The organism is Geminicoccus sp., from assembly GCF_035556675.1.
Taxonomy (GTDB): domain Bacteria; phylum Pseudomonadota; class Alphaproteobacteria; order Geminicoccales; family Geminicoccaceae; genus Geminicoccus.
Genome location: NZ_DATMFZ010000101.1, coordinates 1 through 43,868, shown reverse-complemented (window position 1 = coordinate 43,868; position 43,868 = coordinate 1). Strand labels below are relative to the sequence as shown.

The following is a 43,868-nucleotide window of genomic DNA, read 5'->3' as shown; positions in this document are numbered from 1 at the left end:
TAGCAGTCGGGGTCGAAGCCCACCACCGGCGCCAGCACCAGGTCGGGGGTCACGGCCTCGCCATCGGCCGGGACCGGGATGTTCCAGATGCCGCGCTCCATCCGGCAGCCCGGGCGCCAGGCGCGGAACTGGAGCGGCGCGCTCTTCTGCACGACCACCGGCAGGGCGGCGACCGCACCGCGCTCGATGGCCTGGGTGAGCCAGGGGCGCAGGTCCGGCTCGCCACGGAACGGCCACCAGGCGCTGACCACCTTGCCCTGGAGGTCGCCTGCCACCTCGTCCAGATGCGCGGTGATCGCTTCTGTCAGGACTGCGCGCTGGGCGGCCGGGACTGCCAGGCGCGCCGCGATCAGCCGCTCGCGCTCCGCCTTGCGCCAGGGCAGGAGGTCGGCGGGAGGCAGGCCGAGCCAGGTGGGATCCAGCTCGTGCATGAAGCAGGGCGGCGAGGAGAACTCGCGCGGTTCGTCGTTGGGGTCGTCGCCCATTTCTGCCTCCCAGGCTGGCGGGTCAGGCCAGGGTGGCGACGGTCTTCCCGGCAAGCTCGCCCTGGCGGAGGCGGTGAAGATAGACCGGAATCTCGTCCAGGCCGACCCGGTGCTCGATCATCGGGTCCAGCTCGCCCGAGGATACCCGTCCTAGCAGGTCGGCCAGCATCACCGCGAAGTCTCGCTGGGTCGGCACGTAGCCGGCGGCATAGGCGCCGCCCAATGCGACCTCGTGGATCGAGGCGGCATAGGTGTAGGCCGGCACGTCCTGCAGGTTGGGCAGGGGGTCGATGCAGACCAGGTGGCCGTTATAGTGGACGAGCTCCAGCGAGCTGCGTGCGTCCGCGGGCTTCGCGATCTCCACCATCACGTCGGCGCCATAGCCGCCGGTGAGGGAGCGGACCTGCTCCTTCAGGTCGGGGGCGCGATAGTCCAACACCTCGTCGGCACCCAGATGGCGGACGCGACCGGCCTTGGCCGGGGAGGAGAGGGCGATCACGTTCGCGCCCGCGCGTTTGGCGAGCTGGACGGCGAAGCCGCCGACGCCGCCGGAGGCACCCTGGACCAGCACGGTCTGGCCGGCTTCCAGACGGGCCTTGCGGAACAGGCCCTGGTAGGCGGTCATGCCGGCGCAGGGCAGGGCGGCGGCCGCCTCGTAGCTGAGGTCGTCCGGCATGGTGGCCAGCACATGGTCGTCGGCCAGCGCGTACTCGGCGAACACGCCCGGGCGGGACAGGTCGCCATGCCAGGCGACGCGCTGGCCGGGCTGCCAGCTGGTCACGTCTGCGCCCACCGCGTCGATCACGCCGGCGGCGTCCAGGCCCAGCACGTGGGGGAACTGCCAGCGCGGGTGGGCGCTCTCGGCGAGCTTCCAGTCGACCGGGTTGATCGAGACGGCGTGGACCTTGACGCGGACCTGGCGGGGGCCGGGTTCGGGCATGGGCATGTCCTGGACCACCAGGTTACGCGGATCGGCGGATGGCTGGACGACGGTGACGGCGCGCACGGGCTTGCTCCTCAGACGGCGAGATAGCCGCCGTCCACCGGCAGGACGATGCCGGTGACATAGGCGGCGGCAGGAGAGGCCAGGAACAGGACGGCACCGGCCAGATCGTCTGGGCGGCCCCAGCGCTTCATCGCGGTGCGGTCGCGGATCGCGGCGTAGCGGGCCGGATCCTCCTGGATGCCGCCGGTGAGCGGCGTCTCGATCCAGCCAGGGGCGATGGCGTTCACCCGGATGCCATCCGCGGCATAGGTGATGGCCAGCGACTTGGTGAGCTGGGCGACGCCGCCCTTGGACGCGGCATAGCCGGGCACCAGGCCGCCACCGAAGAAGCTGAGCATCGAGGCGGTGGTGACGATGGCACCCTTGGTCGCGGCGAGCAGGGGCCTGGCAGCAGCGCAGGCGCGCATCGTGCCGGTCAGGTTGATGTCGACCACGTCGGCGAACACGTCCGGCTCCAGCTCGGCGTGGCGGCGGATCACGCCGGCGCAGGTGACCAGCACGTCCAGGCGGGGCAGGTGGCCGATCAGCTCGGCCACGGCGGCACCGTCGCGCACGTCGAGCAGCCGGCGCTCGGCACCGGGCAGGTCAGCGGCCGCGGCCTCGACCTCGGCGGCGATGGCACCGGTGGCGGTGACGTTTGCGCCATGGGCCAGGAACGCCTTCGCCACGGCCTTGCCGATGCCCGACGTGCCGCCGGTGACGAGGACGTGGCGGCCCTGGAAGAGGTCCTGGCGGAAGCTGTCGGTCATCGAATCTTGGTCTCGCGATGGTGAGGACGGTCAGGCCGGCGCCGCCTGCCCGGCGCGCGCCTCCAGGAGATGGGCGTAGTAGCGGTCGGTATTGTCGACATGCTGGCGCAGCCGCGCCTGCAGCTCGGGCAGGTCGCCGCGCAGCACCGCGTCGCGGATCAGGAGATGCTCGCGGAACGAGTTCTCGGCATGCTCACGCTGGCGAGCCAGGCGGGTACGTAGTGCCGAGAAGCGCCAGTTGACCACCGAGCGGTAGGCTTCCAGCAGCATCGGGCTCTGGGCCGCCTCCAGGATCGCCAGGTGGTACTCGGAATCCAGGCGCTGGTAGCCGAGATCGGCGGTGGTGGTGGGATCGACGGCATAGGGGCGCATCCGCTCGATCACGTCGCCCAGCGCGTCGGCGAGCGCCAGCTTGGCGCGCACCAGGGCGAGCGAGGCTGCCTCCAGCTCCAGGGCCACGCGCAGCTCGCACAGGGCGCGGACCTCGGCGGGGCTCGGGTCGAACACGAAGATGCCGCGCTGGGCCACGATCGTGACCAGGCCCTCGCTCTGCAGGCGGATGCAGGCCGAGCGCACCGGCGCCTTGGTGACCCGGTAGCGGGTGGCCAGCTGCTGCTCGGACAGGCGCTCGCCCAGCTCGAAGCTGCCCTCGACGATGTCCCGGCGCAGCCGGCCGAGCACCAGGTCGGTCAGCTGCTCGGGCCGGTCGATCGGTTCGACCTCGGTGTGGCGGGCGCTCATCCTTTTCTGGCTCAGGCGGCGAGCGGGCGGTTGGGCAGGTCGATCGGGGCGGGCAGCTCCTCTCCCATCATCAGCGCCACGCCCTTGTCGGCCACCGCCAGCACGATCGTGTTGGTGTTGCCGCTCATGATGTTGGGCATCATCGAGGCATCGAAGATGCGCAGGCCCTCCAGGCCGATCACGCGCAGCTCCGGGTCGACCACCGCCATGGGATCGCGCTCGGTGCCCATCTTCGCCGTGCCGGCCGGGTGGTAGACGGTCTTCACGAAGCGCTTGCAGTGGCCGATCAGCTGCTCGTCGGTCTTCAGCTCGTCCGAGGGGAAGACGACCTTCTTCACCATGTCCTTCAAAGGCTCGGTCTCGAAGATCTCGCGCACGAACTTCACCGAGGCCAGGGTGATGCGCAGGTCGTCGGGATGGTCGAAATAGTTGGGCTCGATCACCGGGCGGGCGTTCGGGTCGGCCGAGCGCAGGCTGATCCGGCCGCGGCTCTTGGGCCGGAGCAGGCAGGAATTGACCGTGATGCCGTGGTCCGGCTGGATGTCGGTGATGTCCTTGTCGAGGAACACCGCCGGCACGCAGAACAGCTGGATGGTCGGATCGGCGTCGGTGTCCTCCGGGTTGTAGAAGCCGCCGGCCTCCACGCCGTGGGAAGCGACCGGGCCGGACTTGAACAGGAGGTACTGCAGGCCGTTCCTGTACTTGGCGAAGCCCACGTCCTGCTTGTGGTAGCCATAGGCGCCGTTGGTCATGGCGATGACCGGGACCTCGTGGTGGTCCTGGAAATTGGCGCCGACCCCGTCCAGGCGGTGCTTCAGCGCGATGCCGTGGCGCTGCAGCTCCGCCTCCGGGCCGATGCCGGAGAGCATCAGGAGCTTGGGCGTGGCGATCGCACCGGCGCACAGGATCACCTCCTGCTTCGCCCGGGCCTGCACGGTCTGGCCGTTGCGGACATACTCGACGCCGACCGCCCGCTTGCCCTCCAGCACGATCCGGCTGACCAGCACGCCGGTCTCGAGGATCAGCCTGGGATCGTTGCGGACCGGGTCGAGAAAGGCGTTGGCGGCCGAGCAGCGGCGGCCCTGATAGGTGGTGGTCTGGTAGAAGCCGATGCCGGTCTGGCGCTGGCCGTTGAAGTCGTGGCTGTAGGGAATGCCGGCCCCCTGGGCGGCGCGGACGAAGGCGCGGCTGGCCTCGCAGGTATGGACGGGGTCGGAGACCTTGAGCGGGCCGGACACGCCGTGCAGCGCGTTGTGCAGGCGCTGGTTGCCCTCCATCCGGCGCATGTGCGCCACGATGTTGCGATAGGCCCAGCCGGCGCCGCCCGACGCCTCCTCCCAGGGATCGTAGTCGGCAGGCTGGCCGCGGACATAGATCATGGCGTTGACCGAGCTGCCGCCGCCCACGATCCGGCCCTGCGGGATGATGGGTGCCCGGCCGCCCAGGCGTTCCTGCTTCTCGGTCTCGTAGAACCACATGAACTTGTCGACGCCGAGCAGCTTGATGAAGCCGGCCGGCATGCTGACCAGGGGATTGCGGTCGCTGGGCCCGGCTTCCAGTACCAGCACCCTGGCGCCATGGTCCTTCACGAGGCGGCCCGCCGTCAGGCAGCCCGAGCTGCCGCCGCCCACCACGATATAGTCGTATTCGCCGGCCACCTGATCGCGCCTTTCCAAGCTCACGAGTCGTCGTCGTCCGCAGCCGCCTGGCTGCCGTCCGGTGGGTAGAGGAGGATACGGCCGGGATCGAGCCTGAGATACAGGTTCTCGCCATCCTTCGGCACGACCGTCGGGTCGGTCAGCAGGGTGACGCGGGTCTGGCCGACATCGACCACCAGGATGTTGTGGTCCTGCAGGCGCTCGGTGACGAAGTGCCGGGCGGCCAGATGATGGTCGTCCGCGGTGCCGAGCGTGAGCCAGGCCGGCCGCACCGCCAGGATCGCCCGGCCGGGCGCGGCCCGGACGGCCGGGGGCAGGGCGAAGGACTGGCCGGCCGTGGCGAAGCGCAGGCCGGAATCGGCGCGCACCACCTCGCCATTGATGAAGTTGATCGGCGGCTCGCCGACGAAGCCGGCCACGAAGGCGTTGACCGGCCGCTCGTAGATTTCCTCGGGCGTACCGATCTGCTGGATGTCGCCATGGCTCATGACGATGATCCGGTCCGCCAGCGCCATGGCCTCTTCCTGGTCATGGGTGACGTAGATCATCGTCGTCTTGAAGTCGCGATGGATCGACTTGATGAACTGGCGCATCCGATAGCGCTGGCGGGTGTCCAGGTGCGAGATCGGCTCGTCCAGGAGGAACACGGTCGGGCGGCGGATCAGGGCGCGGGCCAGGCCCACCCGCTGCGCCTGGCCGGACGACAGTTCCTTGGTGCGGCGATCCAGCAGCGGGGCCAGCTCCATGGTCTCGGCGATCTGCCGGACCTGGCGGTCGATCTCGGCACTGGCCTCGCCGCGGCAGCGCAGCGGGAAGGCGATGTTCTCGTAGACGCTGATCGTCGGGTAGAGCGCGTAGGATTCGAACGACATGGCGACGTTGCGCTCGCGCGCCCGCACCTCGTTGACCGGCCTGCCGTCGAAGCGGATGGTGCCCTCGGTGATCGTCTCCAGGCCCGCGATCATCCGCATGGTCGAGCTCTTGCCGCAGCCCGATGGGCCCAGGATCGCGACGAACTCGCCGTCCGCGATCTCGAAGTCGATGCCGGTCACCGCCGGCGGGGCGCCCGGGTTGTAGCGCTTCACCAGCTTCTCGGCCTGGATCGATGCCATGAGGTTCAGGCCTCGCTCAATGGACGGTGGGCATGGCGGGGTGGCTCACCGCCCGGCCACCCTGGAAGACGTGCAGGCGGGCCGGGTCGATCGCCAGCCAGAGCTTCTGGCCGGGTACCAGCTGGCGCTCGGGCGGGACCACGACCGCGACCAGCTCCTGGCCGACACTCAGGCGCACGACCCGGACATGGCCCAGGAGCTCGACCTGATCGACCGTGGCGGGCATGGCGTGGCGGGCATCCGCGCCATCGGCGATCGACAGCTCGGCGGCACGGACGCCCAGGCGACAGGCGGGCCCCCGCAGCGGCACGGCCCAGCCGGGACCGACCGGCAGGCGGTGGCCGGAGCGCAGGCGCAGCGCTGTCTGGCCGCCCTCCTGCTCCACGGTCGCATCCAGGAAGCTCATCGGCGGTTCGCCGACGAAGGAGGCCACGAACTCGTTGACCGGGCGGTGGTAGATCTCCTCGGGCGTGCCGAGCTGCTGGAGCACGCCCCCGTCGAGCACCGCGATCCGGTCGCCGAGTGCCAGCGCCTCGCGCGAGGAGGTGGTGGTCAGCACGATGGTGGAGGCGAGGTCGCGCGCCATGCCCTTCAGCTCGGCGCGCATCCGGTGGCGCAGCTTGGCATCCAGGTGGCCGATCGGCTCGTCCAGCAGATAGGTGCTGGCCGGGCGGATGATGGCACGGCCGAGTGCGACGCGCTGGCGCTGCCCGCCGGACAGGAAGCCCGGGCGGCGCTCCAGGAGATGGGGGATCCCCAGCGTCTCGGCGATCTTCGTGACCTTGGCCCGGATCTCCCGGTCCGCGACGCCCTTGGCACGCAGCGGGAAGGCCAGGTTCTCGAACACCGAGAGGTGCGAGTAGAGGGCGTAGTTCTCGAAGCACATCGCCATGTCGCGGCGCTCGGGCGGCACGCCCAGGAGCGAGACGCCGTTCCGCAGGATGTCGCCGGAGGTCGGGCGGACGATGCCGGCGATCATCTTGAGCGTGGTGCTCTTGCCGGCACCGGCGGGCCCGTAGAGGACCAGGAACTCGCGGTCCCGGACGGTCAGGTCGAGGCCCTTGATCGCCAAGGTGGTGAGGCCGAAGCGCCTGGTGACGTTCCTCAGCTCGATCATCGCACGCTCTCCAGGAGCTTTCGGGCCTGGTACTTGCGGTGGACGACGAAGGCGCCGCCCAGGCCCAGGGCCACCAGCGTCATCAGCACCGTCGAGAGGAGGCCCCGGCCGATCACCGGCTCGACCAGGCCCAGCCAGGCGAACACGGTGCCGAGGAAGATCAGGACGGCCATGAAGCCGGCGTCCCAGGCTTGGCTGAAGGTCATCGGCTCAGCCCCTCACCGCACCGAAGGTGAGCCCGCGGACCATCCAGCGCTGCATGGCCAGGACGAACAGGAGCATGGGCAGGACGGCCAGCGTCGCGGCGGCGGCGACGGGACCCCAGAGGATGCCCTGGAGGGTGAAGAAGCTCTCCACGCCGACCGTGACCGTGCTCCAGGTCTTGCGGGTCAGGATGTAGGCGAACAGGAACTCGTTCCAGCAGAAGATCAGGGTGAAGATCGCGGTGACCGCGATGCCCGGGGCGGCCAGCGGCAGGACGACCTTGCGCAGCACCTTCAGGCGGGACAGGCCGTCCAGCCTGGCCGAATCCTCCAGCTCCCTGGGGATGTCCTGGAAGAAGGACACCAGCAGCCAGATGGCGAACGGCAGGTTGAACATGGTGTAGCTGATGATGAGCGCGCCCGGCTTGTCCAGGCCGATCTGGAGGAACTGGCCGATGCCGGTGCGGCCGATGTCGCGGAAGATCAGGAAGTAGGGCAGCACCACCGCGATGGCCGGGAACATCTTGGTGGACAGGATGAAGAACAGGATGTGGCCGTCGCCGGTATTGTAGCGGGCGAACGAATAGGCTGCGAGCGAGCCCAGCACGACTACGAACACGGTGGAGATCACCGACACGATCAGCGTGTTGGTGACGTAGCGCAAAAAGTCCTTGTCCACGATCGCATGGAGGTAGTTGTCGAGCGTGGGCGTGAAGAACAGGCGCGGCGGGGAGACCATGATGTCGCCCGGCGGCTTGAACGAGGTCAGGATCATCCAGAAGATCGGGAAGGCCGCGAACAGGACGACCAGCAGGATCAGCGCGTAGCGCAGGGTCGAAAACGCGGGATGGACAGGGCGCTGGAGCATCGGCCGGTCCTCAGTTCTGCGCCTGGGCGCGTTCGGTGAACTGCCTGAGCAGCGGGCGCAGCGCGAAGACGCTGGCGACCAGCAGCGCGTAGAGGAAGAAGATCGCCATGGTGGAGGCGTAGTCCATGCGGAACAGCTTCAGCCCGGTGCGGAACAGGTAGAAGGTCATGGTCTCAGTGACCGTGCCGGGGCCGCCGCGGGTCAGCACCGCCACGGCGTCGTAGAGGCGCAGGCTGTCGATGGTGCGCAGGATCAGCACCAGGAACAGGACGGGCGCCAGCATCGGGAAGGTCAGGACGCGCAGGACACGCCAGGTGGAGGCACCGTCCAACTCGGCGGCCTCGAACGGCTCTCTAGGCAGGCTGGACAGGCCGGCCAGCGCGATGAGCGCCACGAACGGGGTCCACTGCCAGACGTCGAACAGGACGACGGACCAAAGGGCGATCGAGATATCGCCCAGCCAGTTGGGCTCGGGCAGGCCGAGCGAACCCAGCAGCCAGTTGATGACGCCGAACTGGGGGTCATAGAGGTTGCGCCAGAACAGGCCGGTGACGGCAGGAGCCGTGGCCAGCGGCAGGATCAGGATCGAGCGGACGATCGTCTTGCCGTGGGTGGCGCCGTGCAGGAGGAAGGCGATGGCGATGCCCAGGACCATCTCCAGGCCGACCGCCGCCACCGTGAACTTCAGCGTGACCGCAATCGATTCCCAGAAGGACTGGTCGAACAGCACGGTCCGGTAGTTGTCGAGGCCGACGAACTCGCGCAGGCCGCCGCGGGTGAGGTCGGCCATGCGGAACGACACCATTACCGCATAGCCAAGCGGGACCAGGGCGAACACCAGGATGATCGCCATGGCGGGGGCGATCAGCGCCCAGGCGAAGGCGCGGTCGGACATGCCGCCGCGCGCGGCATGGGCGGGCCGGGCGGCTCCTGCCGAGGCATAGGTCGCCGCCATGGGCGTCGTCCTCCGGTGGAGAGATAGTGAGAGGGCAGAAGGGCGCCCGCCGGGGGAGGCCCCGGCGGGCAGGGGCTCAGTCGCCGTCCTTGGCGATCGGGCAGGGCCCGCCGCAGATCTTGGCGACCTCGTCAGTCAGCCGGGTCGCCGCCTCGGCCGCGGTGATCTGCCCGGCCGCGGCGGACTGCAGGGGGATCTGCATGGTGTTGTAGATCTTGGCCCCGTAGGGGGTGCTGAACAGGTTGGACTGGAACCCGTCCATCGACTGGAAGATCTGGCGCAGCGTGCCGAAATGGCCGGTCTTCGCCCGGTTCTCCGGTGCGGTCAGCTCGGGATCGTTCAGCACGCTGGTGAGCGTGGTGGTGCCGCCGGCGGCGGCGAACTTCTTCTGCGCCTCGGGCCCGCCGATATAGGCCACGAAGTCCATGGCCTCCTCGGGATGGGCCGAGCTTTCCGCCACGGCCAGGAGGAAGCCACCGATATAGGCCTTCTTCCCTGGCGCCTCGGCCACGCCCATCCTGGCACCGGGCACGGACTCCTCGGTGGTCGCCGCGTTCGGCCACTGGTCCAGGAAGAACCCGTGGGTCATGGCGATCTGGCCGTCCTTCATCTGGTTCATCACCCCGTCATAGGTGACGGTCAGGGCGGCGGGCGGGGCGAATTTCAGGAGCTCGATATAGTCGGTGAGCGCCTTCTCGACGGCGGCCGTCTGGACATTGCCCTCGTCGTCCAGCCAGTCCGCACCCGCACCCCAGATCGGCCCGGACAGCTCGTCCTGGATCTCGGGGAAGGGGCCGGCCATCAGGCCCACGCCGTAGAAGTCCTTGGCGAGCGTCTCGCCCTTCAGCGTCTCGCCGGCCTTGCGGGTGAAGAACTCTGCGATGTCGCGGTGCTGCTGCCAGTCGGTCGGCACGGCCAGATCGTAGCCGTACTTCGCCTTGAACGCCTCCTTCTCGCCCGCATCCTCGAACAGGTCGGCGCGATAGATGAAGCCGGCGGTGTAGGTGTAGTAGGGCAGGCCCCAGATGTCGCCGTTGTAGCGGGTGGTCATGGTCGCCAGCACCGGTGCGACGTCGTTCACCAGCTCCTGCTTGTCCGCGAGATAGTCGGTCATCGGCAGGATGAAGCCGTTCTCGGCGAAGTCGGCCTTTTCCGAGGTCTCCAGCGTGACGATGTCGTAGGCGCCGGTGGCACCCACCATCTCGATGACCTGCTTGTTGTAGAGCTGCGAGTTGTCGATGTTGACGATGTTGATCTTGGCGCAGTGACTGGCCTCGAAGCCAGCCACCAGATCGGCCATCGCATCGGTGTAGAAGCCGGCGATCGTGGACCAGGTCAGCGGAACCCGGTCGGCGTCCTCGCAGGCGAGTGCTGGCGTGACGAGACATGCGGCAGCGACGCCGCCCAGAAGGGCACTGCGGATCATTGGCAACTTCCCCGATCATCGACCTGTAGCCGGTCTCGGCCTGATCTCTAACATGTCAGATGTCGGGGTCAACCGCCTCATGCCCGGGGCGGGCGGACCTCCCCGTGCGACAGCCCGGCCGCTTCCGGCCGGTTGCCCGGACCGGGGCGCAGGGCCGCCAGCAGCCGGCGCAGAACCAGCCGGTAGATGCCGGCATCGTCATAATATTGCGGGCCGCTGGCCTGCCGCTCGGCGCGCTGGCGGCGCTTGTACTCCAGCCAGAGCCGCAGTTCCCGGGCGGCCTGGGCCGGTACCTGGCGCCGGTCCGCGGCCGATATCGGCAGGGGCTGGTAGCCGTAGTGGCGCATCTCGGGTGCCAGCAGCCACTGGATCAGCGCCAGGCGCGGGCCCGGCAGTTCCTTTTGCCAGCGTGCCACCGCACCCTCGTTGATCGCGCGCGTCACCCCGATCTTCCAGGGCAGGGCACTCACCTTGATGCCGGAATGCTCCTGGTGCGCCAGCATGCGCGGGTCGAAGGGCACGTCCACGAATGCGCAGATCCGCCGGATCATCGCCTCCGGCTCGCGCACCAGCTCCTCGTAGCGCACCTCCATGAGGTTGCCGGGATAGCGCGGCCCGGACTTCTGGAAGTCCAGGAAGGTGCGCACCGCGAGCTTCCACTTCAGCGCCAGCGAGATCACGTCGCGGGATGCCCAGGGCACGTTCAGGTGCGAGGCCACCACCGCGCGCGGGTCGCGGACGAGATGCAGGATGTTCGCCCGCGGGAACATCTCCTGGATCTCGCGCAGGTAGCGGATGTTGGCCGAGGTCTTCTCGCCGAACCGGGTCGCACCGCGATGCTTCGCATAGGTCTCCATCGCCAGGCGGAAATACTTGGCGGCACTTGGGGCGGGATCCTCTGCCAGCCGCGCGCGCACCTCGGCGAGCTCGGGCTCCAGATCGGCGATGTGGACATGGTGCCGGGCGGTCCCCAGCAGGGCGAAGAACCGGTCGAGCGCGCCAGGCTCACGCAGGTCGGGGACCACCTTGCGGAAGTTGGCCACCTCGACCCAGTAGTGGAAGCCGTCGGCAATGGCGATGTCGGGGTGTGCGCTCAGGATCGAACGGGTCAGCGTGGTGCCCGATCTGGTTGATCCCAGGATGAAGATCGGAGCACAGTCGTCGAAGACTGGGGTGACGTCTTGCATCGTTGCCCACCTCGCAGGTTGTATATCCGGAAATATATTTCCGGAATTAATGCGCCGACCTCCGGATCGAGGATGCATTACTGCACCAGCCGGCGAGGCGCGTCGAGGGAGGGATGGGGTGGGCGAGACAATGGCGCGCGATTCACGCACAACCGCTAGGCGTCCCGCGCCGCCTTCTGCATAACGCCGCGGTGCCATCGCATCGGGAGTGAAGGCTTGCGGATTCTGATTCTGGCAGGGGATGCCGACGGCAATATCGGCGACCAGGCGATCCGGACCGCCACCTGCATGCTGCTGCGCCAGCGGCTGCCCGACGCGCGCATCACCGTGGTGACGGACCGGCCGGACGAGGTCGCCCGCGAACTCGGGGTGGCGGCCGTGCCCAAGGCGGCGCCCGCGGCCCAGCTGCGCGCGATGCGGGAGGCCGACCTGGTCCTGATCGGCGGAGGCGGGCTGTTCCAGGACGACGACAGCCTGCTGAAGATGCCCTACTGGGCGGGCCGGGCACTGGCGGCCCGCGCGGCGGGTGCCGAGGTCGCGGGCTTCGCGCTGGGGGTGGGCCCGCTCGACCATCCGACCAGCAGGCTCGCCGCCCGGGCGACGTTTCGGGCGATGCGCTTCGTCAGCGTGCGCGACCCGGTGGCGCAGCAGGTCGCACAGGCGCTTTCGGACAAGCCGGTGCGCCTGGTTCCGGACCCGGCGATCTGCCTGGAGCCGGCCAGCCGCGACCAGGCCAGGGCGGCCCTGGCCGCGGCCGGGCTGGCCTTGGACCACCGTCCGATCCTGGGCGTGGCGGTGCGCCGCTGGTTCCCGCCCAAGGCCCGGCTGATCCCGCGCAAGTTCGCCAAGCACCTGGGCATCGCCGACCCGCAGACAGGTCCCGAGGGGCAGATCCTGATCGAGCGGATCGCCGAGCGGCTCGACCGGCAGGTGGAGCGGCTGAATGTCCGGGTCCTGTTCCTGCCGACCTATTGCGCGCCGTCCGAGGCCGACGACGTGCTGGCCGGCAAGATCGTGGCGCAGATGCGCCATGGCGATGCCGCCACGGTGCTGCCGATCGGCGACGCCCGGCTGCTCAAGGCCTGCACCGGCCTGTGCCAGGCCTTCCTGGGCGGGCGGATGCACCCCTTGATCCTGGCGGCCGGCATGGGCGTGCCGCTGGTGGGGCTGGGCTACAACCCGAAGTTCAACGGGTTCGCCGAGCTGCTGGGCATCGGCGAGCGGGTGGTCGATGTCCGCCAGCTGGTGCAAGGCGACGGTGCGGCGCGCCTGGACACGCTCCTGGATGCCGCACTGGCCGGGGCCGCCCCGCAGGAGGCGGCGGTGGCGCGTTGCGTGGCCGCCGTCGAGGCCGGGGTGGACGGCCTGCTCCAGGCGGTGGGACGGCCGGCTAGCGCCGTGCCAGCCGAGTGAGCAGGCGCAGGCTGCGCCGGGCGAGCAGCAGGACGGCAACGGCATAGGCGGCCATGCCGGCCAGGATCTCGGCGGCGACCAGGAGTGGCAGGCTCACGCCCGACGGCACGAAGGTGCGCACCGTGTATGCCGCCAGGGCCGCTATCGCTGCGGCCAGGAGAATCGGCACGAGGTCGCGCAGGAGCGGCAGGACCGGCAGCCGGCAGACCCGGACGGTCCGGCCCATCCGGACCAGGATGATCAGGAGGCCACGGATCATGAGCGCTGCCGCCACGTTCACCAGGGTCACCGGCTGGAGCAGGACGACGAGGCCCGCCAGCACCACGCAGGACAGCAGCGCCAGCCAGGCCTGCGGCGCGCTCACCCCGCGCGCGTAGTCGACGCTCGTGGTGATCTGGATGACCGGGACGATCATCACCAGGACCGCCATGAGCTGGAGGGCATGTGCCGCCTCCGCCCAGCTATGACCGAACAGGAGGGGCAGCAGGTCGGGTGCCGTGACCAGGATGCCCAGTGCCGCCGGCGCGGTGACCAGCAGAGCCAGGCGCAGCGTGGTCCCCACCGCCTCGCCCATGGCCCTGGGGTCTTCGCTCAGGTGGGCGACGCTCGGCAGGAGGATGCGCTGGATCGGCCGCTGCACCACCAGCGAGAGCAGCTCCACCACCTTGGCGGCCAGCACGTAATAGCCGAGCTCGATCGGGCCCAGGAACTTGCCGAGGATCACCCGCGGCATCAGGGCGTCGACCATGTAGAGGACCCGCTCGCTGGTGGCACCGCGGACGAAGCCGGTGACGCTGGCGAGCCGGCGCCGGTCGAAGCGCCAGCCCGGGCGGTAGGCGGTGGTCGGCCAGAGCAGCACGGCCCCCACCAGCGACTGGAGGACCTGGAAGACGATCAGCGCCCACACACCGGCACCCTGCCAGGCGAGCAGCACGCCCACGACCCCGGCCACCGCGAGGGAGACCAGGGTGCGCATGGCGAGCGGGCCCATCTGCAGGCGGCGGCGCAGGAGGGCCATCGGCACCACGACCAGCGCGGTGCCGGGCAGGGCCAGCGACATGGCCGGCAGGGCCAGGAACAGTTCGGGGATCTCGAAGAACCAGGCGGCCGGGCCGGCCAGGAGGATCGCGGCCGCGACCAGCAGCAGGGCCAGGCCCATCACCGCCCAGAATACCGAATCGAGCAGTTCGGGCTCGGGATCCTGCAGCCGCGTCACGGCGTCACCCCAGCCGCCATTGGTGATCAGAACCTCACCCACCACATTGACGATCAACGCCAAGCCCAGGATACCATAGCCTTCAGGCCCGACGATGCGGGACAGGAGCACGAAGAACAGGAGCTGCAGGCCTTGCTGGCCCCAGGTCTCCAACATGGTCCATGCCACGCCGCGCGCAGCCCGGCGGGCAAGGCCAGGATCGGCCGTCAGCTGAGAGGGGTCGGTCACCGTCAAGCTTCACTTTCTGCGGTGTTGCAGGGAACGTAGCGCAGTCGGGAGGTTTAATGGGGCCAAGCGGCCATGAGATCTTGCATAACATAGTGAGGAAAGCGAATAATCACCTCTAAGGAAGTGTCCGCAGGCCAAGGTCGTGAAGTCGAGGCGGGGATGCAGCATCGTAAGATGTTAATTGTCTGTCATGAATACCCGCCGATTGGCGGTGGCGGTGCCACCGCGGTACGGATTCTGGCCGAAGAACAGGTCCGGATGGGCAGGGAAGTTACTGTACTTACTTCCGGAATGCGCGATTTACCTGCGCGGGAGCGGCAGGCCGGCGTGGAGATCGTCCGTACGTCTTGCCGACGCTCGGCGCGTCATTATTCGACTGCGGCGGAGCTGGCTACCTGGATTCCTGGCGCGCTTCTGGAAGGACGCCGGCTGTTGCGTGCGCGCCGCTTCGACGCGATTCACGCGCACTTCATCGTTCCCGGCGCCATGGTCGCCGTGCCCTTGGCACGCGGCTTCGGCATTCCCCTCACCCTGACCGCGCATGGCTCGGACGTGCCAGGTTACAACCCTGACCGCTTCGACATGATTCACCGCCTGATCCGCCCCCTCTGGCGCTATCTGGTCAACAGCGCCGACAAGGTCACCCTGCCGTCCGCCCACCTGAGCAGCCTCCTGCGCCAGGCGGGTGGTCCCAACGCCGTCCTGGTCCCCAACCCGTTCGCTCCCCAGCCGGGTATCCCCACCCGCGCCAAGGTACCGCACCGTATCCTGGTGGCCACCCGCCTGGTCCCGCGCAAGGGCGTGCAGGACCTGATTGCCGCGGTGGCCGGGATGACCGAGCCGGTCGAGCTGATCGTGGCCGGCGACGGCCCCCACGCCCCGCAGCTGCGCCAGCAGGCCGAGGAGCTGAACTGCCCGGTCGATTTTCGCGGCTTCCTGCCCCGCGAGACCCTGGCCGAGCTCTATGCCAGCTCGGCGATCTTCGTGCTGCCGTCCTCGCACGAGAACTTCCCGATGGTGCTGTTGGAAGCGATGGGGGCCGGCTGTGCCGTGGTCACCACCACGGCACCCGGCTGCCGCGAGGTAGTGGGCGAAGCCGGCATCTGCGTGCCGGCGGGTGATGTCGAGGCGTTGCGCGCCCAGCTGGTCAGGCTGGTGCGCGACCCGGCGCTGGCCCGCGAGTACGGCCAGCGCGGCGAGCAGCGGGTGACGCAGTTCGCGCCTGACCTGGTCGCCGAGGCGTTCGACCGCGTGTACGGCTCCAGCGCCGAGAACGGCAGCAACCGCACGCCCTGGTTCGGCTCCAGCCCCCGGCCGCACACCGGCGTCCACTGATCGCGTTCCCGCGCTGCCGCTGCTGCGCGCAGTGGCGAGAGGCCCGGCCTGCGGCAGGCGTGCAGCGATCCGGCGATACCAGCGCGCGGCGCTGGTTCTTCCGTTGAACTGACACCGGGTGATCCGCTACCGGGGCGCGAGCTTCACCCCTGGAAACGGCGGAACATGGACGGGCAAGCGGTGGGCATCCCGGCTCGCCGGCAAGGCATCATGCTGGCGCTGGCGAGCTTTGCCATGTTCACCGCGATGGACACGGTGGTGAAGCTGCTCAGCGGCCGGTTCCACGTGCTGGAGGTGATGCTGTTCACCTCGGGCGGGGCGCTGGTCGTCACCTTCCTGGTGGCCCAGGCGCGCGGCGGCCTCCATCGGCTGAAGACCCGGATGCTGCGGCGCCACCTGGCCCGCTGGGCGCTGTCCTTCACCTCCACCGTCCTGATCTTCTCCAGCTTCACCCAGCTCTCGCTGGCCGACGTCTACGCGATCCTGTTCACCTCGCCGCTGATCGCGACCGCCCTGTCCGTGCCGCTCCTCAAGGAGCAGGTCGGCTGGCGGCGCTGGAGTGCGGTCGGCGTGGGCTTTGCCGGCGTGCTGCTGATGCTGGGCCCGTCAGGTGGCACCGAGCCCGTCCGCCTGCTGGCCCTGTGCGGCGCCTTCCTCCATGCCTGTGCCACCATCTTCCTGCGCTGGATGCGCTCCGGCGAACCGGTCGAGACCTTCGCCCTGTACGGCAACGTGATGACGGTGGTCCTGGCAATCTGCGCCATGCCGTTCGTGGGCGTGCTGCCGAGCCCCCTGGAAGCCGGGATCGGCCTTGCCGCCGGGGCGATCGCCGGCTGCGCCTTCATGCTGCTGGTCCAGGCCTACCACCTGGCCGAGGCCGGGCTGATCGCCCCCTTCCAGTACAGCCAGATGCTCTACGGGCTCCTGGTGGGCTTTCTCCTGTTCGGTGACGTCCCGGAAGTCACCACCGTCCTGGGTGCGGCGGTGGTGGCCGCCTCGGGCGTGTACGTCTTCCACCGCGAAGCCATCCGCAGCAGGACCAGCCCGGCATGAGCGCGCCGTCGACCCTGTCCGCGATCCTGATCGCGCTCTCCTCCTTCTTCGTCTTCACCCTCCAGGATACGGCGGTGAAGCTCCTGGGTGGGGAATGGCATGTCGTGCAGGTGGCGGCCTTCAATGCCGCCGGCTGCCTGGTCGTCCCGGTGGCCTGGGCGGCGTGGTCGGGCGGGCTGCGCCTCCTGCGCCCGGCCAACCCGCGCCTGCACCTGGCCCGCGCCGTCCTGGCGCCGCTCGCCTGCGTGCTGGTGTTCTACGCCTACTCGGTCATGCCGCTGACCGACGCCTACGCCATCGCCTTCAGCCAGCCGCTGATCATCACCGCCCTGTCCGTGCCGATCCTGGGCGAGAAGGTCGGCTGGCGGCGCTGGAGTGCGGTGGTGGTGGGCTTCATCGGCGTGCTGATCATGCTGCGCCCGGGCAGTGGCCTGTTCGGCCCGGCCGCCTTGTGCATGCTGGCCGCGTCCGGCCTGTGGGGGTTCATCCATGCCGTGGTGCGCCTGGCGCGCGACGACCACCCGGCCAGCTTCGCGGTCTGGGTGTGTGCCGGCATCTTCCTGGGCATGCTGCCGGTCCTGCCGTTCGTCTGGACGACGCCCACCCTGCCGCAACTCGCCGTCTCCTTCCTGGGCGGCCTGCTGGGCGGGTGCGGCTTCACCCTGATGTCGCTGGCCTATGCAAGGGCGGAGGCCGGGGTGGTGGCGCCGTTCCAGTACGTGCAGATGCTCTATGCGGCGGTGATCGGCCTGCTGGTGTTCGGCGACCCGCTGCCGGATGGTTGGACCTGGCTCGGCACCACGATCGTGATCGCGTCCGGCATCTACATCATCCATCGCGAGACGGTGCGTCGGCGCGAGGCGGTGGCCCTGCAGCGGCTGGCTACGGTCGGCCAGCCGCGCTGACGCTTCAGCGCCGGCGCCTTGCCTGTCCGCGCAGCTTGGGTGGGGCCGTGCGGTAGCCGGGGCTGGGCGGCGGGGCCGCCACCTGGACCACGACCTTGCCGGTGCTGCGCCGTTCCTTGAGCAGCGCCAGGGCGTCCTGGCCCTGCGCCAGCGGCAGGACCTGGGCGACGTACGGGCGGATCCGGCCCTCGTCCAGCCAGGTGAACAACTGCTCGAAGCTTTCCCGTAGGCGACCCGGGTCGTGCTTGCGGTAGCTGCCCCAGAAGAAGCCCAGCGCCGCGATGTTCTTCACCAGCAGGAGGTTGGCCGGGATCTGCGGGATCTCGCCGGACGCGAAGCCCACCACCACGATCCGGCCCTCCCAGGCGGTGACCCGCAGCGACAGGTCGAACAGCGCGCCGCCCACCGGGTCGAACACCACGTCCACGCCGCGCCCGCCGGTGAGATCCTTGATGCGGGTACGCAGCTCCGGATCCTCGCTGTCCAGCGCATGATCCGCGCCATGCTCGGCGGCCAGCGCCGCGCGCGCCTCGCCGCGTGCGGTGGCGATCACCCTGGCGCCCATGGCCTTGCCGACCTCGACCGCGGCCAGGCCCACCCCGCCGGCGGCGCCGTGCACCAGCAGCACCTCGCCCGGCAGGAGCTGGGCCCGCCAGGACAAAGCGCCCAGCGCCGTGCCGTAGGTGATGGCGAGCCCGGCCGCGGTGACGTCGTCCACCTCGTCCGGAATCGGGATCACGTCCTCGGCCCGGGCCAGGGTCTTCTCGGCAAAGCCGCCATGATCGAGGAAGGCCAGCACGCGCTGGCCGGGCTCGACGCCGCCCAGCACCGCACCGGCACCCACCTTGTCGATCGTGCCGGCCACTTCCAGTCCGGGCACGAACGGCACGGGCGGGCGCTCCTGGTAGCGGCCCTCCAGCATCAGCAGGTCGGCGAAGTTGACCCCGGCCGCGGCCACCTCGATCCGGACATGGCAGGCCCCGGGCTCCGGATCGCGCAACTCCTTCAGGGCAAGGCCTTCCAGGCCCCGCGTCTGCTCACAGACCAACGCGCGCATCTACGGTTTCCATACGATCCGGTGGAGCAACCAATGGTGGACGATCCTAGGCGCAGCTTGCGGTGACGAAAAGATCGCCGGCCGCTCGTTCCGGAGCGGCCGGTTCGCGCCGAGCCTTTTCCGGGCGGTGCGGAATGCCTAAATGGGCGGCATGTCCGAGCAACCACTTCGCGGCTGGTTCGCGATCGGGGCGGAGGCCATCTCCAAGGAGGTGAACTTCGGCAACCTGATGCGCACCGCCCACGCCTTCGGCGCCGCTTATCTGTTCCTGGTCGATCCAGCCACCACCCTGCGCCAGGCCGGGCGGACCGACACGTCGCGGGCCCATCTGAGCCTGCCGGTGTTCCGCCACCGCAGCCCCGAGGAGCTGACCCTCCCACACGGGGCCAAGCTGGTGGGCGTGGAACTCACCGAGGACGCGGTGCCGCTGCCTTCGTTCCGCCATCCCTCGGCGGCCGCCTACGTGTTCGGTCCGGAGCGTGCCTCGCTCAGCCCGGCCATGCTGGCGCGCTGCGACCATGTGGTGCGGATTCCCACGCGGTTCTGTGTCAATCTCGCGATCGCCGCGGCGATCGTCATGTATGACCGCCAGCTCACGCTCGGCCGGTTCGGCGAGCGCCCGGTGATGCCGGGTGGTCCCGTGCAGGCGCCGGCCCCGCACGTCCATGGCGGGGTGGTACTGCGCCGGGCCCGGGCGGACGGAGCGTCCGGTGGCTGAGACGGGCTCCGCGGAGAATGGCTGCGTCGGCAACGCCCTCTTCAGGTCCGTGGCCGGCAGCGCTATGCTGGGCCCTCCAAGCCCACCATCACTGTCGTCGGAGCCGAGTTGCATGAAGGCGCTCGCCGCTGTCGTTTTGTCGCTCGCGACCCTCGTTCCCACCCTGGCCCTGGCCGCGCCCAAGCTCGTGTCCAACCACCAGGACTGGAACCTCTACATGGTCGAGGGCGGCGAGAAGCTCTGCTACATTGCTTCCGAGCCGAAGAAGCAGGAAGGCAATTACAAGTCCCGCGGCAATCCCTTCATCATCGTCGCCCGCATCCCGGCCAATCCGCCGATCGACGAGGTGAGCGTCCGGGTCGGCTACACCTACAAGAAGGGCAGCGAGGTCGCGGTGCAGATCGACGGCACGGCGCTCAGCTTCTTCACCAGCGACGAGCAGGCCTGGGCCAAGAGCTCCGAGGACGACAAGAAGGCGATCACCGCGATGCGGCGCGGCCGCGAGGCGGTGGTGCGCGCCACCTCGACCCGCGGCACCAACTCGATCGACACCTATTCCCTCTCCGGCTTCACCGACGCCTACAACGCCCTGTCCGCCAGCTGCGGCGGCACGGCGAGCCTGGCGACGCCGCCGGTGCACCGAGGCTGAGACAGAACGTGCCCGAATTGAGAAAGCCCCTGGCCGCCGACGGGCTGCCCAGCCTGATCGGGGCGGATCGCGCCGGCCTGGAACTGGCCCTCGCCGAGATCGGCGAGCCGGAAGCCAAGCGGCCGATGCGCGCCCGCCAGCTGTTCCACTGGATCTACTGCCGGGGTGCCGCCTCGTTCGAGCAGATGACCACCCTGTCCAAGGAGACGCGCACCCGGCTGGCCGAGCGCTTCTCGGTGGCTAGGCCCGAGATCGTGGTGGAGCAGCAGTCGACCGACGGCACGCGCAAGTGGCTGCTGCGCTTCTTCGACGGCCAGGAAGTCGAGTGCGTGTTCATCCCGCAGGACGACCGGGGGGCCTTGTGCGTCTCGACCCAGGTCGGCTGCACGCTCACCTGCAAGTTCTGCCACACCGGCACCATGCCGCTGGTGCGCAACCTGACGCCGGGCGAGATCCTCTCCCAGCTCCTGGTGGCGCGCGATGCCCTGGGTGAGTGGCCCAGCCCGCGCGACGACCGGCTGTTCACCAACATCGTCGTGATGGGCATGGGCGAGCCCCTGTTCAATTACGATGGCATCGCGGCGGCGATGAAGCTCGCCAGCGACGGCGACGGGATCGGCCTGTCCAAGCACAAGATCACGCTCTCCACCTCGGGCGTGGTGCCGCGGATCGTGCAGTGGGGTGAGGAGCTGGGCACCGGGCTCGCCATCTCGCTCCATGCGGTGCGCGACGAGCTGCGCGACGAGCTGGTGCCGGTCAATCGCAAGTGGAAGATCGCGCAGCTGCTCGATGCCTGTCGCGCCTACCCGCATCGCAACAAGCCGATCACCTTCGAATATGTGATGCTGGCCGGCGTGAACGACAGCGACGCCGATGCGCGCGAGCTGGTCCGGCTGCTGGAAGGCATCCCGGCCAAGGTCAACCTGATCCCGTTCAACGCCTGGCCGGGTGCGGAGTTCACCTGCTCGTCCAACAACCGGATCCATGCGTTCGCGCGGATCGTGGAGGCGGCCGGCTACCAGAGCCCCGTGCGGGTGCCGCGCGGCCGGGACATCCTGGCCGCCTGTGGCCAGCTCAAGACCGCGAGCGAGCGGATCCGGGCGCGGCGTGAGGCGGCTGCCGCCTCGTCGGCGGCGGCCTCCACGCCCGCCCCCGCCCCCGCTGCCGCCCTGCACTGAGCCATGGATAGCGGGCGGGACCGGCCCCGCAGGCGGTCGTGGCTGCGGCGGTTCCTGACCGGCTTCCTGGCGACGGTGGGCCTGCTCAGCCTGGTCCTGGTGCTGGGCGTGGCCGGCGGCATCTGGTGGCTCACCCGTCAGGAGGAGCCGCTGCCCGATCAGATGTTCCTGAGCCTCGACCTGCGCCGGCCGATCCTGGAGGGCCAGCCCGGCTGGATGGCCGGCTGGCTGGGCGACCAGGAGGAGTACCGGCTGCTCGACCTGGTGGAGGCGCTGGACCGTGCGGCGGGCGACCCGCGGGTCAAGGCGGTCTATGCCCGGCTGGACGAGACCGCCCGGGGCTTCGCCACCACCCAGGAACTGCGCAGCGCCATCCTCGAGCTGCGCGCCGCCGGCAAGCGCACCGTCGCCTATGCCGACAGTTTCGGCGAGCTGAGCCCGGCCAACGAGGGCTACTACCTCGCCAGCGCGTTCGACGAGATCGTGCTCCAGCCGGTGGGCTCGCTGGGCCTGGCCGGACTGTCCATGCAGGAGCCGTTCGCTCAGGGCCTGCTGGAGAAGCTGGGCATCCGCTTCGAGGTCACCCGGCGCAGCGAGTACAAGACCGCGTTCGACTTCGCCGCCGCTTCCGACCCGTCGCCCGAGCACCGGGAGATGAGCCAGGCCCTGCTGGAATCGCTCGACCGGCAGTTCCGCACCGGCATCGAGTCCGGGCGCCCGCAGCTGGCCGGGCGGATCGGCCAGCTGATCGATGCCGGCCCCTACACCGGCGAGGCGGCGCTGTCCGCGGGCCTGATCGACCGGATCGCGCACGAGGACGAGGTGCTGAACCGGCTCTACGAGGGTGCCGTCTCCGGCAATGGGTCGGGTTCGGCGCGCTGGCGCCGGGTGGCGATCGAGGATTATCGAGCGCGCAGCCGGCCCGGCGGCGAGTTTCCGCAGGTGGCGGTGATCCATGCGGTGGGGCCGATCCTGCGTGGCAGTGGCGGGCTGGAGGGCCAGACCGCGTCCGCCGACGACGTGGCGGGTGCGCTTGCCGCCGCACGCCAGGACGATGCCATCCGGGCGGTCCTGTTCCGGATCGCCTCGCCGGGCGGCTCCGCGGTGGCGTCGGCCACGATCGGGCGCGAGATCGACCGGCTGAAGCAGGCGGGCAAGCCGGTGGTGGTCAGCATGGGCGACGTGGCCGGCTCGGGTGGCTACTGGATCGCCGCGGATGCCGACCTGATCCTGGCCGGCCCGGCGACGCTTACGGGCTCGATCGGCGTGATCGCGGGCAAGCCGGTCCTGCAGGACCTGTGGGAATGGCTGGAGGTAAACTGGCTGACCACCAGCCGCGGCGAGCATGCCGAACTCTGGACGCTGAACCGCTCCTACACGCCGGCAGAGCAGGCCAAGGTCGACCAGATGGTCGACACGATCTACCAGGCGTTCAAGGAGCGGGTCGCGGCCGGGCGTGGCCTGTCCGCCGAGGCAGTCGAAGAGGTCGCGCGTGGCCGGGTCTGGACCGGCGAGCAGGCCCTGCCGATCGGCCTGATCGACCGGCTGGGGGGCCTCGCCGACGCGATCGCCGCCATCAAGGAACGCTTGAACCTCCAGCCGGACCAGGAGGTGAGCCTGGTGACCCTGCCCGATCCGCGCGCTGACCTGTTCCGCCTGCTGGGCAGACTGCGCCGCGGCCTGACCATGGTCGACACGCTGCTGGGCGGCAGCCTCGGCGTGCTGGCCAGGGGGCCCGCGTTGATGGCGTTGCCATCGGCTGCGGTGCGGTGACGGGACCGCCCGTCACGGAAACCTCACGCAGTTTTGCCCGCACAGGGTTGATCGGCGCTGCCGAACGGGGCAATTGGCCCTCCGTGAGCATGAACGAGCCCAGCGATCCCGCCGTCGTGGCACCGCCCCCGCCGGCCGACCCGATGCCGGAGGAGGTAACAGCCGTGCCGTCCGGCCCGGCATCGGACAGCAGTCCCGACCGGCGGCGCCGCCTGATCGCGCGCGCCTCGACGGTGAGCGTCCTGGTTGCGGTGGCGCTGGCGGTGCTGAAGCTCCTGGCGGTGATCGCCACCGGCTCCACCGCCTTGATGAGTTCCGCGGTCGACAGCTTCGCCGATCTGGCCGCCTCGGGCATGATCTGGCTGAGCTTTCGCGCCGCGCGCACCCCTGCCGAGCCGCGCAGCCACATGGGGCCCGGGCGCTCGGAGGCGGTTTCGGCCCTGACCCAGGCGGCATTCGTGGGCGGGGCCGGCCTGTTCGTGCTCAGCATCTCGATCCGGCAGTTCGTCTATCCCGTCCCGATCCAGCATGGCTGGTGGGGCCTCGTGGTGATGCTGGTGTCGATCGTCGTCACGCTGGTGCTGGTGGGCTACCAGCGCCGCGTGGTGCGGCTTACCGCCTCGGCGGCCATCGCGGCGGACCGCGCCCATTACGAGGGCGACCTGCTCACCCAGATCGCGGTGGTGCTGTCGCTCCTGGGCGCCGGCCTGTACGGGCTGGACCGGCTGGACCCGTTGGTCGGTGCCGGGGTGGCGATCTACCTCCTGGTGATGGCGGTGCGGATCGGGCGGGACGCGGTGGCGACGCTGCTGGAGCGGGCGCTGCCCCGGAACCTGCGCCGGCAGGTCGAGACGCTCGCCAGTGCCCAGCCGGGCGTGCTGGGAGTCGGCCATCTCCATGGCTACGAGACCGGCGACCATTGCTACATCGATCTGGAGGTCGAGGTCGCCGCCGACATGCCGGTGGCCAATGCCCGGCGAATCGCCGATGCTATTGAGGCGGAGCTCGAGGAGCAGTTCGTCGGTGCCGAGGTGACCGTGCATCCGGTGCCGGCGGGCGAGCCGCACATCGACTGACGGGCGAGGGGGCCCGGTACGGAGGGCAGATGCGCATCACCCGCCTGAAGGTCACCCCGGTCAACATTCCCCTGGAAGCGCCCCTGCTGTGGAGCGGCGGGCTCTATCCCGGCACCTCCAAGCTGATCATCGAGATCTTCACCGACCAGGGCCTGGTGGGCCTGGGCGAGGCGCCCTCGGTCGACGTGCTGGCGACGGTGCAGCGGATGGGCGAGCTGCTGGAAGGCATGGTCCCGCTCGACATCGCGGCCTGCGAGCAGCGCTGCCTGCCGCCCTGGCAGATCGTCCAGAACACCGACGATGCCTCGGTCGCCAAGGCGTTCGGCGCCATCGAGATCGGGCTTTGGGACCTGCGCGGCAAGGCCTGGGGCCAGCCGCTCCACCTTCTGCTGGGCGGCAAGGTCCGCGACGCCGTGCCGTTCACCGAGTATTTCGCCTTCCGGGAGGGCCGCGAGACCGGGCCGGAGGCGGTGGCGGAGCATTGCCTGGCGATGCGCGAGGCCCATGGCAGCACGCTGTTCGAGGGCAAGCTGATCCAGGGTGACCCGCTCTTGGAGATCCGGACCGTGCGGCTCCTGCGCCAGGCACTGGGGCCGGAGCCGACCATCCGGCTCGATTCCAACATGCAGTGGTCGCTGCCGACCGCGATCCGGATCCTGCGCGAGATCGAGCCCTACGATGTCCGCAACTACGAGGACCCGGTCGCGACCTTCGAGGAGATGGCCGCCTTGCGCCGCCATTCCTCGATCCGCTTCTCGAGCCACGTGCCGGATCTGCGCCGGGCCGTGGCATTGGGCACGCCGGATGCGATCGTGGTCAACTTCGCCGTGCTGGGCGGGATTGGCCGGGCGATTCGCTTCATCGGCGCCTGTGAGGCGATGGGCGTCGATTTCTGGTGCTATTCGGGCGACACCGGAGTCTGCACCGCTGCCTATCTCCACGTCTCCGCGGCGATGCCCTGGATCCGCGAGCCGTCCCAGTCGCTGTTCCGCTGGCAGGTGGGCGACGTGATCGAGGGCGGACCGTTCCGGCAGAAGAACGACGTCGTGCCGGTGCCGGACGGGCCGGGCCTGGGGGTCTGCCTGGACCACGAGGCCCTGGCCTGCTGGCACCGCCACTTCGTGGACCACGGACCGCTGGACCATTTCCACGATCCTGCGGCCCCTGGCCGGATGCGGCGCCTGCCGCTCAGGTGACGCTCGAAGGTTCCGGGTCGGGCAGAGCTGCCGGCGAGGCCGGCAGGACCCAGCGCAGCCAAGCCAGGCCCAGGAAGGCCGCCACCACCGAGGCGCACAGCACGCCCAGCTTGACCTCGTCCAGCATCACCGGGTCCGGGAAGGCCAGGTCGGCGATGAACAGGGACATGGTGAAGCCGATCCCGCCGAGCAGGCCCATGCCGAACAGGGCGCGCAGGTTCATCTCCGGCGGCAGCCGGTAGAGCTTCAGCCAGGACCCCAGCATGACCGCACCCACGATTCCGACGGGCTTGCCGATCAAGAGGCCCAGGAAGACGGCGAGCGTGCCGATCCCGATCTCCAGCGTGCCGCCGGTGACGTTCACCCCGGCATTGAACAGGGCGAAGATCGGCATGATCAGGAAGGCGACGTAGGGCTGGAGCTTGTGCTCGAAATTGTGCAGCGGGCTGCGCCGCTCCTCGATCAGCGCCTCCAGGGAGTGCAACTCGACCTCGATGCGCTCCGGGCTCCCGGAGAGCCTGGGAGTGAGCGCTTCGCCGAGGGCCGCGGCATCCGGCACCTGACGCAGCGGCACGGTGAAGGCCATCAACACGCCGGCGATGGTGGCATGCACGCCGGACTTCAGCATGGCGTACCAGGCGATTGCCCCCAGTATGACGAAGACGATCGGCCGGCCGCCGCCCTGGCGGCCATAAGCCGCGGCCAGCAGGCAGGTGGCAAGCGAGATCACCAGCGGCAGGACCGCCACGTCCGGCGTATAGAACAGGGCGATCACGATGACCGCGCCCAGGTCGTCGACGATCGCGAAGGCCAGCAGGAACACCTTCAGCCCATAGGGCACCCGGTCGCCGATCAGCGCCAGCACGCCCACCGCAAACGCGATGTCGGTGGCCATCGGTACACCCCAGCCGGGCGCATAGGCGGTGCTGCCGGCGATCATGACATAGATCAGGGCCGGGCCGACCATCCCGCCCAGCGCGCCGATGACGGGCAGGGCGGCGCGTGACCAGCCGCGCAGCTCGCCCGCCACCAGCTCGCGCTTGATCTCGAGCCCGACCACGAAGAAGAACAGCGCCATCAGGAAATCGTTGACCCAGTGGGCCAGCGACTTGTCGACGCCCACTCCGGCGATGGTCGCGGTAGTCTGGGCGTGCTTCATCGCCTCGTAGGCGGGTGCCCATGGGGAGTTGGCCCACAGGAAGGCGAAGCCCGCAGCCGCGATCAGGACAGCGCCGCCGGCACTGGCGGTCTCGAAGAAACGGCGGAACGGCAGGATGACCTGCCGGCGGATGGAAGAAGCTGCTGCTGCTGAAGCTGTCACGGCGCCGCCCTGAAGTTCCCGAATGTCTGATGCCAGCAGGAATGGCCAAGCTTCCTGGCAGGGGCAAGCAGAACCGGCCGGGACGGCGGTTGATTTTCTGTTCAGGAACGGTGGTAGGGGTGGCCGGACAGGATGGTGGTGGCCCGGTAGATCTGCTCGGCCAGCATCACCCGGACCAGCATGTGCGGCCAGGTCATGCTGCCGAAGGCCAGCTTCAGGTCGGCGCGCGCCAGCACCGCCTGGCCATGGCCGGCAGCGCCGCCGATCAGGAAGGCCAGGTCGCGCACCCCCTGGTCGCGCCAGCTCCCCAGCCGCCCGGCGAACGCGACGCTGTCGAACTGGCGGCCATGCTCGTCCAGTGCCACCACCGTGGCGCCCGCAGGGACCCTGGCCAGCAGCAGGCGTGCTTCATCGTCCTGCCGGGCAGGGTCCTCGGCAGGGCGACGGCTCTCGATCTCGACCAGCGGGGCGAGGATGGGGCAGCGCTGGCGATAGGCTTCGACCAGGCTCTCGATCGCCGGGTCGCGGTTGCGCCCGACCGCCAGGATGAGGGCGCGCACCGGCCGGTCAGCCGGGCGCTACGGCCAGGCGCTTGGGGGCCTCCACCGACCAGAGCTTCTCGATGTCGTAGAAGCTGCGCGTCTCGGGCTTGAACAGATGGACGATCACATCGCCGGCATCGATCAGCACCCAGTCCGAGGCGCCCAGCCCCTCGCCGGACACGTTCTTGTAGCCCTGGTCCTTCAGGCTCTGCAGCAGCTTCTCCGCCATGGAGGAGATGTGCCGCTGCGAGGTCCCCGACGCGACCACCATCCAGTCGGCGATCGAGGTCTTGCCCGCCAGATCGACGACGACCGGGTCAACCGCCTTGTCGTCGTCGAGCGACTTCGTGATGAAGTCGAGGAGGTCGGTCGCTGCCATGCCTCCATTGCCTGCGGTGGCTATGTGAAATTCTCCTGGCTCGCCGCCTTCCGCTCGCCACGAATTGCCGTGGACGAGGCCGGATGCAGCCGATGATGCAACAAGACCCATGCTGGAGCCGGCAGGTCGACCAGCCGATGCGCCTGCCGCTCGTCGATCCGGGCTGCGGCGAATCGCTGGGCCACCAGTCCTGTTCCAGCACGCTCAAGATATGGTGCGCGCGCCAGCACCGCAACCGGGCAGGCGTGGAGCAGGCGCAACCAATGCTTCCAGCGTGGCAGTTGCAGCAGATTGTCCGCACCGATCAGCCAGACATGGCGCCGGTCGCCCCGACGGTTCAGGCGGGCCACCGTGTCGGCCGAGTATTGCAGCCCGTGCCGCTCCTCGTAGTCGCTCACCTCGATGCGCGGGTCCGCCTGCGCCACGCGGCAGGCCGAGGCGAAGCGCTCGGCGAACGGCGCCATCCCGCGGCGCTCCTTCAACGGATTCTGCGGCGAGACCAGCCAGACGACCCGGTCAAGGCGCAGGCGGCGCAGCGCCTCCTGGCTGGCGTGCAGGTGCCCGGCATGCGCCGGGTTGAACGAGCCCCCGAACAGGCCCACCCGGGCCTGTGCCGGCAGGGTCGGAGCCGGTGGCGCGGGCTGCTTCAGGTCGATCCGGGCGACCGGGCGGCGGGGAAAGGTCTGATCGAGGGGCATGGTGCGCCGAGAAGGGCCGGGGCCGGCAACGGAGCCGATCCGTTGCCCGGGCGCAAGGCCCTCAGTCCTTCGGGTCCCGCTCGGTCATCAGCCGCGCCTCCTCTGCCTTGTAGAAGTACTGCGAGCACACCAGCCATCCCTTGAACGGCCGGAGCAGCGCGATGCAGGCCAGCACCGCGAACGGGAAGGTCACCACCAGGTGGATCCAGTAGGGTGCATCGAAGGCGAGATCCAGCCAGACCGCCAGCACCAGGGCCGGGATGCCCACGATCGACATGGCGAAGAAGGCCGGGCCGTCGGCGGGATCGGCGAAGGAATAGTCCAGCCCGCACACCTCGCAGCGGTCGCGCAGGGTGAGCAAGCCCCGGAACAGGTGGCCCTGCTGGCAGCGCGGACAGCGGCCGCGGATGCCAGTGCGCATGGGGCTGCTGGTCTCGTGCCACGGGCCGCCGCTGCCGTGGGTGCCGGGGGCGGTCGCCTGCATGGGATGGATCCTTTCCTTCCGTGCCATGGCAATGTATGCATACTGCAGATGTAAGCCATACAAGATGCCTACAATACGCCAGATATAGCCGTACATGTCGCTGCCGCCAATCGCGGCCCGTCCGGGAAGCTGCCGGGCGCGACCATCTGTCATGGACGATCCGCGATGCATGAGAAGAACGCTGGAACCGGCGACGTTCCCTGGCGGCCGGAACTGCCGGCGGGTGAGGGCGGCAAGGCGGCCGGCATCGTGGCGGCATTGGTCGCGGCCCTGCGCTCTGGCCGGCTGCGGCCGGGCGACCGGCTGCCGCCGCAGCGCCGGCTGGCCCAGGAACTGGGCGTCGATCTCACCACGGTGATGCGCGGCTTCCGCCTGGCCCGGGCGCGCGGCCTGGTGGCGGGCCGGGCCGGGCAGGGCAGCTTCGTCGCCGAGGGAGCGCTCGCGGCTCTGGGCACGGCTATCCCGGCACAAGTGGCGCTGGTCGACCTCAGCATGAACTCGCCGCCCCAGCCGGCTGCGGCACGGCTGGCGACGCGGATCGGGCAGGGCATCGCTGCCCTGCTGGCGGACGGACCAGGCCTGGCGCGGCTGCACTATGGCGAGAGCGGCGGCAGCCCCGACGACCGGGGGCTGGCCGCGCAGTTCCTGGCACAGCGGCTGGGGCCGCTTCCACCGGAGCGGGTGGTGCTGGCGAGCGGCAGCCAGAGCGCGCTCCATGCGTTGTGCGGCCTGCTGCTCCGGCCGGGCGACCGGCTCCTGTGCGGGCAGTTCACCTATCCGGGCCTGATCGCGGTCGCCACCAGTCACGGCGTCCGCCTGACGCCTGTGGCGATGGATGCTGAAGGGATCCTGCCCGAAGCCTTGGCGCAAGCGTGCCGGGCGGCCCGGCCGAAGGCGCTCTACCTGATCCCGTCCGCCGACAATCCGACCGCGGCGACGCTGCCCCTGGAGCGGCGCGCACGGCTGGCCGAGCTCGCGGCGGAGCATGGTATCGCGGTCATCGAGGACGATGCCTATGGCCTGCTCCAGGCGACGGACCTGCCGCCGATCGCCCGGCTGGCGCCGGAGCGGACCTGGCATGTGGCCACGCTGTCCAAATGCGCCACGCCGGGGCTGCGCACCGCGCTGGTCGCGGCACCTTCGGCAGCCGAGGCGGATCGTCTGGTGCAGATGCTGCGCGCCTCCTGCCTGATGCCGCCGCCGCTGATGACCGGCCTGGCGATGCGCTGGGCCCAGGACGGCAGCCTCCTGGCGATCCGCGACGCGATCCGGGCGGAGAACCGGGCGCGCCAGCAGCTGGCGGCGAACATCCTGGCCGGGTTCGGGCCGGCCGCCGATCCATCCTGCCCGCATCTCTGGCTGCAGCTGCCGGCCGGCTGGCGTGCCAGCACCTTCACCGGCGAGGCCGGCCGGCTCGGCCTGTCGGTGACGCCCGGCGATGCGTTCGCGGTGGGCCCGTCGGCCATCGAAGCGGTACGGGTGTCGCTGGGGGTGCAGGACGATCGGACGGCTCTGGTGGATGCGCTCTCCTGCCTGCGCCGGCTCCTGGAGCGGCAGCCGGCCGCGGCCGGGCGTCCGGTGATCTGAGCCTTCCGCCAGTGCTCAGGGCAGGTAGGGGACGATCCGGCCCTGCTGGACCACGGGGCCGGTCGGCCGGCCGGTCGGCGAGCCGCCCGTCGGCTCCAGGCTGACCGCCAGCATGGCGCCACCGCCGATCCCGGCCATGTGTTCTGCCGGCAGTTCCATGGCCATCCGCGCGTCCGGATCGAGCACCCCCAGCGAGACCGGGACCGGGCTGCCCGCGGGGATCAGCCAGAGTTCCGGCACCCGGTCGCCGTCGCTCATCTGGCCGACCGGGTCGATCGACACCGCCCCAGCGGCTGGGTCGGCACTCACCAGCCACATCGGGTTGCCGCTGGTATCGTCCAGGATCGCGATATAGGCCGCACCCGGTCCCTGTGGCAGCGGGCGCACCACCAGGAGGCCGGCGAACGCTGCTGCCAGCAGAGCAGAGCCGAAGGCCAGCCCGCGCCACAGCGACAGGCTGTTCCAGATCCGGCGGTGCAGCGGCACGAACACCTTGCCGCGCGACGGGCGGCCCTGACGCTGGATGGAGCGCTCGATGCGCTCCAGCAGTGCTGCCGGCGGCTCGACCGGCTCGATCAGGCCGAGCAGCGGCGCCAGGCGGCGCTGCCACCACACTACCCGACCCTGGGCCAGCCGGTCGTTGCGCAGCCGCATCTCGAAGCGCATCTGCTCGACCGGCGGCAACGTGCCGAGGACGAACTCGGCAGCGTCCAGATCCAGCTCGTCGGTGGGATTGTCGTCGGGGGTCATGAGTCGAGGCAGGTGCGCAAGCGGGCCAGGCTGCGCCGGATCCAGCTCTTGACCGTACCCAGCGGCTGGCCCAGCCGCTCGGCCAACTCCTCCTGGCTCCAGCCGTCGGCGAACGCCATGATCACGCAGCGCCGGTGCTGCGGCTCCAGCTCACCCAGGCAGTGGACCAGCGACAGCCGGTCGGCAGAGCTGACCCCCGGCACCGCACCGATCCGCTCCAGGACGTCGTCGTCTTCATCGGTGTCGAGGCTGGCGACGACGCGCTCCCGGCCGGCCTTGCGCAGGTGATTGATGGCACTGTTGCGCAGGATGGTGATCATCCAGCCGATCGCCGCACCCCTGGCCGGGTCATAGTGGTCGGCGTGCCACCAGACCCGGAGGAAGGCGTCGTGCAGCGCATCCTCGGCGACCTCGCGGCGGCGCACGATCCGCAGGGCCGCGCCCAGCAGTCTGGGGGCAGTGGCGGCGTAGAGCTTGCGGAACGCTTCGGCATCCCGCCGCCCGACCTGCACGAGCAGGTCATTCAGCAGTTCAGGGCTATCGTCGGCGTCCTTCGACACCGTGAGGTCCGCCGTGCGCATCTGGACAACAGATAAGTCGGCTCTGCCCGGCCGCCAAGCGGTGACCTGAACTCATCTCAGGAATGTTTCGCCCGCTACGGCAGCGGCTCAGCCCGGCCGGCACTGGCCGCTGCCGCGGACCTGGTACTTGTAGGTGACGAGTTGCTCCAGCCCGACCGGGCCACGGGCATGGAGGCGCCCGGTCGCGATGCCGATCTCGGTGCCGAAGCCGAACTCGCCGCCATCGGCATACTGGGTCGAGGCATTGTGGGTGACGATGGCGCTGTCGACCTCGGCCAGGAACCGCTCGGCCGCATCCGTGTCGCGCGCGACGATGCAGTCGGTGTGGTGGCTGCCAAAGCCGTTCACATGGCCGATCGCCTCGTCCAGCCCGGCCACGACCTTCACCGCCAGTACCGCGTCCAGGAACTCGGTGCTCCAGTCCGCCTCGTCGGCCGGCTGGCCGTTCGGCCAGATCGCCAGGGTCTCGGCACAGCCATGGATCTCGCAGCCCTTGGCCGCCAGCGCGTCCAGGATGGGCGGGAGCAGCCGGGCGGCCACGGCGCGGTCGACCAGCAAGGTCTCGGTGGCGCCGCACACGCCGGTGCGCCGAAGCTTGGCGTTCAGCACCAGTTCCTGTGCCATCTGCGGGTCGGCGCTGGCATGGAGGTAGGTGTGGTTGTTGCCGTCCAGATGGGCGAACACCGGCACCCGGCTATCCGCCTGGACGCGGGCCACCAGCGACTTGCCGCCGCGAGGCACGATCACGTCGACATGCTGGCTGGCCGCCAGCAGGGCGCCCACCGCGGCGCGGTCGGTGGTCGGGATCATCTGGGCGGCATCGGCGGGCAGGCCCGCCTTGGCGACCGCCTCGGCGATGACCGCGTGGATGGCGCGCGAGGAGTGGAAGCTGTCCGAGCCGCCGCGCAGGATCACGGCATTGCCGGCCTTCAGGCACAAGGCCGCGGCATCGGCGGTGACGTTCGGCCGGCTCTCGTAGATCACGCCGACCACGCCCAGCGGCACGGTCACGCGCGCGATGTCCAGGCCGTTCGGGCGACGCCAGCGGGCGAGTTCCCGGCCGACCGGATCCTCCAGGGCGGCCACCACCTCCAGGCCCGCGGCCATCCCTTCGATCCGCTCGGGGGTGAGCAGGAGGCGGTCGAGCAGGGCGCGGCTGAGGCCCGCCGTGCGGCCGGCCTCCATGTCCTTCGCATTGGCCTCCAGCAGCGTCGCCTGGCCAGCGCGCAGGCCGGCGGCAGCGTCGAGCAGGGCCTGGTCCTTGGCAGCGCGCGGGGCCAGGGCCAGACCGGCGGCGGCATCCTTGGCCCGGCGGCCGATCCGCCCGATCAGGTCGACCATCTCGCTCTCGGCCATTGCCAGAAGCTCCCTTACAGCAGCACCAGGTCGTCGCGGTGGATGAGCACGTCGCGGCCACGATAGCCCAAGGTGCGCTCGATGTCCTCGCTGCGCAGGCCGGCGATGCGCTGGGCATCGCCCGCGTCGTAGGCGATCAGGCCCTTGGCCAGGTCGCGGCCGTCGAGGGAGCGCACCAGCACGGCATCGCCGCGCTCGAACTTGCCTTCCACGCCGTGCACGCCGGCCGGCAGCAGCGAGCGGCCCTGGAGCAGGGCCTGGAGTGCGCCTTCGTCCACGGTGATGACGCCGGTGACCCCGAGCGACGCCGCGATCCAGTGCTTGCGGGCACCGTGCGGGCTGGCTTTCGCGACGAAGCGGGTACAGCGCCCGCCTTCCTCGATCGCGTGCAGGGGGTGCAGGCCCTCGCCCTTGGCGAGCACCACCGAGCAGCCGGCATGGTTGGCGATCTTCGCGGCTACCAGCTTGCTGACCATGCCACCCGTGCCAACCGCGGAACCCACGCCGCCCGCCATCGCCTCGATCTCGGGCGTGATGTCCTGGACGGTGGGGACATGGCGCGCGCCGGGGTCGCGGCGGGGGTCGGCGGTATAGAGCCCGTCCACGTCGGACAGGAGCACCAGCGTCTCGGCCGAGGCCATCACCGCGACCCGGGCGGACAGCCGGTCATTGTCGCCGAAGCGGATCTCGGTGGTGCCGACCGTGTCGTTCTCGTTGACCACCGGCACGGCACCCTGGGCCAGGAGTGCGGCCATGGTCGAGCGGGCGTTCAGGTAGCGCCGGCGCGATTCGGTGTCGTCCAGGGTCAGGAGGATCTGGGCGGCGGTCAGGTCCTGCTTGCCCAGGCTCTCGGCCCAGGCCGCTGCCCAGCGGATCTGCCCCACCGCGGCTGCCGCCTGCTTCTGCTCGAGCGGCAACGGCCCGGCTGGCAGGCCCAGGACCGGGCGGCCGAGCGCGATCGCACCGGAACTCACCACGATCACCTCGGTGCCGGCAGAGCGCAGCCGGGCGAGGTCGGCGGTGAGCGAATCCAGCCATGCCTGGCGGGGCCGGCCGTCCGTGCCTACCAGCAGCGAGCTGCCGACCTTGACCACCAGGCGGCGGGCGGAAAGCGGAGAGGTCACGAGACCTCCAGCACGCTCTTTCTGGCCTCGGCCTCGGCGGCGCGCCTGGCCTTGACCAGCTGAAAGGCACGCAGCAGCACGGGCCGGACGTTTTCGCCGGTGGCGGCCGAGATCAGCACCGGCTCCTGGCCGGACACCTCGGCCAAGCTCTTCGCCTTGCGCCGGCGCTGCTCGGCAGTGAGCGCGTCCACCTTGTTCAGGCAGACGATCTCGGGCTTGTCGACCAGGCCATGGCCGTAGAGCTCCAGCTCCTTGCGGATGGTCTTGTAGGCCTGGACGATCCGGCTCTCGGTGCCGTCCACCAGATGGATGAGCACGCCGCAGCGCTCGACATGGCCGAGGAAGCGGTCGCCCAGCCCCGCACCCTCCGAGGCGCCCTCGATCAGGCCGGGAATGTCGGCCAGGACGAAGGCCTCGTGGTCGATCACGATCGTGCCGAGCTTCGGCTCCATCGTGGTGAAGGGATAGTCGGCGATCTTGGGCCGGGCGCGCGAGGAGGCGGCCAGGAAGCTGGACTTGCCGGCATTGGGCAGGCCCACCAGCCCGGCGTCGGCGAGCAGCTTCAGCTCCAGCCAGACCCAGCGCTCCTCGCCGGGCCAACCGGGCTCGAACCGCCTTGGTGCCCGGTTGGTCGAGGTCTTGAAGTGGGTGTTGCCGCGTCCGCCATCGCCGCCCTTGCACAAGGTCACCGTCTGGCCGTCCTCGACCAGGTCGGCGATCACGGTCTCCTTGTCCTCGGCCAGGATGCGTGTGCCGACCGGGACCTTCAGGATCCGGTCCTTGCCGGCCTTGCCGTGGCGATCGGCACCCATGCCGTGGCCGCCGCGCTCGGCGCGGAAATGCTGGCTGTAGCGGTAGTCGATCAGCGTGTTGAGGTCGGCGGTGGCGACCACGATCACCGAGCCGCCGCGGCCGCCGTCGCCGCCGTTCGGCCCGCCTTCCGGGATGAACTTCTCGCGGCGGAACGATCCGCTGCCCGCCCCGCCATGGCCGGACTGGACGTAGATCTTGGCGCTGTCGAGAAAGCGCATCGTCGTGTTCCAATGCGAAAACGGCCGGGGGAGCCCGGCCGTCACGTCATCTCATCGATGGGAAGAGCCGGAGTTACTCGGCGGCTTCCTGGGTCGGGACCACCGAGATGTACTTGCGGCCCTTCGGTCCATCATGGAACTTCACCTGCCCGTCCTGGGTGGCGAAGATCGTGTAGTCGCGGCCGAGGCCCACGCCGTTGCCGGGGTGCCACTTGGTGCCGCGCTGACGGACGATGATGTTGCCAGCGAGAACGCTCTCGCTGCCGAACTTCTTCACGCCGAGGCGCTGACCGGCCGAATCGCGACCGTTCCGCGAAGAGCCACCGGCCTTTTTATGCGCCATGGGATGTCTCCACTGCTGAAATCGTCGCCGACCAGGCCGGAAACGACACTCGTTGTCCAAATGGGCAGGTGCCCGCGAATTCTCAAGAAGGCCGGGCCGTTCAGGCCGCGACGATCTCCTGGATGCGCAGGACGGTCTTCATCTGGCGATGCCCGGTCCGGCGGCGATAATGCTTCCGGCGGCGCTTCTTGAAGACGATGATCTTATCGTCCTTGTCCTGCTCGAGGACGGTAGCCGTCACCTTGGCACCCGCGACCAGCGGGGAACCGACGACGGGAGAGTCACCACCGACCATCAGGACTTCAGTGAGCTCAACGGTTGCACCGGCTTCTGCGGGCAGCAGTTCGACGCGGATCACCTCGTTGGGGGTCACGCGGTACTGCTTGCCGCCGGTCTTGACGACTGCGTACATGGGACGAAGATCCTGAGGTCGGAATGTACCGAACAACACGGCACGCCGGGTAGGGGTACCCGGACGGTGCGCGGACAATACTTGCGGGCTGCGAAATGTCAACGTGTCGCTGCGGCCTGCGGCGCGGCCGGCAGCGAGGCATAATAGGCAGCGATCGCCTCGATGTCTTCCGGCGCGAGGCCCGGGACGACCTTGGCCATCAGCCGGGCATAGGGGCCGCCGCCGCGCGCGCCCGCCTTGAACTGATGGAGCTGCTCCTCGAGATACCAAGCCGCCTGGCCGTCCAGCTCGGGAAAGGCCGGATTGCGCCCGGGCCAGTCGCCATGACAGCGCCGGCAGGCCGGGACCCTCCGGTCCGGAAGGCCCTCCGTCGCGATCTTCTCCCCATGCGCCAGGAGGCCTGCCACGCGCTCGCCCGGCTCCGCGGCCGGCGGGCGCTGGCCGGCATAATGGGCCGAGACCCGGGCGATGGCGCTCGGGGTCAGGCCGGCCGCGGCAAAACGCATGATGCCGCTCTGCCGGGTGCCACTAGCGAATGCCTGGAGCGTGTCGCGCAGATAGGCCTCGGGCAGGCCGCCGATCACCGGGAAGGCGCCGCGGTCGGTGCCGCCATCGTACCCGTGGCAGCGCGCGCAGTAGGCCAGCACCGGATCGGGATCCCCTTCCGGCGGCCTGTCGGTGCCGAAGGCCAGCTCGCGATAGGTGCCGGCATCCATTCCGGGCAGCGCGCGCAGGAAGGACACCATTGCCCAGACCTCGTCGGCACGTTTCGGCGCGATCCAGGCGGGCATGCCGGTGAACTTCACGCCCTGCTGGACGATCACGAACAGCTCGGCGGGGCTCCAGATCCTCGCCGAATCGGTGAGCGTCGGCGGCGGCGGGGTCATCCGGTCGGAGAGGGGTGGCCGGCCGCGCAGGGGCGAGCCGTGGCAGAACGCGCAGCTCGCCTCGAAATGGCCGGCGGCGCGGCGAATCTGGCGGGGTTCGTCCAGCTCCGGCGGCTCCTCCACCGAAAGGGCCGCGGTCTCGACCGACTGCTCCATCGCCCAGTGCAGGACGAGGTCGGTGATCTTCCAGTGGCCGGAGCTGGCGCCGATACTGATCAGGCCCGACCAGGCCAGGAGCAGCCCGGCGAGCGCCAGCAGGACCAGGCCCAGCAGCCCCCGTCGCCAGGTGATCATGGGGCACTCCCGCGCCAGCCGGCCTGCGTGCGGAACAGCCGGGCCATCAGGAAGAGGCCGCCCGAGAGGTAGGAGGCGCCGCCCACCAGCAGCATGACGATGCCGCCCAGCTGCTGGTCCGCCAGGCCATGGTCGCCGCCACCGCCGAACAGGGGGCGGTGGGCGAAGGCGAGCAGGGCGCCCAAGAGGGTCATATGGATGGAGGTGAACAGGAGGCCGAGCGTGCCCAGCAGGCTGCGCCCGGTCCGCTCGTGCGTGGCAAAGCCCAGGCAGGCGGTCCAGACCAGCAGGCCGGACAGGAAGAAGCAGGCCTGCTCCAGGACGAACCAGGGGGTGGAGTGGCGCGCCGCCTCGTGGAGGACCGGCGCGTGCCACGTCCAGACGGCGAGCAGCTCGAGCAGCGAGGCCGGGAGCGGCCCGAACAGGATCGGCCGGCCGGGCGAGGGGTCGAAGCGGGTGCCGGCGATGGCGGCGGCGAGCAGCGGGGCCGCCACGGCCACCACCGCCATGTGGATCGTCATGTGCGCCGCGAAGGAATGGCCGGCCATGGCGGGCAGGGGACCCAGCCAGGCAAGTCCGAGCACCAGGAGGCCTGGCAGGAGGAGCCGCCAGCGCATCAGCGGCAGTCCGCGATGAACAAGGCGGGCAGGGCCACGAACACCACGCCCACCAGGCTCAGGCAGCTGAGCAGGAAGGTGGAGATGCCCAGGAACTGCTCTCGGTCGTCATCGGACGGGTCGTCATAGGGCGGCAATTCGGAACTGGGCCGCCAGTGGTGGTAGGCCTTCCAGCCGGCCAGCACGATCAGCAGCGCCGCCACCGCGGTCGCCGCCCCGATCGCGATCTGGATCGGGCGAAGGTCGGCGGACAGGCCGGACTTGGCGCAGATCACCGCGGCGGTGACGTAGCAGAACAGGAAATGCAGGGCCCAGATCGTCGGCGGGGCGATCAGGAACCAGAGATTGGCCTTCTCCCCGAAGCGCCGCATCATCCGGCTCCCACGGCCAGGGGGAACAGGCCCGTCACCAGGGCAGTTGTCAGTGCGGTGATGGTGGCGAAGTGCCAGTAGAGCGTGACGTTCTGCAGGTCGATGTCGTGGCGGGCCGAGAGCTTGCCGGCGAGGCCGCGGGCGATGCAGTAGCCCTGCATCAGTGCGCCCAGTGCCAGATGCGCCGCCGTCCAGATCGCCAGCACCCAGACGGTGGCATCGTAGGAATCGCGGGTGGGCTGGAGCCCGGTGACGTAGGGCGCCCAGAGAATCGCGGCGCCGGAACCAAGTGCGACGAAGGCCGAGGCCAGCACCATGAGCAGTGCCTTCAGCTCGTGGCCGGCCTTGTTGCGGTGGCGTGCCAGCAGCATCAGCCCCCAGGCCAGCAGGGCCAGGATCGCGGCCAGGGTCGGGTAGAACTGGCCGGGCCCGGTGGCGTCGGGCGGCGGGAAGTCCGGGCGGATCGTCCAGTAGAAGAAATAGGAAAACACCAGGCTGCCGAACGCGGTGCCGTCGCCCACCATGGTGATGAACATGGCCCACCAGCCGACCGAGCTGGGGCCTGAGCTGTAGAGCGGCAGGATCGTGTTCAGGCCGGCATTCTTCTCCCGCTTCTCCGGAATCATCGAGGTGCCGGTCCACAGCCAGACCATGATCACGCCGATGCCGACCACCCCGGACAGGATGGTGGTGACCCACCAGTGGAAGGTGGCGGCGATGAACGAGCCGCCCACGAAGACGGCGGCCAGCATCGGCAGGAAGGAGTTGCCCGGCAGGCGCAGGACCTGGAGCGGCTCGGCGTCGAGCACGGTGGTGACCATGGTCTCGCGCTTGCCCTCCTCGGCATCGGGGAGGAAGAAGCGGCCTTCCTGGATCCTTTGGGCCAGGTCCGGCTGGTCCCAAAGAGGGTAGCGGCTCTCGATGATGGGCACGCTGCGGATGCCCCAGGGGCTCTCCGGGTCGCCCTCGGCCCATTCCAGCGTGCCGGCGTTCCAGGGGTTCTGCGGCGCCTTGGGCTTCCAAGTGAGCGGGCGCACCACGTCCCATGCCAGCACCGCCACGCCGGCCGCCATCACGAAGGCGCCGAGCGTGGAGACCAGGTTGAGCAGGTCGAAGCCGAGATCGGGCGGGTAGGTGAAGACCCGCCGGGGCATGCCGCGCAGGCCGGTGAAGTGCATGGGCAGAAAAGCGACGTTGAAGCCGGTGAACATCAGCCAGAACGCCCACTTGCCCAGGCGGTCGGACAGCATCCGGCCCATCACGAAGGGGTAGAAGTAGTAGACCCCGGCGATCAGCGGGAAGAACATCCCGCCGATCAGGGTGTAGTGGAGGTGGGCGACCACGAAATAGCTGTCGTGCGCCTGCCAGTCGAAGGGGGCGAGCGCCACCATCACGCCGGTGAGGCCGCCGAACACGAAGATCGCCAGCGCGCCGGTGGCGTAGAGCATGGGGATGGCGAACACGACCCGGCCGGCCAGCATGGTCGCGACGAACACGAAGATCTGCACGCCGGTCGGGATTGCCACCGCCTCCGAGGCGGCGGAGAAGAAGCCTTGCGAGACGATCGGCAGGCCGGTCGTGAACATGTGGTGGGCCCAAAGGCCGAAGCTCAAAAAGCCCGTGCCGACCGCGGCCAGGACGATCCAGCCATAGCCCACGATCGGCCGCTGGGCGAAGGTCGGCACGATCATGGCGAGCAGGGCGATGGACGGGAGGAAGATGATGTAGACCTCGGGGTGGCCGAAGATCCAGAACAGGTGCTGCCACAGGATCGGGTCGCCGCCGCGGGTGGGGTCGAAGAACGGCCAGCCGAACAGCCGCTCCATCTCGAACAGGATGTCGCCGGCGATCAGCGGCGGGAAGGCGAACAGGATCATCCCGGCCACGATCAGCACGTACCAGCAATATAGCGGGATCAGGTTGATCCGCATGCCGGGCGGCCGGCATTTCAGGACGCCCACGATCAGCTCGACTGCGGCCGCGATCGAGGCGACCTCGATGAAGGACAGGCCGAGCAGCCAGATGTCGGCGCCGATGCCGGAATATTCGGGGTTGGTGGTGAGCGGCGGGTACATGAACCAGCCGCCGTCGGGTGCGGCGTTGAAGAAGATCGAGCCGGCGACGAACACGCCGCCGATCAGGAAGCACCAGTAGCCAAACGCCGAGAGGCGCGGGAAGGGCAGGTCGCGGGCGGCCAGCATCTGCGGCAGGATCAGGATCGCCACCGCCTCGAAGATCGGCACGGCGAACAGGAACATCATCATCGTGCCGTGCAGGGTGAACAGCTGGTTGTAGAGGCCGGGCGAGACCAGGTCGTTGTCCGGCACCGCCAGCTGGCCGCGCATGATCAGTGCCAGCACGCCTGCGAACAGGAAGAAGAACAGCGAGGTGGCGGTGTACCAGACGCCGACCTCGGTGTTGTTGACCGCCGACCAGTAGCGCCAGCCGCCGGACGTCGCCCAGACCCGGCGCAGGCGGTCCTCCTGGGCGTCGAGCAGGGCCTGGTCGGGTACCTCGCTCATCGCAGGCTCGCCAGCCAGTCGGCCAGGATACGCAGCTCGGCTTCCGGAAGCATGGCGTAGGAGGGCATCCGGAGTTCCGGCTTGAGGGCCTCGGCGTGGGCGATGAAGCGGGCGATCGTGGCCGGGCCGTTCGCCAGGATGCCGGCACCGACCGTATGCCGGCGGCCCAGATGGGTGAGGTCCGGGCCGATCACCGCTGCGGCCTCGGTGCCGCGCACGGTGTGGCAGGCGGCGCAACCATGGCGCAGGAAGGCGTCCGGGCCGGGCCCGGAGGTGACGGCTGCCGGGCCAGCCTCTGCCTCCAGCCAGTTCGCGAAATCCTCGGGCGCCATCACCTCGGCGGTGAGCGCCATCAGGGCGTGGGAGGCGCCGCAGAACTCGGCGCAGGCACCGCGATAGACGCCGGGCCGGGTCGGGCGGAGGACCTGGCGCGTGGTGCGCCCGGGGATCAGGTCGGTCTTGCCGCCGAGCGGCGGGATCCAGAAGGAGTGGATCACGTCGGGGCTGGACAGGATGAACTCGACCGTGGCGCCGGCCGGCAGGCGGATCTCGTTGGCGCTGACGACCGGTGGGGCGCCCTCACGGTGATAGATGACCCGCCACCAGAACCGCTCGCCCACCACCTCGATGCGCAGGTCGCTCTCGGTGGCGCGTAAAGCCGGCATCAGGCGCAGGCCGTGGACCAGGAGGCCGGCCAGCACCAGGGTCGGGAAGACGGCGCCGGCCCAGAGGATCACCTTCAGCGCGGTCGCCACCTGCCACAGGCTGCGGCCCCGCCAGCTCGCCAGCACGGAGCCGCCCAGCACCAGGCACCAGATCACGGCGGCACCGGCCAGCATCTGCCAGAACAGGCCGGCGATTTCGGCGGCGTCCTCGCCGGCAGGGTCGAGCGCCGATTGCGGGCCGGTGCAGGCGGAAAGGGCCAGGATGGCGAGGGCGGTGGCCGCTGGGAACGGCCGGGCCCGGCTCATGCCGGCCATGCCATGGCGACATCGACCGTCTGCATCCGTCCCTCGCGCGCACGCTCCCTGTCAGGCGAACGGGCGAGGCCGGTACTTGTTCCGGGGAAGGAGGCCGGGCGCCGCCTTTTCCACCGGGCCGGTGCAGCGCGGCATCAGCTTTTGGCGGCGCGGACCCAGACGGCGGTGTCGTGGAAGGCGCCGCCGCCATTGGGGAAGCCCGGCTCGGCGGAGATCAGGGTGTTGACGCACTCGCCATCCGCGAACCCGTCCTTGGGCCAGATCCCCTCGATCACCACCGTGCCCGGATGCTGGTCAGGGCGGGCCTTGGCGTGGACGGTGACGACGCCCCGCCGGTTGCCGACCCGGACCGGGTCGCCGTCGGCCAGGGCGAGGGCGGCCATGGTGTCGGGGTGGAGCAGGGCGGTCGGGCGCACCTCGCGGGCGCGGCCGCTCGCCATCTCGGTGAAGCTCGAGTTCAGGAACTGCCGCGCGGGTGCGGCCACCAGGCGGAACGGGTGCTCCGTGTCGGTTTCCTCGATCGCCTGCTGGTGGTCGGGCAGCTTCGGCATGGTCTGGTGGCGCTCGCCCAGCTCGTGCCAGGGCGGGGCGAAGCGGAAGCGGCCGTCCGGGGTGGGGAAGCCGTTGCGGAAATGGCCGTCATAGCGTTCGGCCAGCACGTCGTAGCCGCCGCGGTCGAGGATCTCCTGGGCGCGGGGGTAGCCCGAGCGCTGGAGCATGTCGTCGACCAGCTCCCACTCGGTCATGGCGAAGCCGCGATGCTCGGCACCTACCCGGCGGGCGATCTCCGCCAGCACCAGGTGGTTGCTGCGGCACTCGCGGAAGGGCTCGAACAGCTTGCGGGTGACCTGGATGTTGGCGTGGGCGCTGGCCGTGTAGAGGTCGTCGTGCTCGACGAACATGGTGGCCGGCAGGACGATGTCGGCGAGCTTCGCCGTGTCGGTCATGAACTGCTCGTGGACCACGGTGAACAGGTCGTCGCGCATGAAGCCCTGGCGGACCAGCGCGCTCTCGGGGGCAACGATCGCCGGGTTGGTGTTCTGGATGAACAGGGCGGTGACGGGCGGGCCATCGCCCAGATCGCGGCGGTCGCCCGCCAGGACCGGGCCGATGCGGGACTGGTCCAGGATCCGGACGGACGGGTCGAGCGCGTCCAGGCCCTCGATCAGCGTCTTGTCGAGGCCGTAGATGTCGCCCATCGAGTAGAGGGCGCCGCCGCCCTGGTGCTGCCAAGCGCCGGTGATCACCGGCAGGCAGGACACGGCGTGCATCGCGGCCGAGCCGTTCTTCTGCCGGGTGAAGCCGTAGCCGACCCGCAGATAGGACGCGCGGGCCTGGCCGTAGAGGCGGGCCACCTCGCGGATCCGCTCGGCCGGGATGCCGCAGATGCCCTCCGCCCATTCCGGCGTCCGGCTGGCGAAATGCTCGGCCAGGCGCTCGTAGGGCAGGTCGGCGAACTGGGCGAGATAGGCCTGGTCGGCATAGCCCTCGGCGAACAGGACATGGGCGATGCCGCAGGCCAGTGCCCCATCCGTGCCGGGCTTCGGCGCCAGGTGGATGTCGGCGATCTCGGCGGTACCGGTCTTGTAGACGTCGACCACGATCACCTTGGCGCCGCGCTTTCGGGCCTTGGATACGTGGTTCATCATGTTGACGTGGGTGTTGACCGGGTTGGTGCCCCAGATCAGCCAGAGATCGGCATGCTCGCCGGCTTCCACCGGCGAGACGCCCCAGCGCTTGCCATAGCCGGCCCGCCAGCCGGTATCGGAGAGGGCCACGCAGAACGTGCTGTGCTGCCGGCTGTAGCGCTTGACGTGGCGCAGCCGCTCGATGCCGTCGCGCTGCACGTAGCCCATGGTGCCGGCATAGAAATACGGCCAGACCGCCTCCGGGCCGTGCTTGCGCTCGGCGGCGAGCAGCCCCTCGGCGACCCGGTCCAGCGCCTCGTCCCAGCCGATCCGGGTGAACTGGCCGCTGCCCTTGGGCCCGGTGCGCAGGAGCGGGAAGCCCAGCCGGTCGGGGTGGTGGAAGCGCTCGGCGTAGCGGCTGACCTTCACGCAGAGCGTGCCGGCCGTGTAGCCGATCCGGCTGGAGCCGCGCACCTTGCCCATGGTGCCGTCGTCGCGGCGCTCGATGTCCAGCGCGCAGACGGAGGGGCAGTCGTGGGGGCAGGTGGAGGGCAGGATCTGGCTCATGCGGCCAGGATGGGCCGGCGGCTGGAACCATTCAAGATCCGGATGGCGGGGTCGTGCTTGTAGGAAAAGTTCAAGTGGTTGATTTGGCGG

43 protein-coding genes are annotated in these 43,868 nt (G+C 69.9%); 11 read left to right on the top strand and 32 right to left on the bottom strand.

The genetic code is table 11. The features are described from left to right. The 12 genes from VNS22_RS08080 to VNS22_RS08025 form a co-directional block, all read right to left on the bottom strand. A partial coding sequence (locus VNS22_RS08080; RefSeq protein WP_325731370.1) for a 5-formyltetrahydrofolate cyclo-ligase occupies nucleotides 1-485 on the bottom strand: 485 nt, incomplete at its 3' end. A 22-nt stretch (nucleotides 486-507) separates the two neighbouring features. Beyond that, the gene (locus VNS22_RS08075) at nucleotides 508-1,491 is read right to left on the bottom strand and encodes a zinc-binding dehydrogenase (protein ID WP_325731369.1); all 984 of its coding nucleotides are present in this window, start codon (nucleotides 1,489-1,491) and stop codon (nucleotides 508-510) included. Nucleotides 1,492-1,502: 11 nt separating this feature from the next. After that, nucleotides 1,503-2,240 (bottom strand): SDR family NAD(P)-dependent oxidoreductase, encoded by a 738-nt coding sequence (locus VNS22_RS08070; protein WP_325731367.1) that lies wholly within the window; start codon nucleotides 2,238-2,240, stop codon nucleotides 1,503-1,505. A gap of 30 nt (nucleotides 2,241-2,270) precedes the next feature. After that, a complete protein-coding gene (locus VNS22_RS08065; protein WP_325731365.1) occupies nucleotides 2,271-2,981 on the bottom strand; it encodes a GntR family transcriptional regulator in 711 nt (236 codons plus the stop codon). 11 nt (nucleotides 2,982-2,992) lie between these two features. Beyond that, the gene (locus VNS22_RS08060) at nucleotides 2,993-4,663 is read right to left on the bottom strand and encodes a GMC family oxidoreductase (protein ID WP_325731363.1); all 1,671 of its coding nucleotides are present in this window, start codon (nucleotides 4,661-4,663) and stop codon (nucleotides 2,993-2,995) included. Continuing rightward, on the bottom strand, nucleotides 4,660-5,751 hold the full coding sequence (locus tag VNS22_RS08055; protein WP_325731361.1) for an ABC transporter ATP-binding protein: 1,092 nt from the start codon (nucleotides 5,749-5,751) through the stop codon (nucleotides 4,660-4,662). The genes VNS22_RS08060 and VNS22_RS08055 overlap by 4 nt, the downstream gene beginning before the upstream one ends. 16 nt (nucleotides 5,752-5,767) lie before the next feature. Next, nucleotides 5,768-6,868, bottom strand: a complete 1,101-nt coding sequence (locus VNS22_RS08050; RefSeq protein WP_325731359.1) for an ABC transporter ATP-binding protein — start codon at nucleotides 6,866-6,868, stop codon at nucleotides 5,768-5,770. Then, the gene (locus VNS22_RS08045) at nucleotides 6,865-7,074 is read right to left on the bottom strand and encodes a hypothetical protein (RefSeq protein WP_325731357.1); all 210 of its coding nucleotides are present in this window, start codon (nucleotides 7,072-7,074) and stop codon (nucleotides 6,865-6,867) included. Before VNS22_RS08045 ends, VNS22_RS08050 begins: the two co-directional genes overlap by 4 nt. A 4-nt stretch (nucleotides 7,075-7,078) precedes the next feature. Next, nucleotides 7,079-7,939, bottom strand: coding sequence for a carbohydrate ABC transporter permease (locus VNS22_RS08040; protein ID WP_325731355.1), 861 nt, complete (start codon nucleotides 7,937-7,939; stop codon nucleotides 7,079-7,081). Nucleotides 7,940-7,949: 10 nt separating this feature from the next. Next, nucleotides 7,950-8,894 carry a sugar ABC transporter permease gene (locus VNS22_RS08035; protein WP_325731353.1) on the bottom strand — a complete coding sequence of 315 codons (945 nt, stop codon included), beginning with the start codon at nucleotides 8,892-8,894 and terminating at the stop codon, nucleotides 7,950-7,952. Between the two features lie 76 nt (nucleotides 8,895-8,970). After that, nucleotides 8,971-10,320: an ABC transporter substrate-binding protein gene (locus VNS22_RS08030; protein WP_325731351.1), complete on the bottom strand. Its 1,350-nt coding sequence runs from the start codon at nucleotides 10,318-10,320 to the stop codon at nucleotides 8,971-8,973. A gap of 77 nt (nucleotides 10,321-10,397) precedes the next feature. Beyond that, nucleotides 10,398-11,507: a sulfotransferase gene (locus VNS22_RS08025; RefSeq protein WP_325731349.1), complete on the bottom strand. Its 1,110-nt coding sequence runs from the start codon at nucleotides 11,505-11,507 to the stop codon at nucleotides 10,398-10,400. Between the two features lie 216 nt (nucleotides 11,508-11,723). Between VNS22_RS08025 and VNS22_RS08020 the strand changes: the two genes are divergently transcribed. Next, nucleotides 11,724-12,920 carry a polysaccharide pyruvyl transferase family protein gene (locus tag VNS22_RS08020; RefSeq protein ID WP_325731347.1) on the top strand — a complete coding sequence of 399 codons (1,197 nt, stop codon included), beginning with the start codon at nucleotides 11,724-11,726 and terminating at the stop codon, nucleotides 12,918-12,920. Here VNS22_RS08020 and VNS22_RS08015 read toward each other — a convergent pair. Next, nucleotides 12,898-14,364 (bottom strand): oligosaccharide flippase family protein, encoded by a 1,467-nt coding sequence (locus VNS22_RS08015; RefSeq protein ID WP_325731345.1) that lies wholly within the window; start codon nucleotides 14,362-14,364, stop codon nucleotides 12,898-12,900. The genes VNS22_RS08020 and VNS22_RS08015 overlap by 23 nt on opposite strands. A gap of 159 nt (nucleotides 14,365-14,523) precedes the next feature. Between VNS22_RS08015 and VNS22_RS08010 the strand changes: the two genes are divergently transcribed. The 3 genes from VNS22_RS08010 (at nucleotide 14,524) to VNS22_RS08000 (ending at nucleotide 17,657) form a co-directional block, all read left to right on the top strand. Next, nucleotides 14,524-15,699, top strand: a complete 1,176-nt coding sequence (locus VNS22_RS08010) for a glycosyltransferase family 4 protein (RefSeq protein ID WP_325731343.1) — start codon at nucleotides 14,524-14,526, stop codon at nucleotides 15,697-15,699. 165 nt (nucleotides 15,700-15,864) lie between these two features. Next, nucleotides 15,865-16,752 carry a DMT family transporter gene (locus VNS22_RS08005; protein ID WP_325731341.1) on the top strand — a complete coding sequence of 296 codons (888 nt, stop codon included), beginning with the start codon at nucleotides 15,865-15,867 and terminating at the stop codon, nucleotides 16,750-16,752. Next, nucleotides 16,749-17,657: a DMT family transporter gene (locus VNS22_RS08000; protein WP_325731339.1), complete on the top strand. Its 909-nt coding sequence runs from the start codon at nucleotides 16,749-16,751 to the stop codon at nucleotides 17,655-17,657. Before VNS22_RS08005 ends, VNS22_RS08000 begins: the two co-directional genes overlap by 4 nt. 4 nt (nucleotides 17,658-17,661) lie before the next feature. On the opposite strand, the gene VNS22_RS07995 is transcribed toward VNS22_RS08000, so the two are convergent. Next, nucleotides 17,662-18,714 (bottom strand): NADPH:quinone oxidoreductase family protein, encoded by a 1,053-nt coding sequence (locus VNS22_RS07995; protein WP_325731337.1) that lies wholly within the window; start codon nucleotides 18,712-18,714, stop codon nucleotides 17,662-17,664. Nucleotides 18,715-18,856: 142 nt separating this feature from the next. Between VNS22_RS07995 and VNS22_RS07990 the strand changes: the two genes are divergently transcribed. The 6 genes from VNS22_RS07990 to VNS22_RS07965 all read left to right on the top strand — a co-directional run bounded on the left by VNS22_RS07990 (nucleotide 18,857) and on the right by VNS22_RS07965 (nucleotide 25,304). After that, nucleotides 18,857-19,432, top strand: coding sequence for an RNA methyltransferase (locus tag VNS22_RS07990; RefSeq protein WP_325731335.1), 576 nt, complete (start codon nucleotides 18,857-18,859; stop codon nucleotides 19,430-19,432). Nucleotides 19,433-19,544: 112 nt separating this feature from the next. Beyond that, nucleotides 19,545-20,081: an invasion associated locus B family protein gene (locus VNS22_RS07985; protein ID WP_325731333.1), complete on the top strand. Its 537-nt coding sequence runs from the start codon at nucleotides 19,545-19,547 to the stop codon at nucleotides 20,079-20,081. An 8-nt stretch (nucleotides 20,082-20,089) separates the two neighbouring features. Continuing rightward, nucleotides 20,090-21,259 carry a 23S rRNA (adenine(2503)-C(2))-methyltransferase RlmN gene (gene rlmN / locus VNS22_RS07980; protein ID WP_325731331.1) on the top strand — a complete coding sequence of 390 codons (1,170 nt, stop codon included), beginning with the start codon at nucleotides 20,090-20,092 and terminating at the stop codon, nucleotides 21,257-21,259. A gap of 3 nt (nucleotides 21,260-21,262) precedes the next feature. Further along, nucleotides 21,263-23,032, top strand: a complete 1,770-nt coding sequence (gene sppA / locus VNS22_RS07975; protein WP_325731329.1) for a signal peptide peptidase SppA — start codon at nucleotides 21,263-21,265, stop codon at nucleotides 23,030-23,032. An 89-nt stretch (nucleotides 23,033-23,121) separates the two neighbouring features. Then, nucleotides 23,122-24,108 carry a cation diffusion facilitator family transporter gene (locus tag VNS22_RS07970; RefSeq protein WP_325731327.1) on the top strand — a complete coding sequence of 329 codons (987 nt, stop codon included), beginning with the start codon at nucleotides 23,122-23,124 and terminating at the stop codon, nucleotides 24,106-24,108. Between the two features lie 29 nt (nucleotides 24,109-24,137). Next, a complete protein-coding gene (locus VNS22_RS07965) occupies nucleotides 24,138-25,304 on the top strand; it encodes a mandelate racemase/muconate lactonizing enzyme family protein (protein ID WP_325731325.1) in 1,167 nt (388 codons plus the stop codon). Here the strand turns inward: VNS22_RS07965 and nhaA are convergent. From nhaA to VNS22_RS07940, 5 genes are all read right to left on the bottom strand, one after another. Continuing rightward, a complete protein-coding gene (nhaA, locus tag VNS22_RS07960; RefSeq protein WP_325731323.1) occupies nucleotides 25,297-26,625 on the bottom strand; it encodes a Na+/H+ antiporter NhaA in 1,329 nt (442 codons plus the stop codon). The genes VNS22_RS07965 and nhaA overlap by 8 nt on opposite strands. Nucleotides 26,626-26,726: 101 nt before the next feature. Continuing rightward, nucleotides 26,727-27,185, bottom strand: coding sequence for a 23S rRNA (pseudouridine(1915)-N(3))-methyltransferase RlmH (gene rlmH, locus VNS22_RS07955; protein ID WP_325731321.1), 459 nt, complete (start codon nucleotides 27,183-27,185; stop codon nucleotides 26,727-26,729). Nucleotides 27,186-27,192: 7 nt separating this feature from the next. Next, the gene (gene rsfS / locus VNS22_RS07950; protein WP_325731319.1) at nucleotides 27,193-27,546 is read right to left on the bottom strand and encodes a ribosome silencing factor; all 354 of its coding nucleotides are present in this window, start codon (nucleotides 27,544-27,546) and stop codon (nucleotides 27,193-27,195) included. A gap of 20 nt (nucleotides 27,547-27,566) precedes the next feature. After that, nucleotides 27,567-28,244, bottom strand: coding sequence for a nicotinate (nicotinamide) nucleotide adenylyltransferase (nadD, locus tag VNS22_RS07945; protein ID WP_325731317.1), 678 nt, complete (start codon nucleotides 28,242-28,244; stop codon nucleotides 27,567-27,569). A gap of 61 nt (nucleotides 28,245-28,305) precedes the next feature. Continuing rightward, nucleotides 28,306-28,728 carry a DUF983 domain-containing protein gene (locus VNS22_RS07940; protein WP_325731315.1) on the bottom strand — a complete coding sequence of 141 codons (423 nt, stop codon included), beginning with the start codon at nucleotides 28,726-28,728 and terminating at the stop codon, nucleotides 28,306-28,308. Between the two features lie 165 nt (nucleotides 28,729-28,893). Between VNS22_RS07940 and VNS22_RS07935 the strand changes: the two genes are divergently transcribed. Next, entirely contained in the window at nucleotides 28,894-30,315 is a 1,422-nt protein-coding gene (locus VNS22_RS07935) for a PLP-dependent aminotransferase family protein (RefSeq protein ID WP_325731313.1), read from the top strand. A gap of 15 nt (nucleotides 30,316-30,330) precedes the next feature. Here the strand turns inward: VNS22_RS07935 and VNS22_RS07930 are convergent, their stop codons facing one another. From VNS22_RS07930 to VNS22_RS07870, 13 genes are all read right to left on the bottom strand, one after another. Then, entirely contained in the window at nucleotides 30,331-31,065 is a 735-nt protein-coding gene (locus tag VNS22_RS07930) for an anti-sigma factor (protein WP_325731311.1), read from the bottom strand. Next, nucleotides 31,062-31,625 carry a sigma-70 family RNA polymerase sigma factor gene (locus VNS22_RS07925; protein WP_325731309.1) on the bottom strand — a complete coding sequence of 188 codons (564 nt, stop codon included), beginning with the start codon at nucleotides 31,623-31,625 and terminating at the stop codon, nucleotides 31,062-31,064. Before VNS22_RS07925 ends, VNS22_RS07930 begins: the two co-directional genes overlap by 4 nt. Nucleotides 31,626-31,733: 108 nt before the next feature. After that, the gene (locus VNS22_RS07920; RefSeq protein ID WP_325731307.1) at nucleotides 31,734-33,002 is read right to left on the bottom strand and encodes a glutamate-5-semialdehyde dehydrogenase; all 1,269 of its coding nucleotides are present in this window, start codon (nucleotides 33,000-33,002) and stop codon (nucleotides 31,734-31,736) included. Nucleotides 33,003-33,016: 14 nt separating this feature from the next. Further along, a complete protein-coding gene (gene proB / locus VNS22_RS07915; RefSeq protein ID WP_325731305.1) occupies nucleotides 33,017-34,126 on the bottom strand; it encodes a glutamate 5-kinase in 1,110 nt (369 codons plus the stop codon). Beyond that, nucleotides 34,123-35,157 carry a GTPase ObgE gene (obgE, locus tag VNS22_RS07910; protein WP_325731304.1) on the bottom strand — a complete coding sequence of 345 codons (1,035 nt, stop codon included), beginning with the start codon at nucleotides 35,155-35,157 and terminating at the stop codon, nucleotides 34,123-34,125. Before obgE ends, proB begins: the two co-directional genes overlap by 4 nt. 73 nt (nucleotides 35,158-35,230) lie before the next feature. Next, entirely contained in the window at nucleotides 35,231-35,500 is a 270-nt protein-coding gene (gene rpmA / locus VNS22_RS07905) for a 50S ribosomal protein L27 (protein WP_325731303.1), read from the bottom strand. A gap of 100 nt (nucleotides 35,501-35,600) precedes the next feature. Continuing rightward, on the bottom strand, nucleotides 35,601-35,912 hold the full coding sequence (gene rplU / locus VNS22_RS07900) for a 50S ribosomal protein L21 (RefSeq protein WP_191059974.1): 312 nt from the start codon (nucleotides 35,910-35,912) through the stop codon (nucleotides 35,601-35,603). A gap of 98 nt (nucleotides 35,913-36,010) precedes the next feature. Beyond that, the gene (locus tag VNS22_RS07895; protein WP_325731300.1) at nucleotides 36,011-37,093 is read right to left on the bottom strand and encodes a c-type cytochrome; all 1,083 of its coding nucleotides are present in this window, start codon (nucleotides 37,091-37,093) and stop codon (nucleotides 36,011-36,013) included. Continuing rightward, entirely contained in the window at nucleotides 37,090-37,710 is a 621-nt protein-coding gene (locus tag VNS22_RS07890; protein WP_325731298.1) for a cytochrome c oxidase assembly protein, read from the bottom strand. Before VNS22_RS07890 ends, VNS22_RS07895 begins: the two co-directional genes overlap by 4 nt. Then, nucleotides 37,710-38,081 carry a transmembrane prediction gene (locus tag VNS22_RS07885; protein WP_325731296.1) on the bottom strand — a complete coding sequence of 124 codons (372 nt, stop codon included), beginning with the start codon at nucleotides 38,079-38,081 and terminating at the stop codon, nucleotides 37,710-37,712. Before VNS22_RS07885 ends, VNS22_RS07890 begins: the two co-directional genes overlap by 1 nt. Then, on the bottom strand, nucleotides 38,081-40,603 hold the full coding sequence (gene ctaD, locus VNS22_RS07880) for a cytochrome c oxidase subunit I (RefSeq protein WP_325731295.1): 2,523 nt from the start codon (nucleotides 40,601-40,603) through the stop codon (nucleotides 38,081-38,083). The genes VNS22_RS07885 and ctaD overlap by 1 nt, the downstream gene beginning before the upstream one ends. Beyond that, nucleotides 40,600-41,574, bottom strand: a complete 975-nt coding sequence (gene coxB / locus VNS22_RS07875; RefSeq protein WP_325731293.1) for a cytochrome c oxidase subunit II — start codon at nucleotides 41,572-41,574, stop codon at nucleotides 40,600-40,602. Before coxB ends, ctaD begins: the two co-directional genes overlap by 4 nt. Before the next feature lie 143 nt (nucleotides 41,575-41,717). Next, nucleotides 41,718-43,778 (bottom strand): molybdopterin-dependent oxidoreductase, encoded by a 2,061-nt coding sequence (locus tag VNS22_RS07870; protein ID WP_325731292.1) that lies wholly within the window; start codon nucleotides 43,776-43,778, stop codon nucleotides 41,718-41,720. Nucleotides 43,779-43,868: the final 90 nt, after the last annotated feature.

Bases quoted from the DNA above. Each gene is read 5' to 3' on its own strand.
- VNS22_RS08070 (WP_325731367.1), bottom strand. From the start codon at position 2,240: ATGACCGACAGCTTCCGCCAGGACCTCTTCCAGGGCCGCCACGTCCTC.
- VNS22_RS08065 (WP_325731365.1), bottom strand. From the start codon at position 2,981: ATGAGCGCCCGCCACACCGAGGTCGAACCGATCGACCGGCCCGAGCAG.
- VNS22_RS08055 (WP_325731361.1), bottom strand. From the start codon at position 5,751: ATGGCATCGATCCAGGCCGAGAAGCTGGTGAAGCGCTACAACCCGGGC.
- VNS22_RS08050 (WP_325731359.1), bottom strand. From the start codon at position 6,868: ATGATCGAGCTGAGGAACGTCACCAGGCGCTTCGGCCTCACCACCTTG.
- VNS22_RS08045 (WP_325731357.1), bottom strand. From the start codon at position 7,074: ATGACCTTCAGCCAAGCCTGGGACGCCGGCTTCATGGCCGTCCTGATC.
- VNS22_RS08040 (WP_325731355.1), bottom strand. From the start codon at position 7,939: ATGCTCCAGCGCCCTGTCCATCCCGCGTTTTCGACCCTGCGCTACGCG.
- VNS22_RS08035 (WP_325731353.1), bottom strand. From the start codon at position 8,894: ATGGCGGCGACCTATGCCTCGGCAGGAGCCGCCCGGCCCGCCCATGCC.
- VNS22_RS08030 (WP_325731351.1), bottom strand. From the start codon at position 10,320: ATGATCCGCAGTGCCCTTCTGGGCGGCGTCGCTGCCGCATGTCTCGTC.
- VNS22_RS08025 (WP_325731349.1), bottom strand. From the start codon at position 11,507: ATGCAAGACGTCACCCCAGTCTTCGACGACTGTGCTCCGATCTTCATC.
- VNS22_RS08010 (WP_325731343.1), top strand. From the start codon at position 14,524: ATGCAGCATCGTAAGATGTTAATTGTCTGTCATGAATACCCGCCGATT.
- VNS22_RS08005 (WP_325731341.1), top strand. From the start codon at position 15,865: ATGGACGGGCAAGCGGTGGGCATCCCGGCTCGCCGGCAAGGCATCATG.
- VNS22_RS08000 (WP_325731339.1), top strand. From the start codon at position 16,749: ATGAGCGCGCCGTCGACCCTGTCCGCGATCCTGATCGCGCTCTCCTCC.
- VNS22_RS07995 (WP_325731337.1), bottom strand. From the start codon at position 18,714: ATGCGCGCGTTGGTCTGTGAGCAGACGCGGGGCCTGGAAGGCCTTGCC.
- VNS22_RS07990 (WP_325731335.1), top strand. From the start codon at position 18,857: ATGGGCGGCATGTCCGAGCAACCACTTCGCGGCTGGTTCGCGATCGGG.
- VNS22_RS07985 (WP_325731333.1), top strand. From the start codon at position 19,545: ATGAAGGCGCTCGCCGCTGTCGTTTTGTCGCTCGCGACCCTCGTTCCC.
- sppA (WP_325731329.1), top strand. From the start codon at position 21,263: ATGGATAGCGGGCGGGACCGGCCCCGCAGGCGGTCGTGGCTGCGGCGG.
- VNS22_RS07970 (WP_325731327.1), top strand. From the start codon at position 23,122: ATGAACGAGCCCAGCGATCCCGCCGTCGTGGCACCGCCCCCGCCGGCC.
- VNS22_RS07965 (WP_325731325.1), top strand. From the start codon at position 24,138: ATGCGCATCACCCGCCTGAAGGTCACCCCGGTCAACATTCCCCTGGAA.
- rsfS (WP_325731319.1), bottom strand. From the start codon at position 27,546: ATGGCAGCGACCGACCTCCTCGACTTCATCACGAAGTCGCTCGACGAC.
- nadD (WP_325731317.1), bottom strand. From the start codon at position 28,244: ATGCCCCTCGATCAGACCTTTCCCCGCCGCCCGGTCGCCCGGATCGAC.
- VNS22_RS07940 (WP_325731315.1), bottom strand. From the start codon at position 28,728: ATGCAGGCGACCGCCCCCGGCACCCACGGCAGCGGCGGCCCGTGGCAC.
- VNS22_RS07935 (WP_325731313.1), top strand. From the start codon at position 28,894: ATGCATGAGAAGAACGCTGGAACCGGCGACGTTCCCTGGCGGCCGGAA.
- VNS22_RS07930 (WP_325731311.1), bottom strand. From the start codon at position 31,065: ATGACCCCCGACGACAATCCCACCGACGAGCTGGATCTGGACGCTGCC.
- VNS22_RS07920 (WP_325731307.1), bottom strand. From the start codon at position 33,002: ATGGCCGAGAGCGAGATGGTCGACCTGATCGGGCGGATCGGCCGCCGG.
- obgE (WP_325731304.1), bottom strand. From the start codon at position 35,157: ATGCGCTTTCTCGACAGCGCCAAGATCTACGTCCAGTCCGGCCATGGC.
- rpmA (WP_325731303.1), bottom strand. From the start codon at position 35,500: ATGGCGCATAAAAAGGCCGGTGGCTCTTCGCGGAACGGTCGCGATTCG.
- rplU (WP_191059974.1), bottom strand. From the start codon at position 35,912: ATGTACGCAGTCGTCAAGACCGGCGGCAAGCAGTACCGCGTGACCCCC.
- VNS22_RS07895 (WP_325731300.1), bottom strand. From the start codon at position 37,093: ATGATCACCTGGCGACGGGGGCTGCTGGGCCTGGTCCTGCTGGCGCTC.
- VNS22_RS07890 (WP_325731298.1), bottom strand. From the start codon at position 37,710: ATGCGCTGGCGGCTCCTCCTGCCAGGCCTCCTGGTGCTCGGACTTGCC.
- VNS22_RS07885 (WP_325731296.1), bottom strand. From the start codon at position 38,081: ATGCGGCGCTTCGGGGAGAAGGCCAATCTCTGGTTCCTGATCGCCCCG.
- ctaD (WP_325731295.1), bottom strand. From the start codon at position 40,603: ATGAGCGAGGTACCCGACCAGGCCCTGCTCGACGCCCAGGAGGACCGC.
- coxB (WP_325731293.1), bottom strand. From the start codon at position 41,574: ATGAGCCGGGCCCGGCCGTTCCCAGCGGCCACCGCCCTCGCCATCCTG.
- VNS22_RS07870 (WP_325731292.1), bottom strand. From the start codon at position 43,778: ATGAGCCAGATCCTGCCCTCCACCTGCCCCCACGACTGCCCCTCCGTC.